Below are 56,444 nucleotides of genomic sequence, written 5' to 3'. Positions count from 1 at the left end.
GTCGATGAGCAGCAGGAGGCCGCCGACCAGCGCAAACGCTCCGACCGACGCGAAAATGGTCGGGAGCAGCAAATTTCTCGGGCGCCGGTGCTTGCGTTTGCCGTTGCCCCACAGGAACCTCACGAGGTCGGCATTCTGCCAAGCGGCCGGTGCATGATGGGCGGGAACGGGCTCAACGCGAACGGGGTGGGCGAGTGGAACGGCCGAACTGGGCGCCGGGGGACATCGACCTGGAACGGCCGAGTGTCGCCCGCGTGTACGACTACTGGCTGGGTGGCGCGCACAACTTCGCCGCCGACCGCGCGGTCGGGCAGAAGGCGCTGGAGTTCATGCCCGAACTGCGCGAGGTCATCCTCAACCACCGCGCCTTCCTGCGCAGGGCCGTCCGCTACCTGCTGGGCCGCGGTGTCCGGCAGTTCCTCGACCTCGGCTCCGGCATCCCGACGGTGGGCAACGTGCACGAGATCGCCCAGGCCTCCGACCCGTCCGTGAAGGTCGTCTACGTCGACATGGACCCGGTCGCCGTCGCGCACAGCCGGTCGCTGCTGAACGGCAACGATCGGGTGAACGTGCTGCAGGCCGACGTGCGCGACACGGCATCGGTCCTCTCCTCGCCGGAGGTGAACGACCTGCTCGACTTCGAGCAGCCGACCGCGGTGCTGATGATCGCCTTACTGCACTTCATCTCCGACGAGGAGAACCCGATCGGGATCATCGGCGGATACCGCGACCGTCTCGCTCCCGGAAGCTTCCTGGCCGTCTCCCACGCGGGCTATGAGGCGGACGAGGAGACGGACTCCTACCGGGCCGCCCGGTCCATGTACGACCGCAGCGTCACTCCGATGACCTACCGCAACAAGGTCGAGTTCACGAAGCTGTTCGAGGGGTTCGAGCTGGTCGAACCCGGTGCGGTGCGGCTGCCCCTGTGGCGACCGGAGTCCCCTGACGACCTGGACGGGTCCGGACGGCCCTTTCCGGCCTTCGGCGCGGTAGGCCGGAAGGTGTAGAGGTGACTCCATACGGCTACCGCCCGTATGCTGCGCGTTCGTGGCGTTAGGGCCGAGCAGATGACCGAACGGGTTGACCACCGGGTGCGTGACGACCGCTCTCCTTTGGACCCGGCCGTGTTGGCCGGTGCCGAGTCGTTCGCGCGCAGCTGGGCGACGGCGGTGATCGGTTCCAGCTACGTCCCGATGACGAGGGCCGAGGTCGCCCAGCACCTGCAGGACCTGACCGAGATGCTCGTCGAGGCCCTGTTCGCGAGCCCGTTCCGCACGGCACCCGGCTACGAGATCGGCTCACGGCTCGTCGACGCGCACTTCACCGGCACCGACACGCTGGGCCGCACCATCCAGCTCCTCGGCGACGACCTGCTGGCCGAGCTGGGCTCCGCGGGCGACGAGCGCCTGCAGTCCCGCCTGGCCGCCCTGCAGGGCGCGTTGTCCGCCGGATACGCCCGCGCGTTGCGCGAGCGCACGCTCGCCGAGCAGGAGGCGATCAGGGCTGCCGTCCTGGACGCCCGTGACCAGGCTGAGGCGATGCTGCGGGCGTCGGAGGCCCGGTTCCGCGCGATGTTCACCGAGGCCGCGATCGGCATCGGCATCGCCGACATCGACGGCCGGATACTGGACGTCAACCAGGCCCTGCAGGACATGCTCGGGTTCAGCGTCGAGGAGATGCGCCAGTACAACGTGCGCGACCTCATGCATCCCGAGGACGCGGGCAGCGTGTGGCGGCTCTACGACCAGCTCATCGCGGGCGAGTGCGACCACTACCGGGCCGAGAAGCGCTTCCACCGCGCCGACGGCGAGCAGGTGTGGACGCACCTCACGCTGTCGCTGGTCCGCGACGACCACGGCGAGCCGCAGTACCAGGTGGCGATGATCGAGGACGTCACCGATCGCCATCTGCTGCAGAACCGGCTGCGCTACCAGGCCCTGCACGACCCGCTGACCGGTCTGCCGAACCGCGCGCTGTTCCTCGAACGCCTCGGCCGCGTGTTCAACAACCGCGGCAAGCACCTGCGGGCTGGCCTCTGCTACCTCGACCTGGACGGCTTCAAGGTCATCAACGACTCGCTCGGCCACGACATCGGAGACCAGCTGCTGGTCGAGGTCGGCCGCAGGCTCGACCACTCGGTGTCCGGCGAGGGCAAGCTCGTCGCGCGCATGGGCGGCGACGAGTTCGTGATCCTGGTCGAAGGCTCGACCGGCGAGCAGGACATCGTCGACGTGGCCGACCGCGTGCTGACCGAGCTGGAGGCCCCGATCCGCATCGCGGGTCACGAGCTGTCGGTCTCGGCGTCGATCGGCATCGTCGAACGGCAGCTGTCCGGCACGACGTCGGCCGACCTGATGCGCGACGCGGACATCACGCTGTACTGGGCGAAGGCCGACGGCAAGGCGCGCTGGGCGTTGTACGACCCGGAGCGCAACGCCCGTGAGGTCGCCCGCTTCACCCTGTCCGCCACGATGCCCAGAGCCCTGGAACGCGGCGAGTTCTACGTCGAGTACCAGCCGCTGGTGCGTCTGGAGGACAGCACGGTCGTCGGCGTCGAGGCGCTGGTGCGCTGGCAGCACCCGGAGTTCGGCCGCCTCGCACCCGACCGGTTCATCGAGCTGGCCGAGGAGACCGGTCTCATCGTCCCCTTAGGACGGTGGGTCCTCCGCAAGGCCTGCGAGGAGGCGCGGCGCTGGCTGGTCGAGTTCGGCGACGCGGCCCCGTTCGTGTCGGTGAACCTGGCCGTGCGCCAGTCCCGCGACCCGGAGCTGGTCCGGGACGTGAAGCGGATCCTCGACGAGTGCGCGCTGCCACCGCACCACCTGCAGCTGGAGCTGACCGAGTCGGCGATCATGGGCACCGCCGACGAGCCCCTGGAAGCGCTGCGAGCGTTGTGCGACATGGGTGTGCGCATCGCCATCGACGACTTCGGCACCGGATACTCGAACCTGGCCTACCTGAAGCACCTGCCCGTGCACGAGCTGAAGATCGCCGGCTCGTTCATGGAGGGGCTGCGGGCCGAGACCGAGGAGGACCCGGTCGACTCGCAGATCGTCGCGACCCTGGTCCAGCTGGCGCACGCGTTGTCGCTGGGGGTCACGGCCGAAGGCGTGGAGACGCCGGCTCAGGCCGCCCGGTTGCTGCGGCTCGGTTGTGACACCGGGCAGGGCTGGTTCTTCGCGCGGCCAGGACCGCCGGAGGACATCGACAGCCTGCTGCGTGGTGATCTCTAGCCCGGGGAACTCCGAGTGCCATGAGGTTCCTGGCGCTCGTCGTGCTCCTGCTCGTCGTGATGACCCCGGTCGGCCGTGCCGCACCCGATGTCGTGCCGTTGCCCGCCGACAAACAGGCCTTCGGCACGGCCAGGTCCGCGGCGAGCCCGGTGTGGTTCGCGCTCGGCCACCAGGGGCTGTCGGAGATCTTCCACCCCGACCTCAGCACGCCGGCGACCCGCGAGACGCGGTTGCTGGTCGACGGCAAGCCGGGTCAGGCGCACACCGAGCCCGCCGACAGCAGGTCGCTGACGTTCCGGCAACGGCTGCGCGGCAACGGTTGGCACGCCGAGATCACGTACGTCACCGATCCGCAGCGGGCCGCCGTGCTCGCGGACGTGACGCTCACGGCTGCGCGCCCCGTCCGGTTGTCGGTCGAGCACGTGCCGATGAAAGGCTTCAGCGAGGTGGTCAGCACCTTGCCCACAGGGCCGGTGCGGCACGCGCACGGCACGTTCGCCGTCGGGTTCGCTGACGGCGCCGCCCAGGCCGCCCTGAACCGCGGATTCGGCGCGGTGGCGCGGGAGTACGCGCGGGGTTGGCACACGTATCTCGACGGCCTGCGGCGGCCGAGGTCAGCGGACCGGAAGCTCTACGACATGTCGGTGATGGTGCTGGCCGCGAGCGAGGACAAGCGAAACCCCGGCGCGTTGATCGCGTCACCGAGCTTCCCGTGGGCGTTCGGCTTCGACCGCGAGCTCGCACCGGAACTCGGACCGTACGCGCTGGTGTGGCCGCGCGACCTCTACCACGTGGCCACGGCCATGATCGCGGCCGGCGATCGTGACATCGCCTTGCGCGCGTTGGACTTCATGCTCCGAAAGCAGCAGCAACCGGACGGCCATCTGCCGCAGAACACGCGCGTCGACGGCACACCGTTCTGGAAGAGCATCCAGCTCGACGAGACCGCGGCACCGTTGCTGCTGGCCTGGCACCTGGACCGGCGTGATCCGTCCACAACGGATTCGTTGCGCCGGGCGGCCGACTACCTGCTGAGCTACCCGAACGCGCCGTTCAGCGAGCAGGAGCGGTGGGAGAACCAGAGCGGCTACTCGCCCGCCACGATCGCCTCGGTCGTCGCCGGTCTGGTGTGCTTCGCGGACCTGTTGCGGCGCAACGGGGAGAACGCCGACCGGTATCTCCAGGTCGCTGACGAGTGGCAGCGCAGGATCGAGAGCTGGACCGCGACGACGACCGGGCCGTACGAGCCGAAGCCGTACTACCTGCGGCTCACCAAGGACGGCAACCCCGACGCGGGCACGAGGTACAACCTGGGCGACAACAACCCGGACGACATCGACCAGCGCGCGGTCGTCGATCCGAGCTTCCTGGAACTGGTGCGGCTGGGCGTCAAGCGCGCCGACGACCCGGTCATCCGCAACACCGTGCGCGTCGTGGACCAGCAGCTGAAGGAGCAGGGCTACTGGCACCGGTTCACGCAGGACGGCTACGGCGAGACCGCGGACGGCAGGCCGTGGAACATCAACTGGCCGACCCCGACGCGCACGTACGGACGGCTCTGGCCGTTGCTGAGCGGAGAACGCGGTGAGTACGAGCTGCTCATCGGCCACAAGGCCAGCGCTGCCCAGCGTTTGCGGGAGATCGCCGCAACGGCCAACAGCGGCCTCATGCTGCCGGAACAGGTGTGGGGTGGCCGCGGCACCACCTCGGCCACCCCACTCGCCTGGACGCACGCGCAGTACGTGCGGCTGGCGTGGTCGCTCGACGCGGGCCGTCCCGTGGAACGGCCCGACGTCGTGGCGAACCGCTACTAGCGCTTCGACACGTTGTACCCGGAGACCTCGACCACCGGCTGCGCGCCGCCGAGGTCGGACGCCCGGTACTCGGCCCGGATCGTCTGGGTCTCACCGGGGAACAGCGTGATGTAGTTGTCGGTCCAGTCGGCGGGCAGCACCTCGGGGCCGCCCTGGCCCTTGCGCAGTGACGCGCGCAGGAAGAACGCCACGGACGTGCCGGTGTTCTTGATGGTCACGTGCGTGGCCTGCCTGCCGTCCGTGCCCGGCGTCGTGTTGGTGGACACCGACACCTGGCCGGGCTTCAGCGAGCTCAGCGACTTCAGGTCCGTGTACTGGGCCTGCGGCGTGTAGTACCAGTCGCCGCCGTTGTAGTTCAGCGTGTCCGCCTTGGTGGACAGCCAGTACACGTTGCGGTCGATCTCCTTGCCGGAGGAGTCCTTGAGCAGCAACCGCACGAAGTACGCGGTGGACAGCCCGGACGGCTGCGGCAGGGTGCCGACCCGCACGGACCCGTTGGCCTTGGCCGGGACCGGACGCGTCTCGTTCGACTTCTGCGTGCCGTCGGAGTTGAAGACGGTCACCTGCAGGCTGAGGCCCTCCTTGGCCTCCAGGCCCATGTTCACGACGGCGAGCGACTTGTCGTCGTAGGAGTACTGCGCGTGCAACGCCCTGTTGGCCGTCTTGGCGCCGAAGTACGAGCCCGCGGTCGCGAGGTTGTAGTTGTACAGGTGCCAGTAGAGCTTGGGCCACGGGTCGTTCTGCATCCAGTAGATGACGCCCTGTGCCTGGTTCGCGCCGGTGTCGGAGAAGTCGCGGCCGAACGCCTCGAACTGCGCGCGGTTCGTCTCGTACTGCTGCAGCTGCGCCTTGCGCACGAAGTCGTCCACGTTGGACGGCTTGCCGTAGCGGTTGTCGAGCGCCGTGCCCCAGAAGCCGGGCTTGCTGAAGTTGCCCGACGGCGACAGGTGGTACTGCGAGGCGTTGTAGTCGGTCAGCTTGCTGATCTCGGCAGGGCTGAGGAACTTCTTCAGCTCGTCCATCTCGGGGATCGCGAGACCGGGACCGATCTCCGACGCGAAGCCCGCGCTGCCGCCCTTCTGGTTGTTGTACCAGTAGACCGGCGGCTCCCACCAGTACGGACCGTCCATCTTCATGCCGGAGTTGCCGAGCTGCGGGGAGCTGCGCCGCGCGGCCGCGGTGACGATCGGCGTCTGCCAGTCAGCGCGCTTCAACGCGTCCAGGTAGATCGTCTCGACGGCGGCCACCGGTGCCTCGTCCGAGCCGATCAGGAACGTGAAGACGCTGGGGTGGTTGCGGATCCGCTTGGCCTCGCCTTCGGCGGACGCGCCGGCGACCCTCTTGTCCTCCGCCGAGAACCCGCCGGTGTTCTGCCACTTCGAGCAGCACTCCCAGCCGGTCATGATCAGGATGCCCATGCGGTCGGCCATGTCGTAGATCTCGTCGTTCTCCGGCTTGCCTTCGAGCCGGATCGTGTTGAGACCCATGGACTTCGTCAGCATCATCTCGTCGGCGATCTTCCGCACGTTGGTGCGCAGGAAGAGATCCGACGCCCAGCCGCCACCGCGGATCAGGATCGGCTTGCCGTTGATCTGGTACTGGAGGTTGCCGCTGATCATCTTCGAGGTGACCTCGCGGATGCCGAACGTCGTCTTCTGCTCGTCCGACTTCGCGCCTGCCACGGTGGCCGCGGCCGTCGCGTCGTAGAGCGGCTGCGCGCCCATCTGGTACGGCCACCAGATCTGCGGGTTGCTGACGTTGAGCGTGAACGTGACGGTCTTCGTCTCGTTCGCGGCGAGGCTCACGTTCTGGCTGTAGTTCTGGCCGGCGGCGCTGCCGGCGACGGTCGTGGTGACCGCGCTGCCGGTGTTGTTGCGCGCGTCGACCTTCACGGTGACCGTGGCGCTGTTCAGGTTCGGCAGCGGCAGGTCGGTCAGCACGTGCAGGCCGCGCAGCGAGACCGGCCCGCTCGCGACCAGGTCGACGTCGCGGAAGAGGCCCTGGTTGCGGTCGGGCGGCAGCTGGGACCAGTCGATGAAGTGGATCACCAGGTCCTTGGCGGGGTCGGCCGGCGACGCCTTGATCGCGAGGGCGTTGTCGCCCTTCTTCAGCAGCCCGGTCACGTTGAACTCGTGCGTCGGGTAGGCCCCGATCACGGTGTCCGTGCCGGCGACCTTCTTGCCGTTCAGCCAGACCTCACCGCGGGCGATGACACCGCCGTTGAGCTTGAGGAACGTGTTGACGCCCGGCTGCGGGTCGGCCTGGAAGACCTTGCGGTACCACCACGGCACCTGGAAGTCGCCGCGGACGGCCTTCTTGAGGTTGTCCGAGTAGTTGACGTCCCCGTACTTGTTGTTGGCGATCAGACCGGCCATCACGGTGGACCGCGCGGGCACCGTCATCCACCCGGTGTCCGAATAGGCCGGTGTGGAGATCACGTCACCGGCCTGCGGCGCCTTCGCGCTGCTCTGGAGACGCCAGTCGGGGACGGTGGAGGTCGTTCCGGGGCTGGCGGCCACCTTGAGCGCCGCTCCCGTGCCGGGCACGGGGCCCGCGTTGGCTGAGGTGCCTGGCACGAGCAGGGCCAGGCCCACCGCGGCCACGACCAGTGTTGGTAGTGGTCGGTTGCGCAGCATGTCGCTCCTCGACGCATCGGGGCGGCGGCGCTTCGGGGTATCGTAAAGAAGGTTTCCTTTTAGTGAGGTCACCGGCAATGGGCCTTACGGGTGACGCGCACCACACCAATCGCCACACTCCGTGCGCGATGATCCGATATTTTGGCCCGCATGCGTCGACTTGCCGTCCCGTTGTTGCTGGCTGCGGTCCTGACCGGGTGTTCTTCGCAGGAACCCGGCAAGCCTTCCGCGGGAGACCAGGCCAGCGGAGCGCCGACGACCGGAACTTCAGCCGGTGCCGCCCCGGTGAACAGGCCCAAGGCCGTCGACCTCAAGACGCTCGACCCGTGCACGCTGATCACGCCGGAGACGAAAACCGCGCTCGGTCTGAACATCGTCGAGCCGGGGAACCCGCTGCCCGAGTACGGCGAAGGCAGCAAGAGGTGCAACGAGACCTATGTGGACCACAAGTACATCGCCAACATCCACACGCTCGTCAACGGCGGCGTGGACAGGTTGAAGCGGACGACGGGTGAGGCGAATCTCACCTCGCTCCAGGTCGCCGGATATCCGGCGTACCTCACCAAGCGGGATTCTCCTGGTTCCGCCGGTGCCTGTGAGATCTACATCGACGCCCACGACGGGCAGTTGTTGCTGATCAGCGCCGTTGCGGGGCTTGGTGACAAGAGCGCCACTGTGGATGGTGCGTGTGAGAGGGCCAAGGCGCTCGCCGACGCCGCCGGTGCGGTGCTCGCCACCAAGTGAAGGTTGAGTAGAACTACTCCGCTTTTACCGGGAACCGGTCACCGGCGTCATGCATCAGAGCTAAAGTCGTTCCAAATGCACACGCGGCCCACCCTGGGGGCCGTACTGAGGAGGGTGTGCCGTGCATCTCGCGGACGTGGATGGTGGGGGAACGTCGTCGCTTCCCCCGGAGTTCGGTCAGCGCAAGCTGAAGGTGGACCCATCTGCCATCCCGGAGGCCAGGAAGGCTTTCGAACACGCGCTGGAAGAGTTCGAAACCAAGATCAATCGCGCTGTCGACGAGCTGCCGACGAAGCCCTGGGCGGGCGACCCGATCAGCAGCGAGACCTCCAAGGCGTTCAACGAGCAGACGACGGGGAAGGCGCTGGCGGCGCTGCAGTCCTACAAGCAGCAGCTCGTGGGCGTGATCGACCAGCTCAAGATGATCGAAGAGCAGTACCGCCGGGTCGAGGGCGACAACACGGCCATGTGGGGCAAGCACAACCGGGACCTGGGCTGAGAGGGGGACTGACCGATGACTGACCACCGCTATCAGGGGTACGCCCACCCCGAGCTGTACAAGATGATCAACTCCGGTCCTGGCGTCGCCGCCTCCATCCCGGTGGAGCAGGGCTGGAAGACCATCGCCGCCACGCTCGCCCAGATCGACGAGGACCTGCACGCCGCGCTCGCCAAGATGGGCGCCGGCTGGGAGTCCGACGCCGCGGAGCAAGCAGGTGCCGCGCTGTCGCCGCTGGCCCAGTGGGCCGGCTACGCCAACCAGGGCGCGACCACGATGGAGAGCTCCGCGCGCCTGCAGGGCGAGTTCATCGCCGACGCGCGCAAGAAGATGCCCGAGCCCATCCCCGTCACGACGGAGAAGCCCGGCTTTCTCGACTACGCCGTCGGTGGACTGACCGGTCCCGTCGGCGTGGCGCACGTCGTCGGCCAGCAGGTGGACCACGAGCGGCAGGAAGCCGCCGCGGACAACGCCGCCGCGCAGGCCGTCAAGGTCATGGAGGACTACCAGGCGGACAGCCGCTGGAACTCCTCGACGCTCGGCGAGTTCCCGACGCCGCCGCAGGTCGTGATCGACACGCCGCCTCCCGGCGAGTCCGGCACGGCCAACACGCGCGTCGGCTACTCCTCGACCGGCTCGTACACGCCGTCCGGCAACACCGGCACGACCACCCCGTCGTGGACGGCGCCGTCGACCCAGCAGCACGTTTCGCAGACCTGGACCCCGCCCGGCGGCGGCGGCGACACGCACACGTCGTGGACGCAGCCTCCGTCGCAGCCGCCGGTCCACACCCCGCCCCCGACGAACATCCCGACGCCGCCCCCGGAGCCGCGTCCGACGCCGACGCCGGGGCCCGGTCCGGTGTTCACCCGGCCGACCACCGGCACGTCCGGTGGTCCGCGCGGTGGCGGCAGCGGTGGCGTTCGCGGTGGTCAGCTCGGTGGCGGCAAGGCGTTCGGCCCGATGTCGGGTTCGCTCGGCTCGTCCGGCCAGGGCTCGGTGAAGGCCGGCGGCATGATGCCCGGCATGGGCTCCGGTCCGGAGGGCATGCGCGGCGGTGCCATGGGTGGCGGCGCCGCGGGCAAGGGCGGTGCTGCGGGCATGGGTGCCGGTGGTGCGCACGGCCAGAAGGGCGAAGGCGAGGAGGACCTCGAGCACAAGTCGGCCGACTACCTGGTCGAGACCGACGACGTGTTCGGTGACGAGCGCCTGGTCGCGCCGCCGGTCATCGGCGGCATCTCCGAGTGAGCCTGTTCGGCGGTCCGGCGGAGAGGGAGCCGATCACTCTCTCCGCCGAGGAGTTCGACGTGGTGTGGGAACGCATGAACGTCGGCCCGATGCCGCTCGTGCTGAAGGTTCCCTCACCCGGTAAGACGCGGGACGAGCGCATCCAGCTCGAGAACCGCGTCTTCCAGCAGCTCGATGCCCGCCGGCTGGGCAACGCCCGCGGTCTTTCGTCCGAACTGGACGGACTGCTGCGGATGTTCGTCAAGCCGGAGCGGGAGGCGGACGGCCGCCTCTGGCTCGGCCACAGCCTGCGGGTTCTCGCCGTGGCGAACGGCGACTGGGGCGCGCTCGCGACGTTGAGGGACGACCAGCTGACGTTCCAGCCGTGGGCGGGCTCCGGGCTCGCCTCGGCTGTGCTGTCCGTGCTGCCCTCGCACCCCGCCGGAACAGGTCTGTCGGTGACGCTGCCCAGCGAGGACGTCGAGAAGGCGATCGCGAAGACCGACGGCTCGCCGAAGTCGATGGAGGCCGCGTTCAGGAGCGTCGGCCTGCGCGAGGACGACGCCAAGGCGCTGGTGAAGATGTTCACCGGGCTGGTGCACACGGGGAACTTCGGTGCGGCGGCGCGCGACAAGTACGGCAAGCGCTGGCGGCCCGACCGCGTGGTCGCGTTCTTCGACACCGAAGAGGGGCGCTACCTGCAGCAACGTCGTTCCTCGAACGGTCAGCCGCCGTGGAGCACGTTCACGCCGACCGACGCGCGCCGGATGATGCACCAGGTGGACGAGCTGATCTCCGAAGCGGTTCGTTCCGCCGGCGAGTGATGTCTGGTTTGATCTGACCACCGCCGCCGTGGCCAAGACCCCTTGGAGACGGCGAAATGAACATCGACAGACGGCGATTCCTGCTGGCTACAGGGGTCGCGCTGGTCGGAACGTCAGCGATGACGGGGACGGCGACTGCCGAGTCCCCGTCCTCGCTGTGGCAGGAGTTCGTCGCGAACCCCTACAACCACCCGCAGATCCCGAACATCGCCTACGCCGGTTACCGGACGGGTGAGCGGCCTCCCCGCCGGCCCGTGCTGGCGAACGTGCTGTTCTTCGGAGCGCGCAGGGACGGTTCGGCGGACGCCTCCGCCGCGATCAACAAGGCGATCGAGTTCGTCGGCAAGCTGGGCGGTGGCACGGTCTTCGTGCCGCCCGGCCGCTACCGGATCGACGACATCATCCGCATCGGCTACGACAACGTGGTGCTGCGCGGTGCGGGCAGTGCGAAGACGACGTTCTACGCGACCCGGTCGCTGGAGCAGATCGTCGGCATCAACCGCAGCCGCTACGGCTCGGAGAACTCGGCGTGGAGCTGGTCCGGTGGTCTGGTGTGGGTGTGCCACCGCGACCGCTGGCAGCCGCTGGTCGACGCGATCAAGGCGCGCAGGTGGCCGTTCGAGGGCTGGACCGGCAACGAGCTCGAGCTCGGCGAGAACCTGGTGGCGATCACCGGTTCCGCCGCCCGTGGTTCGTTCGTCGTGACCGTCGAGAACGGACGGAGGCTGCGCGCGGGTCAGCGCGTGCTGCTGCGGCTGGACGACGACAAGTACTCGCTGCCCAAGCACATGTGCGGCGACGTTCCCGGCACGGCCACGTACAAGTGGGACGACAAGGACAAGCTCCTGTCGTACTTGCCGTTCCTGTGGCCGGTGCGCGTGGAGTGGGTGCGCGGCAACAGGGTGAAGCTCGCGCAGCCGTTGCCGCTGGAGATCCGTCCGGAGTGGAAGCCGCGCCTGACCACGATGGCCCCGGTGATCACGGGGGCGGGCGTCGAGGGCATCAAGATCGAGATGCTCAAGGTGTCGACGCCGAAGCACCTGCAGGACAAGGGGTACAACGGTCTCGCGTTCCAGTGCGCGTGGGACTGCTGGGCCGACGACGTGCACGTGCAGGACGTCGACAACGGGTTCCTGCTGGTGTCCTCCAAGGGGATCTCGCTGCTGAACACGCGTGTTTCCGGCCGCGGCCACCACCACGCGTACGCGACGCGCGAGCAGTCCCACGACAACCTGACCGACGGGTTCGTGATCGAGGCGCCCTCCGAACCGTCGCAGCCGGGCGCGGGCAACCACGGCCTGAACGTCGAGGGTCTGTCCTGCGGCAACGTCTGGACGCGCGGCCGCATGGACCACGACGTCTTCGACACGCACCGCGGTCTGCCGTTCGGCAACGTCCGCACCGAGATCACCATCAACAACGTGGGTGCGCACGGCGGCAGCGCCAACGCGGGACCGTTGTACGGCGCCAGGTTCGCGCACTGGAACATCACGGTCACGAACCAGCGCGCGGGCAACGTCCGCATCGACCAGGTCGCGCCGTGCAGCGCCACTGTCGCGATCTCCGAGGTCCGCGACTTCGGCCAGATCGACAAGCCGGACTTCACCGGCGCGTTGAACTCCCGCCTGGAGCTCTACGGCAGCACCGACGTGACGCCGCGCAACCTCTACGACGCACAACGGAAGTTGCGCCGCTCATGAGGTAGCCGCGTACATCGCAACCGGCAGCGACCGCGCCGCCGAGTGGAGATCGGTGGGGAGCACGAAGCTCTCCACCGATCTGCTGATGCGGCGTTGCCAGCCGGTCCCGGTGAGTTCGAGCCGGTAGGACGTGTGGAGCTGGGGCAGGTCGCTGGGCGGTGTCGTGTCGGACAGCAGCAGGTGCTGGCCGTAGGTGCGTCCCACCTGGGCGAGCGTCTGCAGCGTCCGGAAGAACGCCGGCCGCGCTTCCGCCAGGCCGTGCACGCCGTCCACGCAGACGAGCAGTCGCGGCGGCGCGGTGCCGTCCACCAGCATCCCGATGCGTCGTTCCAGGTCTTCCACGAGGTCGTGCGGCTGCACGTGCGGTGCGTGCTCGAGGCCCGCGAACACGCCGGTGCCGTGGAAGTCGACGAGGACGACCTGGAGCTGTTCCGGCGAGTGCCACAGCATCTGACCGAGAATCAGCGCCTTGAGCGCGTCCGCACGTCGTTCGGGAGGCGCCACGACCTCGCCGTGCGGACCCATCCCGTCCTCCGTGAGCCCGGCCTTGATGTCGATCTCGACGGGCTGGCCGTGTTCGTCGACGCCCACGGCTGTCCGGTACCGCAGCTTGATCGGCCGCGGCCGCCACGCGTGCGTCCTGTCGAACTTCGGCATGTCGTGCAGCGTGAAGAAGTCCGGTGGCGGTTCGGCCCGGTGCATCAGCCGGGGCAGCTCGGCGGCGAGCCGGCCGAGGTTCGCCGGCGTGACGCAGTCGTCGATCCGCACCCGCGTGGTCTCGTTCGCGCAGTCCAGCAGCAGCTGCATCCCGGACCTGCCGACGTCCTCGGCGATGGTGGCGAGGGCCTTGCCGAGCTCGGTCGGCTCGATGTCGGAGAAACCGCTGACGCAGATCAGGAGCTGCGGCAGCACCTGACCGAGGGCGCGGTGGTCGAAGATCGTCCACGCGTTGCCGACGACCTCCAGCCTCCGTTCCGACTCGGCCAGGAGCATCTCGGCGAGCCGGGCGGGATCCCTTGCCGCGTCACGATGATGCGCCTGGACGTGCGGTGCCTGGTCCAGGTCGGCGAACACCCCGGAGTCGCCCGCGTCGATGAAGATCGCCTGGAACAGCTTGGGCGAGTGCGTGGTCATGAGCCCGAGCAGCAGAGACCGGAACGCCTCCCGGTCGGTGACGGCGAGGTGGGATCCGGTGCGCCACTTCCCGTCGGCGAAGTGGGTGAGCTCGGCGACGACCGGTTCGCCGTTGCCGTCGATGCCGACCGGGACCTTCCACCACCTGCCCTTCCACGCGAGCGCCTTGCTGAACTCGTGGATCCCGTGCAGCGCCAGGAAGTCCAGGACCTCGACGCGCAGGTGCACCTGCTCGGGGAGGTCGCCCAGCGTGCGGGCGGTGACGATCACCCGGACGTCGCGTGCCGTGGTGGTGATCCACCGGACGGCGTCGGTGAGCCCTGGATCGCTTTGCGCGCAGAGCTTCCAGTCGTCGATCAGCAGCGTCGCGCCCGGCTCGCCACCACGTTCGAACCAGGTCAGCAGGTTCCGCCGGCGGCGGTCGTCGGACGGGTCGAAGCTGACGGCCGCCACCGGCGACTCACCGCGGCCGATGCGGTAGATGCCCGGCGCCGCGGGGATTCGCGGCGTGGTGAGGTGTGGTGGGCCGACGAGGGCGAGATGGTTCACGGGAGCGCGATTTGTGCGTGGAGCCGGTGTGGCACGGACAGCCCGTGGCCGGGTTTGTCCGGCACGCGCGCGGCCTGGCGGGCGTCGACGAGCGACGTCGCCGGGTCGTCGAGCCGGAACTCGATGCCGAACCCCAGGCTGTTCTTGATGAACGGCGGCACCTGGTCCCACGACCGCGCCGTCACGACGATGTGGCGCTGCGGGTCGAGCGGCTCACCGGGACCGTCGAGCAGCTGGTAGCGCGCCACGTCGTCGCCGAGGACGGCGGCCAGCGTGCGCAGCGTCGTGCTCTTGCCGGTGCCGGGCCTGCCGACGATGGCGCCGTGACGGAACTTCTCGGTGAAGTTCGGGGCGAGGACGTCGCGACGTTGCTCGAAGGGCTTGTCCACCAGGCCGATGGCACCGGGAGGCAGCATTTCCAGCGTGAGGTTGGCGTGGCTCTGGTGCAGCGGCGGCAACACGACCTGGCGTGCGGACGGCGCGGAGCCGATCAACGCGTGTGGCAGCACCTCCACCCACTCGGCGAGGTCGTGCGGCGGTGTCGCCGACGGCCACTCGGGGATCGTGAACGGCAACTGCGCAGGGAACACGTCACCGGAGTAGAGCAGGTGGATGCCCTGGGTGCGCCCGGCACGGGTGAGCGCCTTCAGGACCTCCCCGAAGCGGGGATGCCGTTCGATCAGCACCTCGGCGCTGTCCACGCAGATCAGCAGAGCGGCCAACGGCTGCAGGTCCTCGCCCGCGTCGAGTTTCTCCTGGTAGTCGGTGAAGTTGCGGCACCGGCCCGCGGCGTGCAGGAGCTGTTGCCGCCGGTTGAGCTCGCCCGCCAGACCGTCCTGGAACCGGTCGAGCATCTCGTCCTCCGCCTCGTTCGTCAGCAGGAACGAGACGTGCGGCGCGTGGCTCAGCTCGTCGAAGGCACCCGTGTTCTTCATGTCGAAGAAGCCGAAGTTCAGGTCCTCCGGCGAGTGCGTGACCATCAGCCCGAGCAACGCGCTGAGCAGCTTCTGACGGCGCTGCGGCCCCAGATAGGTGCCCGTCAACCCGTTGCCGTCGACGCTGATGTCCAGGTGCACCGGCCATCCGCGCTCGTCGACACCGACAGCGGTCTTGAGGTCGTGGTGCTGGTACTTGTTGCTCAGGTCGGCCTCGATGCCGTGCAGCGCGAGGAAGTCCGTGGCCTCACCGTGCAGGTGCCGCCGCAACCGGTCCGGCAGATCGCTCCACTTCCGAGCCGTGACAACGACCTGCACCCCCCGCGACGGCCCGAAGGCGGCGATCCACTCCACCGTCCGGTCGAGCTCGGGGTCCTGCTCGAAGCACAGCCCCCAGTCGTCCACCAGCAAGACCGCACCGGACGGCGCACCACGCTCGAACCAGTCCAGCAAACTCCGGCACCCCGCCTGGTCGGAGGGGTCGAAGGTCGCCGACACCGGCAACGGGTCGGCCCCGCGCCCGATCCGGTAGACGGCCGTGTCCGGCGCGGCCGCGAGAGCCGCCGTCAACCGCTCCCTGGTCGCCTGCCAGGGACCGACAACGGCGAAGTTCCTGATCACCGTCCAGATATACCAACAGCCGGGGGACCGCCGCTGCCGCTTCGCTAATGTGGGCGACGTGCCAGCCAAAGCCGTCGACCCCGCCGAGATGCGAGCCGCGGTGCAGGCGGTTCTCCCCTGGCTGCGAGGCGAAGCCGACCAGCCGCCCCGCCCGGTGCTGGCCACCGCCGTCCGCCTGAGCCTGCGCACCCTCGAACAGGTCGCGCCGGGCCGCAGCGTCGAGGTCCGCGTCCCGCCGTTCGCCGCCGTGCAGTGCGTCGAGGGCCCGCGCCACACCCGAGGCACGCCCCCGAACGTGATCGAGACCGACCCGCGCACCTGGCTGGAACTGGCGACGGGCGCGCTGGCGTGGGCCGAGGCCCTGGACGGCGCTCGGGTCACCGCGTCGGGGACCCGAGCCGACCTGTCCGGGCTGCTGCCGGTCGTGCGCTTCTAGAACCAGGAACCGATCGTGTTGTCGTAAACCGACTTCGCGCCGTCCGCGATCGCTCCACCGGCGTCCTTGACGATCTCGACGCCACCCTCGACGACGGCCTTGCCACCCTCGTAAGCATCGCGCCCGAGCTCTCCGACGTTGCCCAGCGTGTCGGCCACGACGTCGACGGCGTCACTTCCCAGCTCGCCGACGGTGCCCACGGCGTGGCGCCCGGCGTCGCCCCAGTTGCCCTTCGAGATGTCGTCGACGACCTGACCGCCGCCGCGCCAGACGTCCTCGCCCATGTCGACGACTTCCTTGCCGGTGTTGACGCCCCAGTCGATGACCGGGCCGACGCCGGGCAGGTGCGAGCCGGGCACCTCGACGGGCGTCGGCGAGTCCTGCCACCGCTGCGCGGTGACGTCGCCGCCGTGACCGGTGGCGATCTTCGCGAGGTTGCCCAGCGACTCGGAACCCTTGTCGTAGTAGGCCGAGTGCGCTTCGCCGACCCAGGTCTCGCCGGAGGTGCCGAACTGCTTCGCGCCGAACGACGAGTCGTACGGACCGGTCGACGACCCGTCCTTGGTGAACCAGTCACCACTGGTGCCCTGGATGACCGGGTCGTGCTCGGTGCCACCGACGTACACGTGCCCGCGACCCACCGAAAGTTGGTCCACATTGGACGCACCGACGCCGGGTGAGCCGACGAACGCGATGTCGTCCGCCTTGAGGCCGTTGTCCATCGCCGAGTATCCGACGACCGTGCTGCCGTAGCTGTGGCCGATCACCGTGACGTGCGCACCGGGGTTGACCGCGCGGTAGTTCTCGACGTCCTTCGCGAGGAGCCTGCCGCCCTCGATCGCCTGTGCCGGGTCGTTGACCTGCCCGAGCGCGGCGGCGGGTGCGTCGTACCCGAGCCACTGGATCGCGGCCCCGTCCTTGCCCATCGCGTTGCTGAGGTTCGCGGCCTGCGACATGCTGAAGCCGCCTTCGAGATTCGACGTCGTTCCCGGCACGCAGACGGCGAGGTTCTTGGCGGTGTCCGGGTTGCCGAACGCGATGGCCATGGTGCCTTCCTTGCCACCGGGGCCGTCCGGGCTGTAGGCAAGGATGTAGGCCGGCTTGCCGTTCTTCTCGACCTCGTCGCCTGCCTTGATCAACGAGGTGTTCGCTGCCTCGGCGTTGTGGGCGCGACGTGCTGCCTCGTCGTACTGGGACATCAACTGCGACCCCTGCGGGTCGTTGCGCAGCGCCCGCTGGCCTTCCGCCGACTCCGGGTCGACGCCCAGTTCACGAGCCCGCTCGGCGAGCTGGCGCTTCAGGGCGTCCTTCTCGTTGTTGAACCGGGTGATGTCATCACCGATACGAGCGCGGTTCGCCTTGTCGAGCACCTCGGCCGGCAAGCCGGGAAGCTGGCCCAGCTCCTGGAACTTCGTGGCCAGCAGCGCGTCCTTCTCCTGCTGGCTGAGCGACTTCCACCACGCCGCGACGGTCTTCGGGTCGGTACCGGGTGGCGGCACCGGCGGCAGCGCCCCACCTGCGCCCGCACGTTGGGCAGCACGGTCCCAGCCGCAGTCCGTCCGCGCGGACTCCTCGAAACCGGGTGGAATCCTGGTGAGCGCGCCCGCGTACGAGCGCAGCACGTTGTCGTAGCCCGACTTCACCTTGTTCAGGGAGTCGTTGACCTGGTTGGCCAGCGTGCGGGTCTGCTCCTCGTCCAGGCCGGGCGGACGGCTGCGCCACACGTTGATCGCCTGATCTGCGGCGCTGCGCATCTGGCCGTAGGCGCGGGATGCGGCTTGAACGATTTCGGCACCGGCGCCAAGTCGTTCCGCGGCGGCTTTGGCGGCGTTCACGGACAGTTCGGCGCGTGCGGTGAATTTGGTGGAGGCTTCGCCGACCCAGTTGCTCAGCGCGGTCTTGCCGCCCTTGGCCACCGCGTCCCCGGCGCGGCCGATCGCGCTGATGGCACCGGTGATCGGGTCGGCGGCAGCGGCGATGCGGCCGACGTCACCGGACGCGAGCTTGCCGTACAGGCTCTCCGGATCGGTGTAACTCACTTGCCGCCCCCCAGTCCCTGGAAGAGCTTCGTCAGCGCCGAGGCGTGGTCCTCGTCCGTGCGCTGATAGGCCTCCGCGTTCGAGATGAGCCCTTCGGCAGCGTCGGTGATCCACGCGGAACCGCGCTGGAGGTCCTGGGAGTGCGTGCCGACGAACTTCGACAGAGCCTCTGCGAACTCCGCCGCCGCGTCGACCTCGCCGAGCGCACCGGCGTCGAGTTTGAGCATCGAGATCATCTCCGCTGCCTCGCGCACCGCGTCGGAGCCGTTGCCGAACTCCTTGGACGCGTTGCGCAGCAGTTCCGGCTCAACGCCGAACATCGCCACACCCCCTGTTTGGTCCTCGATCACTGCGACGCAGGCACATCATCGCCGGTTCCCCACTCGTGCGTGGACCGTTTCGGGCACGATGTCGCTCATGGTGCAGACAGGGTGGACGGCCCAGCGGTGGACCGCTGTGTTCATCGAGCAGGCGGAGATGTTCCGCAAGGCAGTGGCGGATGCGGACCCGACCGCCGAGGTTCCGACGCGTCCGGGGTGGACCGTGCAGGACCTCGTCGTGCACCTGGCGCGCTTCCTGGAAACCTCGACCGCCTACCTGCGCACCGGCAGCCGCAACCCGATGCGGCCGCCGGCACCCGGGGGCGGGTTGTCGCCGCTCGAATACCTCGACCTGCAGCTGGCCGAGGCCGGAGAGGTCCTCACTGCCGTACCGGGCAATCGGCCCGTGTGGACGTTCTCACCGGCTGCTCCCGACCTGGCCTGGGTGTGGCACCGCCGGATCGCTCACGAGACGGTGCTGCGCCGGTTCGACGCGCAGACGATCGTCCGTCAGGTCGTCGCCACGGACGCGGACCTCTGCGCCGACGGCATCGACGAGGTGCTGACCACGATCGTCGCGGCCAAGCTCGACGGCGATTCGCCCAACGAGGTCTCGGGTACTGCCGTCGTGCGGCCCACCGACGTGCCCGAGTCGTGGCTGATCTCCCTGACGGCGGGTGAGGTGCCAGAGACCCGTGCTGCCGCACCCGGCGAAAAGGGCGACGCGCAGGTGACCGGTGATGCCGAGCTCGTCTACTTCTGGCTCTGGAACCGGATGAACCTCAAGGAGATGACCGGCGACCGGCGCGTGCTGGACGTCCTGCAGGTCGGGCGGGGGCACTGATGCGCAAGCTCACCGCGGCTCTGCTCGGCTGCCTGCTTCTCACCGGGTGTGCGGCGTCCTGGCAGGGGCAGGAGGTCCGGTACCGGATCAAGTCTCTCGACACCAGCAGCCCGACCGAGTTCTTCCGCCTCGAACTGGCGGGTGACGCGCCGAAGGGTGCGTTGGACCCGCAGGATTTGGCCCGCAAGCCGGTGCAACCGAGCGCCGTCACCGGTGGAGCCGCTGTCGGGGACGAGGTGCTTTGCCTGGTTGAGCAGAAGAAGGGCAGCGCGATCGGGGACTCACACGTCACGACGTTGGTGAAGAGCTGCAGGAAGGCCTGATGCCCAAGATCGTTGTGGTCCTGGCGGGCTGCCTCGTGCTGAGCGGCTGTGGTGCGGCCGAGTGGCGCGAGAAAGTCAGGTTCAAGGTCGACAAGATCTACGAGGTGCCGTCCGGCTACGACCGCGCCGACTCCCAGCTGCGGCTCGTGCTCGTCGGTGAGGTGCCGGACGACGCCCTGGACCCGGACACCGTGAGCCCTCAGGTGGTCAAGCCGAGGTCCGGTTCAAGGTGACCGGGCTGGACGAGTACCAGATGTGCTCGTCGGGTGCGCCAGAGCCCAGGGTCCGGATGGAGCTGATCGGCCAGTTGCCGGGCGGTGGCAGCTACGAGCGCTCGCAGTACTCGAAGGACTCGGTGCATCCCGGCGAAATCGACGGTGACGTGAAGGTCGGTGACGAGGTGGTCTGCCTCGCGAAGCAGCGCACGATCGGGGCGCTTCAGACCAACTCGATCCAGACTGAGCTGTTTCAGTGCCGAAAGGCATGAGTTTGGTCACCCCACCAGGGGTTGGAGGGGGGTACATCACCCGGTGCTCCACTTACACTCGGGAAGTAGCCAGCCCCCGTCGTGAGGGAGCCACTCGGTGGTCGCCGACCATTCCCAGCCCGAACAGGAACCCCGTGAGGAGTGCGGCGTCTTCGGCGTCTGGGCTCCTGGCGAGGACGTCTCGAAACTCACCTACTACGGGCTCTACGCCCTGCAGCACCGCGGCCAGGAGGCCGCCGGCATCTCCGTCGGCGACGGGTCGCAGGTCGTCGTCTTCAAGGATCTCGGGCTCGTCAGCCAGGTGTTCGACGAGCAGGTGCTGCAGAGCCTGAAGGGCCACGTGGCCGTCGGGCACTGCCGTTACTCCACCACCGGGTCCACCACCTGGGAGAACGCGCAGCCCACGTTCCGCACGACCGCCGCCGGGTCGGGGCTCAGCCTCGGTCACAACGGCAACCTGGTGAACACCGCCGAGCTGCTCGACAAGGCCAAGGAGCTCGGCATCATCGAGCGCAACGGCGCCACGACCGACTCGGACATCCTCTGCGGTCTGCTCGCCTACGCGGCCGCCGACAAGGGGATCGAGCAGGCCGCGCTGGAGCTGCTGCCGACGGTCAAGGGCGCCTACTGCCTCACGTTCTCCGACGAGTCCACGCTCTACGCGGCGCGTGACCCGCACGGCGTGCGGCCGCTGGTGCTGGGCCGGCTCGAACGGGGCTGGGTCGTGGCGAGTGAGACCGCGGCGCTGGACATCGTGGGCGCGAGCTTCGTGCGCGAGGTCGAGCCCGGTGAGCTCATCGCGATCGACGGTGACGGGCTGCGCTCCAGCCGGTTCGCGAACCCCGAGCCCAAGGGCTGCATCTTCGAGTACGTCTACCTGGCGCGGCCGGACACGTCGATCTCCGGGCGGTCCGTGCACGCGACGCGCGTCGAGATCGGTCGTCGCCTGGCCAAGGAGCACCCGGTCGAGGCCGACCTGGTGATCCCGGTGCCGGAGTCCGGCACGCCGGCCGCGATCGGATACGCGCAGGCCAGCGGCATCCCGTACGGGTCGGGCCTGGTCAAGAACGCCTACGTCGGCCGGACGTTCATCCAGCCGTCGCAGACCATCCGCCAGCTGGGCATCCGGCTGAAGCTGAACCCGCTGCGGGACGTCATCCGCGGCAAGCGGCTGGTCGTCGTGGACGACTCGATCGTGCGCGGCAACACGCAGCGTGCGCTGGTCCGCATGCTGCGCGAGGCCGGTGCGGTCGAGGTGCACGTGCGGATCGCGGCACCGCCGGTCAAGTGGCCGTGCTTCTACGGCATCGACTTCGCCTCGCGGGCCGAGCTCATCGCGAACGGGCTGGACGACGACGGCATCCGCCGGTCGATCGGTGCCGACACGCTCGGGTACGTGTCGCTCGAGCAGCTGGTCGCGGCGACCGAGCAGCCCAAGTCGCGGCTGTGCGCTGCCTGCTTCGACGGCGAGTACCCGATCGAGCTGCCGGCGGACGCACTCATCGGCAAGCACCTGCTCGAGGGCCTCAAGGGGGTGTCGGGCTCGGCCGCTCCCGTTCTGCCGAACGGCTATGGTGCCGAGGACGCACTCCGTCGTCCCTGAGCTGACAGATCCAAGTGGAAGAAGTTGACGTGACCGACAGCGCCAAGGCCACCTACGCCGCCGCCGGAGTCAGTATCGCCGCAGGTGACGAGGCGGTGGAGAAGCTCAAGCCGTGGGCGGCCAAGGCGCACCGGCCAGAGGTGCTCGGTGGCATCGGCGGGTTCGCCGGGCTGTTCCAGCTCAAGCTCGACCGCTGGAAGGAGCCGGTCCTCGCGTCATCGACGGACGGCGTCGGCACCAAGATCGCGATCGCCCAGGCGCTCGACAAGCACGACACCGTCGGCATCGACCTCGTCGCCATGATCGTCGACGACCTGGTCGTGTGCGGTGCCGAGCCGCTGTTCGTGCAGGACTACATCGCGGTAGGCAAGGTCGTCCCGGACAAGATCGCGGCGCTGGTCAAGGGCATCGCCGAGGGCTGCGTCCAGGCCGGGTGCGCGCTGCTCGGCGGCGAGACGGCCGAGCACCCCGGTCTGATGGGCGACGACGACTACGACATCTCCGGCACCGGCGTGGGCGTGGTCGAGCAGTCCAAGCTGCTCGGCCCCGACCGGGTCCGCGACGGTGACGTCGTGATCGCGATGGGCTCGTCCGGCCTGCACTCCAACGGCTACTCGCTCGCCAGGCACGTCCTGCTGGAGATCGCGCGGATGCCGCTGGAGGGCCACGTCGAGGAGTTCGGCCGCACCCTCGGCGAGGAGATGCTGGAGCCGACCAAGATCTACGCCAAGGACTGCCTCGCGCTGATCGCCGAGACGGAGGTCCGCGGGTTCTCGCACGTCACCGGTGGTGGCCTGGCCGCGAACCTGGCCCGCGTGCTGCCGGAGGGCCTGCACGCGACGCTCGACCGCGGCACCTGGACGCCGCCCGCGGTGTTCCAGCTCATCGCCCAGCGCGGCCGCGTGGAGCGCGAGGAGATGGAGAAGGCGTTCAACATGGGCGTCGGCATGGTCGCCGTCGTCGCGCCCGAGGACGTCGACCGCGCCCTGGCCGTGCTCACCGCGCGCCACGTCCCGTCGTGGGTGCTCGGCGAGATCACCAAGTCAGAAGAGGGCGGCGCCGCACTGGTCGGAGACCACCCTCGCTTCTGAGGCAACCTCCCGCGGTCGTCGTTGCGTACTAAGCGGCGACCGAGGAGGGGGACTTGGACCGTAAGAATTCTCGGGACCGCGAGTTCGGGGAGTTCGTCGACGCACGCGCTCTCGTCATGCGCCGCACGGCGTACCTGCTGTGCGGCGACTGGCACCGCGCCGAGGACATCGTCCAGACCGCGCTGATCAAGCTCTACGTGGCGTGGTCGCGCGTGCGCAAGGACAGCGTGGACGCCTACGCGCGCAAGGTGCTGGTGCGCACGGCCGTCGACGAGTCCAGGCGGGGCTTCTTCCAGCGCGAACGCTCAGTCGACGTCCTGCCCGAACCCGCGGTGACCGACGACTCGGCCGACTTCGACCTGCGGCACGCGCTGGACGCGTTGCCGCCGGGCCAGCGTGCCGTCGTCGTGCTGCGGTACTGGGAGGACCTGAGCATCACCGAGACCGCCCGCATCCTCGGCAGGACGGAGGGCACGGTGAAGAGTCAGGCGGCCAAGGGGCTCGCCGCGTTGCGCGAACTGCTGGAGGACGAGCCGACGCTGCGGATCTACCGCTCCGAGGTCATCCGCAAGGGCAAGACGAAGCTCGCCCGCAGGCGCGCCGCCATCGCGGGCGCGCTGGCGTTCGCGCTGCTGGCCGGCCTCGGCACGGCCGGGTACGTGATGGTGCCGCAGCCCGCCAGCACGGGGATGTCGGCGGCGGACGCCGGTGGCGTCGACCGCAACGGCCGGCTCACCGCGATCCTGCGCGAGGCTGATCTGATCCCCGCCGGAGTGACTGTGCAGGACGTCCCGAGCGTCCCGGCAGGTCCACTGCAGTTCTTCGACCACGGAAACGTTCGTCAAGCCGTGGCACTGCTGAAGGACGCTCAGGGCACCGGTGCGGTGACGATCGAGATCCACCAGGGCAACGCCGGCGCAGACCTCAGCTGGTGCTACGAGCCCGAGGTCGCACCGTGCGAGCTTCGCGAGATCAACGGCACCAAGGTCCGGTCCAGCATCTCGGGCAAGCAGGAGGGCGTCTACCTGTACCAGGTGGAGGCGCTTCAACCAGACGGTTCGTTCGTCAAGGTCATCAGCGTCAACGTGGGAGAGTTCCGCACCAACGTGCTCGGCATGCCGAAACTGGACAGCCCGACGACCCGGCCGACGCCGCCGCTCGACCGGGAGACGCTGATAAAGATCGCGACTTTGCCGGGCCTCACCTATTAGCCTGGCAGACATGAACGACGTGACCGTGACTCGGACGCTGGTGATCCCGGCGTCCGAGTTGCGCGAACGTTTTTCCAGGTCAGGTGGGCCGGGCGGGCAGGGAGTGAACACGGCGGACAGCCGCGTGGAGCTCTCGTTCGACCTGGCTGCCTCGCCGTCGATCCCCGAGCACCTCAAGCGCCGGATGCTCTACCGCCTGGAGAACCGGCTGGTCGACGGCGTGCTCACGATCGCCGCGTCCGAGCACCGTGCGCAGCTGCAGAACCGCGCCGCCGCACGGGAACGCCTCGCCGCGATCCTGCGTGCGGCCGCCGCTCCACCGCCTCCGATGCGCAAGCCGACCAAGCCCACCAAGGGCTCGAAGGAACGCCGCATCGCGACCAAGAAGCGCCGCGCGGAGACCAAGCGCGGCCGTTCAGGCTCCTGGGACTAGGGCGTAGATCCGTTCCGGCCGCCCGGTTCCGCCGTAGCGCAGCCGGACTTCCGCTCGTCCCGCGGACACGAAGTGCTCCAGGTACCGGCGCGCGCTCACTCGGGCGACGCCGGTCGACGACGCGCACTCCGACGCCGACAGCCCTTCCGGATGTGACCGCAGCGCGTTCTCCACGAGCTGCGCGGTCTCCGGGGTCAAACCCTTGGGCAGCAACGGTTTCGAGGTCGGTCGTGCCCCGAACACCTGGTCCACGTCCGCCTGGGCGGCCGAGTCCAGCCGGTGCAGCTTCTCCCGCAACGACGCGAAGTGCGCGAGCTGGTCGCGCAGTGCCGAGTAGTCGAACGGCTTGATCAGGTAGTGCAGCACGCCACCGCGCATCGCGCTGCGCACGGTGTCGACGTCGGTTGCCGCCGTGATCACGATGACGTCCACGTCCGCGTTGGCGCGCAACGACTTCAGCACCTCCAGTCCACTTTGGTCCGGGAGGTAGACGTCGAGCAGCACGAGGTCGGGCTTGAGCGTTGCCACCTGCCGCAACGCGTCCCCGCCGGTGTGCGCGACCCCGACGACCTCGAAGCCGTCGGTGCGCGCGACGTAGCCGCTGTGGACCTTGGCCACCATGAAGTCGTCGTCGACGACGAGCACCCGGATCACCAGGGCAGCCTTGCGGTGAAGACGGAGCCCGACACGTTCACCGAACCTCCGCGCCGCAGGCACGCCCGCCTGATCAGCGCGAGCCCGATGCCGCGTTCGCCGTGCGATGCCGCCTTGGTCGTGAACCCGTGCCGGAACACCTCTTCCGCCAGTTCCGGCGCCACGCCGGGACCGGAGTCGCGCACCACGACCTGGACCTCGTCGTCCAACTGCATCACACCCACCTCGATCCACTTCTGAGCGCCGTTCGTGCTCAGCGAGCTCAGCGCATCCAACGCGTTGTCGACGAGATTTCCCAGCACCATCACGAGATCCGCCGACAGGGCCTCGTCCACGCGCCCCAGCACGCTGTCCGGCTCCATCCGCAGCGCCGTGCCGCGTTCGGCGGCCAGCGAGGCCTTCGCGATCAGCAACGCGGCCACGGCGGGGTCGCCGATGCGCGAGCTCACCTCGGTCCGCCACTGGTCCTGTGCCGAGCTGATCTGGTGAATGTAGTTGCTGACCTCGTCGTACTCCTTCAGCGCGATCAGCCCGGCGATGGTGTGCAGGCGGTTCGCGAACTCGTGCGCCTGCGCCCGCAACGTGTCCGTCGCGTGCTGCGAGGCGTCCAGTTCGTGTTGCAGCGCAAGCAGTTCCGTGCGGTCCCGCAACGTCACGACCGCGCCGGCGCCCTCGATCGGCATGCGGTTCAGCGTGAGCACGACGCCCTGCCGTAGCACCAGCTGGTCGACACCGGTCGCGCGGCCGGTCAGCACGTCGCGCAGCCGGTCGTTGAGCTCCAGCTCCTCGACCGAGCGGCCGACCGCGTCGTCCGGCAGCGCGAGGAGGTCGCGAGCGTGGTCGTTGACCAGCGTGATCCGGTGCTGGGCGTCGAGGCCGACGACACCCTCCTTGATGCCGTGCAGCAACGCCTCGCGGTTCTCCACCAGCGCGGTGATCTCGTGCGGCTCCAGCCCGAGGGTCTGGTTCTTCACGCGGCGGGCCAGCAGCAACGACCCGGTGACGCCGATGACCAGCGCGATCGCCAGGTAGCGCAGCACGTCCTCCGGCTGGTCCAGCGCGCCGGCGAACAGCCCCGGCTCGATCACACCCGCGACGACCATCCCGCTGACCTTGCGGGTCTGCTCGTCGAACACCGGCACGTGCGCCTCGATCGAGTCGTTGACCGTGCCGACCCACGCCTTGCCGTCGAGCGCTGTGGTCGCAGTGTCCAGAGTGGACCCGATCTGGGCCGGGTCCGGCGAGGCGATCACGATCCGCCGGGCGTCGACGATCAGCACGTAGGAGGCACCGGACAGGCTCCGCGCGGTCTCGGCGGGCGCGGCGAGAACCCGCCAGTTGCCCATCGACGTCTGCACGACGTTCGTGGCGGCGACGTTCTCCGCCACCGACAGCATCCGGCGTTCCTCGTTGGAGCGAAAGTTGCTGCCCGTCTGGACGACCGTCAGCGCGCCGACCGCGCACAGTAGCAAGGTGACGACTACGAGTTGCCACACGAGGAGTTGACTGGCCAGGGAACGGCGGCGGCGCATGAAACCTCCCGTGACCAGAAAGACCGAAAGAAACCTTAGAAGCGCAAGAGCGACATCAAGGTTTACACCAGAGCAACATGTCGAACCACGCGAACGAGAGGCGGGGATCACAGTGTCGGTGAAGGTGTGGGTGGCGGTGGCGACGGCGGTGCTCGCCGTCCTGCTGGTGCCACCGCTGCTGACGCCGGGTGCGGACAGCGGCGAGACCAGCCAGGTGCGGACGCTGCGCGTGCTGGTGCCGAACCAGCCGGGCGGCGGTTACGACATCACGGCCCGCACCGCGGCCAAGGCCATGGAGGACGCTGACCTGCTGCGCAACGCCGAGGTCTTCAACCTCCCCGGCGCCGGCGGCACGGTCGGGCTCGGCCGCACGGTCGGTGAGCGCGGCAACGGCAAGCTGATCATGTCGATGGGGCTGGGCGTCGTCGGCGCGGTGTACACGAACAAGTCGCCGAACTCGCTGCTCGACACGACCCCGATCGCGAGGCTGATCGAGGAACCGGACATCGTCGTCGTGTCCAAGGACTCGCCGTACACCTCGTTGCAACAACTTGTGGACGCGTGGAAGGCCAACCCCGGCACGGTGACCGTCGGCGGCGGCTCCGCGCCCGGCGGCCCCGACCACATGGCCCCGATGCTGATGGCCAAGGCCGTGGGCCTGCAGCCGAAGAACGTCAACTACATCCAGTACGACGGCGGCGGCGAGCTGCTCGCGTCGGTGCTCGGTGGCAAGGTCGCGTTCGGCGTCTCGGGCGTCGGCGAGTACCGCGACCAGATCAAGGCGGGCACGTTGCGCGTGCTGGCGGTGACGAGCGGCAAGCGGGTCGAGGGCATCGACGCGCCGACGCTCAAGGAGTCCGGCGTGGACGTCGAGTTCGCCAACTGGCGCGGCATCGTCGCACCGCCCGGCATCACGCAGACCGACCGCGACAAGCTGGTCGACCTGCTGGAGCGGATGCACAAGACGCCGCAGTGGGCGGAGGCCTTGCAGCGCAACGGCTGGACCGACGCGTTCGCTCCTGGGGACCAGTTCAAGACGTTCCTGGAAAACGAGAACAAGCGGGTGGCAACGGTGCTGAAGGACTTGGGGCTGGCATGACGGCGACGAGGAGTTGGTTGCGAGAGCGGTCTGAGCTGGGCATCTGCGCCCTGCTGGTCGTGCTCGGCGTGCTGGTGCTGACCGACGCGCTGCGCATTCCCACCGACTTCGCCCAGCGCGGCCCGGTCGGGCCCAAGGCGGTGCCGATCCTCGTCGGCTCGCTGCTGCTGGTGGTCGCGGTGCTGCTGGCGAGGGACGTGCTGCGCGGCGGCCGCGGTGAGGCGGAGGGCGGCGAGGACGTCGACCTCTCCGAGCCCGCCGACTGGCGCACGGTTCTGCTGCTGTGCGGTGCTTTCCTCGCGAACGCCGCGCTGATCGGCGTGGTCGGCTTCCCGATCTCCGGCGCGATCCTGTTCTGGGGCGCGGCCTACGCGCTCGGCAGCAGGGCGTTCGTGCGGGACCCGTTGATCGCGGCGGGCCTGTCGATCCTGACGTTCGTCGTGTTCAACAACCTGCTCGGTGTCCCGCTCCCCGGTGGCCCGTTGATGGAGGTGTTCTAGGTGGAGCAACTGCTCGACGGCTTCGCGACCGCGCTGACACCGACACACCTGCTGTTCGCCGCGATCGGCGTGCTGCTCGGCACCGCGATCGGCGTCCTGCCGGGCATCGGCCCGGCGATGGCGGTGGCCCTGCTGCTGCCCGTCACCTACGGCATGGAGCCGACCGGCGCGTTCATCATGTTCGCCGGCATCTACTACGGCGGCATGTTCGGTGGCTCGACGACGTCGATCCTGCTGAACACACCCGGTGAGAGCGCCGCGGTGGTCACGGCGTTCGAAGGCAATCCCATGGCCCGCAAGGGCCGCGGTGCGCAAGCGCTTGCCGCCGCCGCCATCGGCCACTTCACCGGCGGCATCATCGGCACGATCCTGATCGTCCTGCTGGCCCCGTTCGTGGCCAAGCACGCCGTCGACATCGGCGCGCCGGACCTGTTCGCGATCATGGTGCTGGCGTTCATCGCGGTGACGTCGGTGCTCGGTTCCTCGCGGATCCGCGGTGTGGCGTCGTTGCTCATCGGCCTGACGCTCGGCCTGGTCGGCCTCGACGAGATGACCGGGCAGCAGCGCCTCACGTTCGGCTCGCTGCACCTGGCCGACGGCATCGACGTGGTCGTGGTCGCCGTGGCGCTGTTCGCGGTCGGCGAGGCCCTGTGGGTCGCGGCTCACCTGCGCCGCAAGCCGTTCGACCCGATCCCGGTCGGCCGTCCGTGGCTGTCGGGTGCAGATCTGAAGCGCACCTGGAAGCCGTGGCTGCGTGGCCCGGTGATCGGGTTCCCGTTCGGCGCGATCCCGGCGGGTGGCGCGGAGATCCCGACCTTCCTGTCGTACGTGACGGAGAAGCGGCTGTCCAAGCACAAGGACGAGTTCGGCAAGGGCGCCATCGAGGGCGTCGCGGGCCCGGAGTCCACGGCATCCGCTTCCGCCGCGGGCACTCTCGTCACGATGCTGACCCTGGGCCTGCCGACGACCGCGACCGCGGCCGTGATGCTGGCGGCGTTCCAGACGTACGGCATCCAGCCCGGCCCGTTGCTGTTCCAGCGCGAGGCAGGCCTGGTCTGGGCGTTGATCGCGTCGCTGTTCATCGGCTTGACGCTGCTGCTGGTGCTGAACCTGCCGCTGGCACCGCTGTGGGCGAAGCTGCTGCGCATCCCGCGGCCGTACCTCTACGCGGGCATCCTGTTCTTCGCCTCGGTCGGTGCCTACGCGGTGAACGCGGACATCTTCGACCTGCTGCTGATGTTCGTCATCGGCCTGCTGGGCTTCGGGATGCGCCGCTACGGCCTGCCAGTGCTGCCCGCGATCATCGGCGTGATCCTCGGCCCGGCCGCGGAACAGCAGATGCGCCGCTCGCTGCAGCTCTCCGACGGCTCGCTGGTCGGCCTGGTCAACAGCCCGATGGCGGTGATCGTCTACGTCGTCGTCCTGCTGATCGTGTTCTTCCCTCTGATCAGGAAGTTCCTGCCGAAGCCGGCGCCTCCCACGACGCCTGCACCGGAACGCGAGAAGGTCGACGCCTGATCGTTCGCCGCGAAAGCCCCCGCTCCGCAACCGGGCGGGGGCTTTCTCATGCGGTGCGCACGATCAGGATCGCGAAGGGTTTGTCGTCCTCCGGTTCGCTGACGGCGAGCTCGGTCTGCTCCCGCAGCGTCGCCCACAGCTCCATCACGCGCGCCACCTGCGGTTCGGGCAGCCCGCAGATCGTGACGAACGCCCGCACCTGCTCGGGCTTCGTCGGCAGCTTGCCGCGTCTGAGCAACGAGTAGGCCTGGCTGCGCGGCAGCACCTGGCCCGCCCGCCGGGAGATCTCCGGCAGGGTCAGACCCGACCGCAGGTGGATCGTTCTGAGCAACTCGATGAACTCGGCCGCCGTCGCTGCCCTCAGCTCCGCGGTCGACGTCGCGATCAACGGCAACGCGGGCTCGGGGTCGATGCCCAGCTCGGTCCTGAGGATCACGCGCACCTCGCGGTACGCCGCCAGCGCCTCGGCTCGCCTGCCCGGCCTGGACAGTCCGAGCAGGAGCTGCGACCAGAGCCGGTTCAGGCGTTCGAGCGGATCGCCCTCCGGGTAGGTCATCGCTCGTCGTCCTGCCAGATCACCATCGGGTTGGCCGGCGGCAGCGGGCCGAACCTGGCGCTGAACAGCCGGCTGCGGCTCAGCGTGGTGGTCACGGCCAGAACGGCGCTCGTCGTGGCGACGGCGACGACCGGCGAGTGGCCCTGCGCGAGCATCCAGCCGGTGAAGACGAACGCGGTCACCGCCAGCAGGACGCTGCTGGTGGTGGGGGACGTCGAGCACTTTCGGCGCGGGTGCGGTGCCCCGGTGTAGGGGGTGGTGGTCATCCGAACTCCTGGGTGGGGGGACCCGGCGCAGGGCGGCACCGTGCGCCGGGCAGACCAGCTGGGTTGGCGGAACAGCGAAAAGCCGGATGTGCGGAAAGCGTCCGTGCGGGCAATTGGCGTTGCCGCAGAACTCCGCGACATAACGGCTCGACCACGATCCTGTCACTCACTCGGGTGATTGCCAACCGAATCGCCGTCCAGGTTTTTCGCGGCCGGGTACAACCACATCCGACATCGTCCAACGGAGTCCAACTGACCAGTTTTTGTCACCTTTTCCGGCGGCCCTGACCATGCGGTGGTCAATTGGTCGTATTGGCCACGTCCAATGCCGTCCAACAGTCTGGTGGGCACCGGTGTGGACCGTTAGGCTCGCGAAGGTGCCGGAATGCTATTCCGGTGGTGAGAAACCCCTGGCCGAGCTTTGGACCAGCTGAGCAGCGGGGTGCGGCCTCCTGTTGGCGCGGGAGGCCGTCACGCGCCGCCACTGCTCCACCCACCGCTCGCGCGCGTCGGCAGGCTCCCCGCACCCGGTGAGGAAGGCCCGGAGCTGGTCTTCCCGCTTCGGGAACCGGAACGTGCACAGCGCGTGGGCGCTGCTCTTCGGCAGCACGCGGGTGCCGGCGCTGTCCGACACCTGCTGGTACGACAATCCTCTCGTCTGGCGCAGCTGGTTCAGCGCGCGAACGAACTCGGCACATGTGGTGGCGCGGCGTGCTGTCGCGAACGGACTGTCGTCCTCGCTGGGCGACATCGTGTTCGGTCCTCCTGCTGCGGCGTTCTTCCTCCTTTCCGGCGAGGGCTGTAACGAACGGGACCGCGCCCGCGAGAAAGGAAGCGTTGTTCGACTGGTGAGCGCGGATCCTACCGCCGTGTCCAGCACCTTTGTCGAACCGATGATCTGTGTCGGAATATTCCATGATCGGCGAACCGCGGAAAATTGCAGCAGGACAATCGTTCGCTTAGTTCGTCGCCCCAGATCAGCGCGTCGCGGCCGGGTGAATTGGTTCGTACCAAATAGAAACGGTGGCCCTGTTCGCCGAATGCGGACAGGGGCCACCGTTGGGCCGAACGGATCAGCCGTGCGTCGGGAAGCCCAGGTTCACGCCGTGCTGCTGCGGCCACCTGGCCGTGATCGCCTTCGCGCGGGTGTAGAACTTCACGCCCTCCGCGCCGTGCACGTGCGTGTCGCCGAACAGCGAGTCCTTCCAGCCGCCGAACGAGTAGTACGCCATCGGCACGGGGATCGGCACGTTGATGCCGACCATGCCGACGTGCACCCGCCGCTGGTACTCCCGCGCGGCCAGGCCGTCACCGGTGTAGATGGCCGTGCCGTTGCCGTAGGGGTTGGCGTTCACCAGCTCCACGGCGTCCTCGAACGTGTTGACGCGCACGACCGACAGCACCGGGCCGAAGATCTCGTCGGTGTAGATCGTCATGTCGGGCGTGACGTGGTCGAAGAGCGTCGGCGCGAGCCAGAAGCCGTTCTCGTGTCCCTCGGGCGCGTAGCCGCGGCCGTCGACCACGAGCGAAGCACCGGCGGCCTCGCCCGCGTCCACATAGGACTTCACCTTGTCCCGGTGCACGCCGGTGACCAGCGGGCCCATCTGCGCGTCGGGGTTGGTGCCAGGCAGCACCGACGGGTGCAGGTCGCGGGTCCGCGCGGCGATCTTCTCCACGAGGGCGTCACCGGTCTCGCCGACCGCGACGACGACCGAGATCGCCATGCAGCGCTCACCGGCAGAGCCGTAACCGGCGGAGACGGCGGCGTCGGCCGCCACGTCGAGGTCGGCGTCCGGCAGCACGACCATGTGGTTCTTCGCGCCACCCAGGGCCTGCACGCGCTTGCCGGCGGCGGTTCCGCGCGAGTACACGTGCTTCGCGATCGGGGTCGAGCCGACGAACGACGCGGCCGCGACGTCCGGGTGGTCGAGCAGCGCGTTGACGGCGAACGCGTCACCCTGCAGGACGTTCAGCACGCCGTCGGGCAGCCCTGCCTCCTGGAACAGCTCGGCGAGCCGCACCGACGCGGACGGGTCGCGCTCGGAAGGCTTGAGCACGAAGGTGTTCCCGGTCGCGATGGCGATGGGGAACATCCACATCGGCACCATCACGGGGAAGTTGAACGGCGTGATGCCCGCGACCACGCCGAGCGGCTGGCGCAGCGAGTACGCGTCGACGCCGCGTGAGACCTGCTCGGAGTGCTCGCCCTTGAGCAGCTGCGGGATGCCGCACGCGAACTCGACGACCTCGAGGCCGCGCTGCACCTCACCGGCGGCGTCGGAGAGCACCTTGCCGTGCTCGGACGTGATGATCTCGGCGAGCTCGTTGCGCGCCTCGTGCAGCAGGTGCCGGTAGGCGAACAGGATCCTGCTGCGGGTCGACAGCGACGACTCGGACCACGACTGCGCCGCCTTCAGCGAGGACGACACCGCGAGGTCGACGTCCGCCTGCTCGGCCAGCACGACCTGCTTGGCGACCTCGCCGGTCGCGGGGTTGAAGACGTCGGACGTGCGGGACGACACCCCCGTGGTGCGGGCGCCGTCGATCCAGTGGGGGATGGTGCTCAACGCGGTCCTCCTGGGGGAGCTGTCGTGTTGCGGACGACGAGAGAGGGATTGAGGAGATGGCGCACGGGTTCGGTGCGCCCGTCGCGAACTCGCTGCAGCAGGGCCAGAGCCGCCAGCCGGCCGAACTCGGCACGCGGCTGGTCGATCGTGGTCAGCGAAACGTGGCGGAGTGCCGCCAACGAAGTGTTGTCGTACCCCACAACGGAAACGTCGTGCGGCACGCGCAGTCCGGCGTCCTCCAACGCCGAGATCGCGCCGACGGCGTTGAAGTCGTTGCAGGACAGGATGGCGGTGGGCAGCGCGCCATCCTCGATCAGTGATCGGATCGCCCGCGCACCGGCCGCGTCGGTGTACTCGGACGGCACGACCTGGGGCGTGAGCCCGTGCGCTTCCATCGCGGTGACGTAGCCCCGGCGACGCGGTCCGGCCTGGGTTCCTTCACCGCCGTCGAGATGGGCGATGCGCTTGTGCCCCAACGAGACCAGGTGGTCGACCGCCAGCCGCGCACCCTGCTCGCCGTCGTCGTTGATCGTATCCACAGTGGACACTCGCGACGACCGGGCGACGAGCACGATCGGAAGTTGTTCGGCGGCTTTGCTGATCGCGGTCGCCGGAACGACGGGCGACAGCAGGATCAACCCGGCCGGGCGGAACGAGAGCAGCGACTCCAGCGCGCGGCGTTCGCGGGCGGGCGAGCGGCCACCGGTGTTGATGATGATGTCGAACCCCTGCTCGCGCGCGACCTCGTCGATGCCGTCCACGACCTCGGCGAAGAACGCGTTGTGCAGGTCGGACACCATCACGCCCAGCACTGTCGACGTGCGCGAGGCGAGTGATCGCGCCATCGCGTGCGGCGAATACCCCAGTTCCTCCGCGGCCTTCAGGACAGCAGCGCGTCGCGCCTCGCTCACCTTGGGTGAGTTGCGCATCACGAGTGACACCAGTGCGCGGGACACGCCCGCACGCAGAGCCACGTCCTCCATCGTCGGTCTGACCACCGGTGACCACCTCCCCTCACGTCACGGGCGGGAAACACACCCTTGACACCCGTGTGATGGAAGCTACAGCATTAGAGCGCTCCAACCAATAGAGCGCTCTAACACATCTCGGCGATGAACAGGGGAAACCTGCGATGCGGATCGGAGTAGCGGGTGTCGGCAGGATCGGCACCATGCACGCGACCAACCTCGCCGCACTGGATCGAGTCGACGAGGTGCTTCTCTTCGACCCGGTGCCCGGTCGCGCCGCGCAGGCGTCGGCTGACCTGAGCGGGACCAAGGCGGTGGACGACCTCGACACGTTGTTGGGCAACGTCGACGGTGTCCTGCTCGCCACCCCGACGAACACCCACCCGGAGATGCTGCGCGCGGCGATCGCCAAGGGTGTCCCCACGCTGTGCGAGAAGCCGATCGCGAGCGACCTCGCCGAGATGACGGCGCTGGTCGAGGACGTCGAGAAGTCCGGCGTCGAGGTGCTCGTGGGCTTCCAGCGCCGGTTCGACCCGGCCATCTACGAGCTCAACCGCCGCATCCGCGCGGGCGAGGTCGGCGACATCTACCTGGTCAGGGCCGTCGGCAACGACGCGAACCCGCCGGACTTCTCCTACCTGCCCGCCTCCGGCGGCATCTTCCGCGACCTGCTGATCCACGACCTGGACTGCGTGCCGTGGCTGGTCGGCGAGCCCGTCGTGGAGGTCTACGCGAGCGGTTCGGTGCTGGTGCACCAGGCGTTCGCGGACGCCGACGACGTCGACAACGCGGTCGTGATGCTGAAGTTCGCGGGCGGCGCGCACGCCACGCTGGCCGGCGGCCGGCACGACCCGGTCGGCTACGACCACCGCATCGAGGTGCTGGGCAGCAAGGACTCGCTCGTCGCGGGCGTCGACCCGCGCACGCCGCTCAACTCGCTGGAGCCCGGCGGCCACGTGGCCGGACCGGACGCCTACCCCGGCTTCCCCGAGCGCTTCCACCGCGCGTACGTCAACGAGATGAACCTGTTCACGCAGGTCATCAAGGGCGAAGTCGCGAACCCGTCACCGGCGAGGGAGAGTCTGATCAGCCTTCGCCTGGCTGAAGCGTGTGAGCGGTCGCGCCGCACCGGCGCACCGGTGAAGATCGAGGGGAACTGAGCATGGCGAAGATCGCTGGAGCACCGATCTCCTGGGGCGTGTGCGAGGTTCCGGGCTGGGGCAACGTCCTGCCGGCCCCGACCGTCCTCGGCGAGATGAACGAGCTGGGCCTGGCAGCCACCGAGCTCGGCCCTCCCGACTACCTGCCCGCCGACCCCGGTGCGTTGAAGGCGCTGCTCACCGAGTACGAGCTGACGCTGGTCGGCGGCTTCCTCGCCGTCACGCTGCACACGGACGTGCAGTCCACTCTGGACGAAGCCGACCGCGTGGCAGGAATCCTGAAGGCGGGCGGGGCCGAGGTGCTCGTGCTCGCCGCCGCGACGGGCCTGGACGGCTACGACGAACGACCGCAGCTCACCGACGAGGAGTGGAACACCCTCGTCGACACCTGCGCGAAGATCCGCGAGATCGCCGCGAAGCACGGGCTCACCACCGTGCTGCACCCGCACGTGGGCACCCACGTCGAGCGGGAGGCGGAGGTCGACCGGTTCCTCGCGGACTCCGATCTCCAGCTCTGCCTGGACACCGGCCACCTCCTCATCGGTGGCACGGACCCGGTCGAGCTGGCGCGCCGCTACCCGGACCGCATCGGTCACGTGCACCTCAAGGACGTGCGTGACGAGATCGCGGCGAAGGTGCGCAGCGGCGAGCTCAGTTACACCGATGCCGTGGAACAGGGCATCTACGTGCCGCTCGGGGACGGCGACGTGGACGTGGAAGCGCTGGTGAAGCTCGTTCAAGAGGCGGGCTACACCGGATGGTTCGTGCTTGAGCAGGACACGCGGCTCAAGGACGGAAGTCCAGTGGACAAGCCACTGAAGGACACCGCGCGCAGCCTCGCGCACCTCAGCAAGATCCTCTGAAGGGACTGGAGACGATGAAGTCTCGCTTGGTCATCCGCGCGGGCGTTGCTCTCGCCGGTGTTGCTCTACTCGCCGCCTGCAGCGGTCCCACGGGTACCAATACCCAGAACACGCAGAACAACAGCTCGTCCGGCAGTTCGGGTGACCTCAAGGTCGCCGTCATCACGCACGGCACCGCGGGTGACGCGTTCTGGAGCGTGGTGAAGGTCGGCGCCGAGGACGCGGGCAAGCAGCTCGGCGTCGGCGTCACCTACAACTCCGACGGCGACCCCGGCGCCCAGGCCAAGCTGATCGACAACGCCGTGTCGCAGAAGGTCGGCGGCATCGTGGTGTCGATGGCGAACCCGGACGCGCTGAAGACCTCCATCGAGAACGCGGTGAAGGCCGGGATCCCGGTCATCACGATCAACTCCGGCAGCGCGAAGAGCGCCGAGTTCGGTGCCATGGCCCACGTCGGCCAGGAGGAGTCGATCGCCGGTGAGGAAGCCGGCAAGAAGCTCAAGGCGGCGGGCAGGACCAAGCTGCTGTGCGTGATCCACGAGGCCGGCAACACGGGCCTCAACCAGCGCTGCGACGGTGCCCGCACCGGTTTCGGCGGTGCCGTGGAGAACCTGCAGGTCGACATCTCCAACCCGACCGACATCGAGGCGCGCATCAAGGCCAAGCTGCAGTCCGACACCTCCGTCGACGGCGTGCTGGCGCTGAACCCGCAGGTCGCCGTGAACGCCGCCTCCGCCATCAAGGGCGCGGGCTCGAAGGCGCAGGTCGCGACGTTCGACCTGAACGCGGACGTGGTCAACTCGATCAAGTCCGGTGAGGTGCTCTTCGCCGTCGACCAGCAGCAGTACCAGCAGGGCTACCTGCCGATCGTGATGCTGAAGCTGTTCAAGGACAACGCCAACACGCTCGGCGGTGGCAAGCCCGTCCTGACCGGTCCCGGCTTCGTCGACAAGTCCAATGTGGACAAGGTCGCGGAGTACGCCAAGAACGGCAAGCGGTAAGGAGTGAGCGGGGAGATGACCGTGACGGCCAAGGCTCCACCGGTTGCCGACGAACGGCTGAGCAAGCCGAGGCTGCTCGATCAGCTGGTCGTGCGTCCGGAGATCGGCGCCATGCTCGGCGCACTGCTCGTGTTCCTCTTCTTCTCCGTGGTCACCGAGCAGTTCCTGAGCCTGGGCGGTGCCGCGACCTGGCTGGACGACGCGTCCATGCTCGGCATCATGGCGGTCGCCGTGGCGCTGCTCATGATCGGTGGCGAGTTCGACCTCTCCGCCGGTGTCATGACGGCGTCCACCGCGCTCGTCACGGCTCTCCTCGCCACCCAGCTGGGACTCAACGTCTGGCTGGCGTTGCTGGTGTCGCTCGCCTTCGCGTTGGCGGTGGGAGCGTTGAACGGCTGGCTCGTGATGCGCACGGGCCTGCCGAGCTTCATCGTGACGCTGGGCAGCTTCCTCGCGTTGCAGGGCCTCAACCTCGGCGTCACCCGGCTCGTGACCGGCAGCGTGCAGGTGTCGGGCATGCGGGCGACCGCAGGCTACGAGTCGGCGGGCTTCCTGTTCGCGTCGACGTTCCAGATCGGCGGCCAGAGCTTCTACGTGTCGATCATCTGGTGGGCCCTGTTCACGGTCATCGCGTCGACCGTGCTGGTGCGCACCAAGTTCGGCAACTGGATCTTCGCGATCGGCGGTGCCGCGCAGAGCTCACGTGCGGTCGGTGTGCCGGTCGTGCGGTCGAAGATCCTGCTGTTCATGACGACGGCGTTCGCCGCGTGGCTCGTCGGCTCGATCAACATCCTGCGGTACGCGAGCGTGCAGGCGAACCAGGGCATCGGCCTCGAGTTCCAGTACATCATCGCGGCGGTGATCGGCGGCTGCCTGCTGACCGGTGGCTTCGGTTCCGCGGTGGGCGCGGCGATCGGCGCGTTGATCTTCGGCATGGCGCGGCAGGGCATCGTCTACGCCGGCTGGAACAGCGACTGGTTCCAGCTGTTCCTCGGCGTGATGCTGCTGGCGGCCGTGCTGGTGAACAACATGCTTCGCCGTCGGGCGGAAAGGGTGAAGCGATGACGTCACTCATCGAGGTCGAGAACATCGGCAAGACCTACGGCAGCGTCATCGCTCTCAGCGATGTGTCCACTGTGGTCAACGCCGGTGAGGTCACCTGCGTGCTCGGCGACAACGGCGCCGGCAAGTCGACCCTGATCAAGATCCTGGCCGGAGTCCATCAGCACGACCAGGGCTCGTTCAAGGTCGAGGGCGATGAGGTCAGGTTCTCGTCGCCGCGCGAGGCCCTGGACCACGGCATCGCGACCGTGTACCAGGACCTCGCGGTCGTGCCGCTGATGTCGGTGTGGCGCAACTTCTTCCTGGGTTCCGAGCCGACGACGAAGTTCGGCTTCCTGGACCGGAAGAAGGGCCGCGAGATCACCAAGAAGGCGTTGTCCGACATGGGCATCGACCTGCGCGACGTGGAACAGCCGGTCGGCACGCTGTCGGGTGGCGAACGGCAGTGCGTCGCCATCGCCCGCGCCGTGTACTTCGGTGCCAAGGTGCTGATCCTGGACGAGCCGACCGCGGCTCTCGGCGTGAAGCAGGCCGGTGTCGTGCTGAAGTACGTGGCCCAGGCCCGTGATCGCGGCCTCGGCGTCGTGCTGATCACGCACAACCCGCACCACGCCTACCCGGTCGGCAACCGGTTCCTGCTGCTCAAGCGCGGCCGCGCGCTGGGCAGCTACGAGAAGTCGGAGATCGGCCTGGAGGAGCTGACGCGCCAGATGGCCGGTGGCGCCGAGTTGGAAGCGCTGGCTCACGAACTGCGGGGTGTCGAGGCGTGACGTCGTCTCTGGAAGTGCTGACCGTCGGCAGGGTCGGAGTCGACCTCTACCCCGAGCAGTCCGGCGTGCCGCTCGCCGAGGTCAGCACCTTCGCCAAGTCGCTCGGCGGCACCGCGACCAACGTCGCGGTCGCCGCCGCGCGGCTCGGTCGTCGTGCCGGAGTTCTCACCAAGGTCGGCCCCGACGGGTTCGGAACCTATGTGCGCCAGGCACTCGAGGGTTTCGGGGTGTCGTCGGAGCACGTCGGCACCTCGCCGGACCTGCTGACGCCGGCGGTGTTCTGCGAGCTCAACCCGCCAGCGGACCCGCCGCTGCTGTTCTACCGGCTGCCGATCGCGCCGGACCTGACGTTGAGCGAGGACGACGTGCCGTGGTCCCTCGTGCGCGACGTCCCGCTGCTGTGGGTGACGGGCACCGGGGTGTCCGCCGAACCCGCCCGCGGCTCCCAGCGGATGATGCTGGCGAGCCGGGCCCGGCACGGGCACACCGTGCTGGACCTCGACTACCGGCCGATGTTCTGGCCGGACGTCAAGACCGCGCGTGCCGAGATCAGCTGGATGCTCGACCACGTGACGGTCGCCGTGGGCAACCGGACCGAGTGCGAGATCGCGGTCGGCACGTCCGACCCGGACGAGGCCGCCGACCGCCTGCTGGCGCGCGGAATCTCGTTGGCACTGGTCAAGAAGGGCGCCGACGGTGTTCTGGTGGCCACGCCGGACGGCAGGTGGACGGTCGAGCCGAACCCGGTCGAGGTCGTCTGCGGGCTCGGCGCCGGTGACGCGTTCGGCGGGGCGCTGGTGCACGGCCTGCTGTCGGGCTGGGACCCGGTGAAGATCGCCCGCTACGCCAACGCCGCCGGCGCGATCGTGGCGTCCCGGCTGGCCTGCGCCGACGCGATGCCGGACCTGAAAGAGATCGAGGAACTGCTGTGATCACCGACGAGCAGTGGGCGAACCTGCTGGAGACCCGTGCGACGGATCCGGGTGCGGTGCGGCGCGCGTACCAGGCGCGGCGGCGGCGCACGTCGTTGCTGAACGGCAAGTCCACGCTGTTCCTGGTCGCGGCGGACCACCCGGCGCGGGGTGCGCTCGGCGTCGGCGGCGACCCGCTGGCGATGGCCGACCGCAGATCGTTGCTGGCCAGGCTGCTGACGGCGCTGGCGAATCCCGAGGTCGACGGTGTGCTCGGTACGCCGGACGTGATCGAGGACCTGCTGCTGCTCGACGGCCTGAACGAGCGCGTGGTCATCGGTTCGATGAACCGCGGTGGCCTGGCCGGTGCGGACTGGGAGATCGACGACAGGTTCACCGCCTACGACGCGTCGTCCATCGCCGCGTTCGGGCTGGACGGCGGCAAGATGCTGCTGCGCCTGGTCGACTCGGACCCCGGCACGATCCCGACGCTCGAAGGCTGTGCGCGAGCCGTCACCGAACTCGCGGAGCACGGCCTGATGGCGATGGTCGAACCGTTGCCGTACAAGCGTGATCACAACGACAAGCTGGTGCTGCAGAAGGACTCCGCGGCACTCTCCCGTGCCTCGGCCGTCGCCGCCGGACTGGGCGCGACCTCCGCCTACACGTGGCTGAAGCTGCCCGCGCCGGACGAGCCGGAGGTCGTGCTGGACACCACCGCGCTGCCCGCGCTGGTGCTCGGCGGCGTGCCGTCCGAACGGCCGGAGGACGACCTCGCGTCGTGGGGCCGCTCGCTGCGCCACCCGACCGTGCGCGGGCTCGTCGTCGGCCGCGCGTTGCTCTACCCGCCGGACGGCGACGTCGCCGCCGCCGTCGCTGCCGCCGCCGAAGTCCTTCGTACCGCAAGGGGAATCACGGTATGACTTTGCACCGTCCACACGGGACGCTCTCCACCCCCTCGGACGTCATCTCGCTGACACCCGAGGACGCGGGGTGGGCGTACACGGGACTGCGCGTGCTGCGGATCGAGGCCGGTGGATCGCGCACCGTCGAGACCGGCGAGTTCGAGGCGTTCGTGCTGCCGCTGGCCGGATCTCTGACGGTCGAGGTCGACTCCGAGCGCTACGAGCTGCAGGGTCGTGACTCGGTGTTCACCCGCGTCACGGACTTCGCGTACGTCCCGCGTGACGCGTCGGTGGTCCTGTCCTCTGTGGACGGATGTGAAGTGGCGCTGCCGATGGCGCGGTGCTCGCGCCGGCTTGCGCCGAAGTACGGCCCTGCCGATGCGGTTCCCGTCGAGGTGCGCGGATCCGGCAACGCCACCCGCCAGGTCACCAACTTCGGTGTGCCGGGCGTGTGGGACCACGCGGACAAGCTCAACGCGTGCGAGCTGATCACCCCGGACGGCAACTGGTCCTCGTACCCGCCGCACAAGCACGACGACTCGGAGCCGTGCGAGGTGAACAACGAGGAGATCTACTACTTCCGCATCGCCGACCGGGATGGCGTGACACCTTCCCGCACCGGCTTCGGCTTCCACCGCACGTACACCGACGACGGCACGATCGACGAGGACGTGACCGTGCGCGACGGCGACGTGTTCCTGATCCCGCGCGGTTACCACGGCCCGTGCGTCGCGGCGCCGGGATATCCCATGTACTACCTGAACGTTCTCGCCGGTCCTGCCGCCGAACGCTCGATGGCGTTCTGCGACGACCCGGCGCACACCTGGGTCCGGGACAGCTGGGCGACGCAGGAACTCGACCCGCGCTGCCCGGTCACGACCGCAGAGGGGCGGGTCAAGTGAAGCTCACGACCGCGCAGGCGTTGGTCCGCTGGATGCTGGCCCAGCGCACCGAACTCTTCGACGGCTCGCACGCGCCGCTGTTCCCCGGCGTGTTCGCGATCTTCGGCCACGGCAACGTCCTCGGCCTCGGCAACGCCCTGGAGGAGGTCCGCGACCGCCTGCCGGTGTGGCGCGGCCACAACGAACAGGGCATGGCCCTCGCCGCGGTCGGCATCTCCAAGGCCTCCCACCGCCGCCAGGTCGGCGTCGCCACGTCGTCGATCGGCCCCGGCGCGCTGAACATGGTCACCGCGGCGGGCGTGGCCCACGCGAACCGCCTGCCGCTGCTCCTGCTGCCCGGCGACACGTTCACCGGCCGCGCACCCGACCCGGTGCTGCAGCAGGTCGAGCACTTCCACGACCCGACCACGACGGTCAACGACGCGTTCCGCGCGGTCAGCCGCTACTTCGACCGCATCACCCGCCCCGAGCAGCTGCTGTCGACGCTTCCGCAGGTGGCGCGCATCCTGACCGACCCGGCCGACTGCGGCCCCGTGACGCTGGCCCTGCCGCAGGACGTCCAGGCCGAGTCGTACGACTTCCCGGAGTCGCTCTTCGCCGAGGTCGTCCACCGCCCGCTGCGCCAACGCCCCGACCTGCACTCACTCGCCGAGGCCGCACGGGCGATCCGAGGCGCTTCCCGCCCGCTGCTGGTGCTCGGTGGCGGCGTCCGCTACTCGGGCGCGGCGGGCCGCGCTCTGCGGTTCGCCGAGCAGCACAACATCCCGATCACCGAAACCACCGCGGGCCGCACGCTGGTCCCGCACGACCACCCGCTGCACGCGGGTCCGCTCGGCATCACGGGTTCGACGTCGGCCAACGTCCTGGCAGGCGAGGCCGACCTCGTGATCGCCGTGGGCACCAGGCTGCAGGACTTCACCACCGCGTCCTGGACCGTCTTCTCCCCCGACGTGCGGATGATCTCGCTGAACGCCGCCCGCTTCGACGCCGTGAAGCACGGCTCGTCCGCCCTGGTCGCCGACGCCGACGAGGGTCTGCGCGAACTGACCGACGTCCTCGGCTCCTGGCAGGCCCCCGCCGACTGGGCCCGCCGCGCCCTGACCGAGCGCACGAAGTGGGACGAGCACATCTCCTCGCTGCGCGCGCCTTCCTCAGGCCTGCCCACCTACGCCCAGGTCGTAGGCGTGGTGAACGACGTCAGCGGCCCCACCGACTACGTCATGACCGCCTCCGGCGGCCTGCCGGGCGAGTTGATCGGCGGCTGGCGGGCGTCCGGCGAGGCCTCGATGGACGTCGAGTACGGCTTCTCCTGCATGGGCTACGAACTGGCCGGTGCCTGGGGCGCGGCCATCGCCCACACCGACGGCATCGTCACCACGCTGCTCGGCGACGGCTCGTACCTGATGCTGAACTCCGAGCTGTTCTCCGCGTCCTTCGCGGGCCACGGCTTCGTCGCGGTCGTCTGCGACAACGACGGCTACGCGGTGATCCACCGCCTGCAGACGGGCCTAGGCGGCGCGGGCTTCAACAACCTCTACGCCGACTGCCGGTCGAGCCACACCGAACCCCCGCGCACGGACTTCGCCGGCCACGCCGCGGCGATGGGCTGCGCGGTCTTCCCCGTGGAGTCTTTGGGTGAGCTGGAAGGCGCCTACCGCAAGGCCCGCGAGGTGGCGGTCAGCGAGAAGCGCCCGGCCGTCGTCGTGATCCGCACGCACCCGTCGTCGTGGACAGAGGCCGGCGCGTGGTGGGAGGTCGGCGTGCCGGAGACGTCGCACCGGCCGGAGATCGCGGCCGCTCGTGAGGAAGTGCTCGAAGGCAAGGCCAAGCAGGTCCGCTACCTGCGCTGAGCGTCACCGCTCAGTGACTGGGACAACCTCACATCGGGGAACAACACGCCGTCCGCGACCCCTTGAACGGTTCGTAGCCCTACGAACCGTTCAAGGGAGCCTCCCGTGAGCTTGCTGTTCTCCCCGCTGACCCTGCGCTCGGTCACCCTGCCCAACCGCATCGCGGTGAGCCCGATGTGCCAGTACTCGGCGACCGACGGCGTCCCGAACGACTGGCACCTCGTCCACCTCGGCAGCCGCGCGGTCGGCGGTGCCGGGCTGGTGATCGCCGAGGCCACGGCCGTCGAGCCGCGGGGCCGGATCTCGCCGGAGGACGTCGGCATCTGGAACGACGAGCAGGTGCGGGCGTGGCAGCGGATCACGGCGTTCATCAAGGACCAGGGCTCGGTCCCCGGCATCCAGCTCGCGCACGCCGGGCGCAAGGCGGTCGGCGACTGGGTTCCGGTCGCGCCGACCACCGAGCCGTTCCCCGGCCTGAACACGCCGGAGAAGATCACCAACCACACGGAGATCGTCAAGGCGTTCGTCGAAGGCGCGCTGCGAGCGCTCGAAGCCGGCTTCGAGGTGATCGAGATCCACGCGGCCCACGGGTACCTGCTCCACGAGTACTACTCGCCGCTCACGAACGAGGGCAGCATCGAGGAACGCATCGCCGTACCCGTCGAGGTCACCGCCGCGGTGAGGGCAGCGGTCGGCTCGGACGTGCCGGTGATCGTGCGGATCTCCGGCACCGACTGGGTCGAGGACGGCTGGACCGCCGACGACAGCGTTGTGCTGGCACAGGCGCTCAAGGCCGCGGGTGCGGACCTGATCGACGTGTCCAGCGGTGGCAACACCGCGCAGGCGGACATCCCGGTCGGGCCCGGCTACCAGGTGCCGCTCGCCGAGGCGGTGCGACGCAAGGCAGACGTGCCCACGGGTGCGGTCGGCCTGATCACCGAGGCGAAGCAGGCCGAACAGGTGTTGAACGACGGTGCCGCCGACCTGGTGCTGCTCGCGCGCGAGTTGCTCCGCGACCCGTACTGGCCGCTGCACGCGGCAGCGCAGCTGGGTGTGGAGGTCAAGGCACCGAGGCAGTACGCCAGGGCGTTCTGAGAGCGCCTTCAGAGTTCAAGGGCTGGGCACCGGTGATCCGGTTGCCCAACCCTTGAACCCTTCAGGCTGAATTCAGCGACGGTAGTCGTCGTAGTCGTCGTACGGGTCGTCGTGGCGCTCGTCGGCACCACCACTCCCGTTCGACGACGGTTCGCCAGACAGCTCGCGCTGCAGAGCAGCGAAGTCGGTCTCATGGGAGCTGTACTTGAGCTCCCTGGCGACCTTCGTCTGCTTGGCCTTCGCTCGGCCGCGCCCCATGGCTCGACCCCCTCGCACAGGGACGGGGGCGGCCGGGGGAACGGCGGCCCCACTCGTCTCGACAACTAGTTCCTGGTAACTACCGTACCGTGCCGATGGGGTTCCTCGCGACGCGGTAGGCGTGACACGTACCGCCAAATCTCGCGGCCGCCCTCGCGTGGAAGGATGCACAGGTGCCCAGACCGTTCGTCGCCTACCTACGGGTGTACGAACCGTTATCGGAGTTGGACGCACCGCTAGCGGAGAAGGTCCGAAACGTCCTGGAAACCGGCCCGATACCCCGTGCGGAGGTAGGCGACCGGGAACGGGAACTGTGGTTGCGATCACAGTTGGCGAAGAAGCTCCTCCCGGGCGAGTCGTTCGACGTGATGACGATCAGTCCCGCCGAGGTGCCGACGTCGGACACCGCGCGTGTCGGCCCAGGACCCCTCGTCTGTCCGCTGGACCTCAGGGCGCGGTCCGCGGCGGCTCTCGTGGGCTTCCTGGCCTCCTCGCCGCCGATCCTGCAGGACGCGGCGCTCGACGTGGCGCCGGAGACCGTCCGGTCCCGTGCCTCGGCCGTGATGGCGGAGCTCGCGGCAGGGGCGGTGCACGTGATCTCCACGACCTGGACGGTGCCGCTGCCGTGGTTCGCCCTCGTCGACCCCGCTCAGCGCCGCGTGGTGCTGGCGAGCGCCCAGGACGACCCCGAACGGCAGGTGTCGTGGCGGGTCGCGATGGCGGACGCCCGCCGGCGCGTCGCACGGGCGCTGAAGGTCGTGAAGGGCTCGCTGGGCGACGAGGGGCCGGCCAAGGTCCTCGCCGACACCGGGCGCTGGCTGGAGCACTTCCACCCGCTCTCGGCCGTCGAGCTCGACTACGGCGGCCTGGTCCAGCTGCTGAACGACAAGGACCTGCTGGAGGACACCTCGGCGGCCGACGTCAACGCCATCGTCGACGCGCTCGAAACGGGCGACGCCGAGGAGGTGGCGTTGCGCTACGAGACGCTGCGCGAGTTCTGGGGCGAGCTGGCCCGCAGGGAACGCCACGGCTGAAGCAGCACCCGTGCCACCACCGCCGCTCCCGCGCCCAGCAGCATCGCCGCCGGCCACGACACGTGTGCCGCCACCAGCCCCGCGACCGGGGGCGTCACGGAGGCGGAGAGGTAGTTCGCCGAGTTCTGCATCGCCAGCGCGGTGGCACTGCGACCGGGCGGCGCGAGTTCCATCGCCTCGGTGACCGCCAGCCCGTTCCAGCACACCGCGAGCGCGGTGGTGGGGACCAGCACGGCCACGAGCCACCACACGGGCGCCTGGTCGAGCAGCGCGGTCAGGATCATGCCGCCGGCGATCGTCACGGCGAGGATCTTCAGCGGACCGATCCGGTTCCGCACCACGTCCGACCACACGCCCACGCCCAGCCGGCCGAACCCACCGACGACCTGCGCGACCGCGAACAGCACCGCCGCCGTGCCGACCGCCATGCCCCGGTGCTCGTGCAGCAACGCCACCAGCAGCGTGGTCGCGGTGAACTGCGGCACCACCAGCAGCCCGCTGGCCAGGCCCAGTCGCAACAGACGAGGGTCCTTGAGGATCAGGCCGTGGTCCGCCGACGCGCGTACGGCACCAGGCGGCTCATGCACCCACACGGCGACCGCCAGAGCGATGAGACCGGACGCTGCGGCCAGCGCCACGAACGCCCCCGGCACCCCGGCCGCCGCGGCGATGACGGGCAGTGCGACGGCTGCCGCCGCGGCACCGAGAGGCGTCGAGGTCTGCCGGACGCCGATCGCGAAGCCGCGCTCCTCGGCACCGAACCACGACATGACGGCCCGCCCGCTCGCGGCGTTGACGCTGGCCCCGAAGAGCCCTGCCCCGAGGAGGCAGACGCCGGCGATCCAGGCGTTGCCGAGGGCCGCGGCCGCCAGGCACACCGCAGCGCCGAACCCGCCGATCGCCATGGCGAGCCGTTCGCCGCGCTTGTCCGCGAAGAAGCCCCACGGCACGAGCGCGATCATCGTGCCGAGGTTGACGGCACCGAGAAGCAGCCCCACCTGGGGCAACGTCAGGCCGAAGTGATCTCGCAGCTGAGGTGTGACCGCGGGGAGGCCGAGGAACACCGCAGCGTTCGTGCCCTGCGCCAAAGCTCCGATGCACAACACGACCCAGCGGTACCCCATGGGGCCACGCTAGGTCGGGCGCTCACAAAGTGGAACGGTTTTCCTACGTCTTGGGACGGTGGTGTCCGCGCTCCGCCGCCAGCAGCTCGTCCACCGACGCGCTCCCGCGCTGGTAGCGCGACGCGATCTCGGCGTTGAGCTTGTCCACGACCTCCTGCACCTCGCGCCGCCGCACCGACACCGAGGCCTCTTCCGAGATGAACGTCTCGAGCACCTCGCCGAGGCGGGTGTCGGACAACGAGCTCACGTCGGAGAGGTCGACGTCGGAGATGAGCGCCTCGACGTGCCGTTGATGCGCATCGGCACGTGACGGCTCATGGGTCTGGTACCGGCCGAGGCCGGTCGCCGGACCAACGGCGTTCGTGGACAGGATGGTGGCCAGCTGCTCGACCACCGCCGAGCCACCGGAACTGCGGCGCTCCTGTTCCGCGCGCACGATGTCGATCCGCGCGTGCAACAGCCGTCGCAGGTAGGACAGGTCGGTCTCTTCCTGCGCTGCCTCGTCGCGGAGTTCGCGCACCTCGACGAGCGGGCGCTGCTCGACGCCCTCCGTGTAGTCGGGGGCGAGCACCCGGTCGATTCGGCGGCGCCCGCCAGGACGCACCTCGATCACGTGTCCATCCTGCGGTAGATCCTCCTCACCCGCCAACACATCCCGTGCACCAAACTTGTCTCAAATGTGCACGCCGAGGAGCTTGCGGGCCTCGTCCGGTGTCAGGGCAGGCCGTTGCGCGATCTTCGCCAGTCCCGCGGCACGGGCCACGAGCTGTGCGTTGTCCCGCACCGGCACGCCTCGTGAATAGCTGATCGTGTCTTCCATACCCACTCGGAGGTGGCCACCCGCACCCAGTGCGGTGAACATCACCGGAATGGTGGTGCGGCCGATTCCCGTGGCGGAAAACGTTGCCCCATCTGGCAGAGCGTTGACTGCGGCGACCAGCGTGGCCGCGTCACCGGGCATGCCGCCGGGCACGCCCATCACGAAGTCCACGTGCACGTGACCGCCCGCGGGCAGGCCGTGCTGGTCCAGCAGACGCTTCAACGACGCGAGCTGACCGATGTCGAAGATCTCGTACTCCGGCACGATGCCGCGTTCCTGCATGCCCTTGTGCAGCGCGACGATGAACTCCCAGCGGTTCATGAAGACGTCGTCGCCGAAGTTGACGGTGCCCATCGTGCAGGACGCCGAGTCCGGCATCGCCTCCAGCACGCGCAGCCGGTCCGACTCCGGGTCGTGCACCGACCCGCCGGTCGACAGCTGGACGACCAGGTTGGTCTCCGAACGCAGAGCCTCGACGGTGGCTTTGAGAAGACCCAGGTCCAGCGACGGCTTGGTGTCCGCGCCGCGGATGTGGACGTGGATCATCGCCGCGCCGACCTGCTCGCAGCTCTGCGCCGTAGCGACCAGCTCTTCCAGGGTCACTGGAAGCTGCGGGACGTCGGCTTTCGCGTGTTCCGCTCCGGTGGGAGCGACGGTGATGAGCGTGCCCAAGGACATGGGCGCGACTGTAGCGGCTCGGTGGCCTCAGCCCCGCAGGTTGCGAACGGCTTCCCGGCCCAGACCGGGCGTGTCCGGGGGCACCGAGTCGGGGTCGATCCGTGCCTGGACCTCCCGCTCGGGGGCACCGGCGACCAGGTCCGACTCAATCGGAACAGATCGCTTGACCAGCGCCAACGCGATGGGTCCCAGCTCGTGGTGCAGGGCGACGCTGCCCACCCGGCCGACCACTCGGCCGTCCAGCGTGACCGGGTCGCCGGTCTCCGGCTGCGCGTCGGCAGAACCATCCAGGTGGAGTAGGAGCATCCGGCGCGGCGGGCGTCCCACGTTGTGGACCTTGGCGACCGTCTCCTGGCCGCGGTAGCACCCCTTGTTCAGGTGCACGGCCGAGTCGATCAGGCTGACCTCGTGCGGGATCGTGCGCTCGTCGGTGTCGACGCCCTGGCGCGGCCGCAACGACTCGACCCGCAGCGCCTCGAACGCCCAGCTGCCCGCCGGCCGCGCGCCCGCGTCCGTGATCTTCTGCCACCACTGCGTCAGCTCACCGCGCGGCACCAGCAGGTCGACGGCGTCCTGACCAGGCCACGACATGCGGCGCACGAAGCCCTCGCCGAGCGCGTCCACACCGGACGGCACCGGGAGGCCGAGCTTCTCCAGGATCGCGGGCGTGTCCGGTCCGACGATCGACAGCAGCGCGAACTCGGCCGTCGCGTCCCGCGGTTCGACCTTCGACCAGAAGACCATCTTCTTCAGGTACGCCAGCAGGTCGTCGACCTTCTCGACGTCGAGGAACACCGTGCCGCCGACGTTCGCGACGACCATGTGGTGCTCGAGCCTGCCCTGCGCGTCGAGGATCAGCGCCTCGGTCGCGGCACCCTCGCCCAGCTGCTCGAAGTGCTGGCTCGTCAGCTGGTGCAGCCACTTGAGCCGGTCCTCGCCCGTGACCGCGATCACACCGCGGTTCGACCGGTCCACCACGACCACCGAACGAGCGGCGGACCGCTGCTCGGCGAACGGGTCGCCGTAGTGCCAGGCAACACCTGCGTCGGTGGAATCGTCGGGCGGCGGGACGGCTCCGGGGAGGATCACTCGGTCTCCTGCTCCTGCTTCAAACAGTCTCGGCACGTGCCGGACAGCGCGAGATGGCTTGCATCCAGTTCGAACCCGTCGCGCTCGCGCAATGTTCCGACCAACGGGTCGAGCAGCTCACACGGGATCTCGTCGATGCGGCCGCAGACGTGGCACACCAGGTGCACGTGCTGGTGCTCGTCGACCGAGTAGCTCGGCGCGCCGTGGCCCAGGTGCGTGTGCCGCACCAGCCCGAGCCGGTCGAGCAGGTCGAGCGTGCGGTAGATCGTGGTGATGTTGACCGTCGGCGCGGTCTCCTGGACGCGCTGGCAGATCTGCTCGGGCGTCGCGTGCCCCAGCGACCTGACCGCGTCCAGCACGAGCTGGCGCTGCGGTGTCATCCGCATGCCGCGTTCGTGCAGCGTTTTGCGCAGGCCTCTTGCGGTCTCCACAACGCCATGTTAGTTGCTGCCAGTAGGCTCCGTGCCATGCGCGTGCTGGCACTGCTCGACGGAACCCTCGCTGACCCCGACTCGCCGCAGATCCGCGTCGACGACCTCGGACTCATGCGCGGCGACGGCGTGTTCGAAACGATCCTCGTGGTCAACGGGAAGCCCCGTGAACTCACGCCGCACCTGGACCGGCTGGACCGGTCCGCCGCGATGCTCGACATGCAGCCCCCTCCGCGCGCGGAGTTCGAGCGCGCGGTCGAGCTCGTCATCGGCAACTGGGCAGGCGGCGAGGAGTTCGCGCTCAAGCTCGTCTACACCCGCGGTGTCGAGGGCGGCGACGGCACGCCCACCGGTTTCGCGCTCGGCATGGAGATCGGCGCGAAGGTGCTCAAGCAGCGCGCAGAGGGCCTCTCCGCGGTGACGCTGGACCGCGGCATCGACGCCGACCTGGCCGAGCGCGCCCCGTGGCTGCTGCTGGGCGCCAAGTCGCTGTCGTACGCGATCAACATGGCCGCGATCCGCGAGGCCGAGCGCCGCGGTGCCGCCGAGGTCATCTTCACGACGTCGGACGGTTCGGTGCTCGAGGGCCCGACCTCGACCGTGATCCTGGTGCGGGGAAAGACGCTCGTCACGCCGCCGTCGAAGCTCGGCATCCTGCCCGGCACCACGCAGTACGCGTTGTTCCGCGCCGCCGAGCGCGCCGGCTGGACCGTGCTCGTGGAGCCGATCCAGACCAGCGAGCTCTACGACGCCGAGGGCGTGTTCCTCGCGTCCAGCGTCCGCAAGATCACGCGGGTGAACGTGCTGGACGGCAAGCAGCTGCCCGACTCGTCGGCCCTGCTCACCGAGCTGCAGGGCCTGTACGAGTCCGAGTACTAGCGGAAGTTCGTGTCGACCGCGGTCAGCAACGGACCGCGGTCACCCGACATCTCCCAGATCATCGCGCCCAGCAGCCCCTTCGACTTGATCCACTCCGCCTTGCGCTGGATCGACCACGCGTCGTCGAAGGTCCACCACTGGTTGCCGTTGTAGCAGTACGTCGCCACGGCCTGCTCGTCGTGGTGGACGGTGCAGTTCGGCACACTCGCCACGAGGTTCGCGTACCCGCGCGTGCCCGCTTCCTCGGCGAACTGGCCCGGTGCGGCGCCACCCGCTGCCTGCCATTCACCGTTCTTGCCGCCGGCCGTGACGTTCTGCCAGCCGCGGCCGTAGAACGCGAGCCCGACGGTGATCTTGCGCGGCGGCACACCGGCGTCGAGGTACTCGTTCACCGCGTTCTCGACGCTGAAGTGGAACGAGTACGGGTCGTCGGTGTCGGCGTGCAGGTTGCCCTGGTGACCCGTCCTGTTGGGCTCCCAGGAGTTGTCGCTGCCCGCGCCGTGGAAGTCGTAGCCCTGGACGTTGAAGATGTCCATCGACTGCGCGACCCGCCCGAGCTCCCAGCCCGCCGCGATCTTGGCCGGGTCGGCCGGGGTGAACGCGGTGAGCTGGTAGCGCTTGCCGGTCGTGGCGCCCAGCGCGTCGAGCTGACGGCGGAACTCCTCGATCAGCAGCGAGTTGTTCACCTTGTCCTGTGGGCCGAAGTGGTTGCCCGCGTGTCCCTCGGCGCCCGGCCACTCCCAGTCGAGGTCGATGCCGTCGAAGATCCCCGCCGCGCTGCCGGGCCCGCCGGCGCCGTTGTACACGGGCAGGTTGCCCTTGAGGTAGATGTCCAGGCAGGACGACACGAACTTCTTGCGCGCCGCGTCGGTGGCCGCCACGTCGGAGAAGTACTTCGAGTACGTCCAGCCGCCGAGCGAGATCAGGATCTTGAGGTGCGGGAACTTCACCTTGAGCTTCTTGAGCTGGTTGTAGTTGCCGCGCAACGGTTCCCAGCCCGTGTCGGCGACACCGTCGACGGACTGCGCCGCGCTCATCGGCCTGCTGTAGTCGGCCTCCGCGTCACCCGCGCCGTCGCCCTGGTTCGGGTCCTGCGGGTTCGGCGTGGTGCCCTTCGTGACGCCGTGCAGGCACGTCAGGTTGACCGGGTCGATGTTGCCGAACGCGTAGTTGACGTGGGTCAGCTTCGCGGCGTCCATGTCCTTCACGAAGTACTGGCGTCCGTAGATGCCCCATTGCACGAAGTACCCGACACGGGCGTACCCGCTGACGATGTCGTTCGTGCGTTCGGTCAGCGCGTTGCTCGGCGAGGACAGGTTGTCGTAGATGTCCCTCGCCCTGACCGTGAACGTGTAGCTCGTCGACGGTGCGAGGCCGGAAACCGTTGCCGTGGTGCCGGAAACGGTCGTCTTCACGGTCGTGCCCACGTAGACGTCGTAGTTCGCGACACCCCGGTTGTCCGTGGATGCGTTCCACGCCAACGAGATGCTGCCCGCGTCCTTCGCCGTGGCGCGCAGGTTGCCCGGTGCGGTCGGGGGCGTGGTGTCGTCGGCCGGGTTGTTGGTCGTGACGCTCAGGGCGCTGCTCGATGCGCTCAGCGTTCCCTTGGTGTCCTTGGCCCGCACCGTGAACGAGTAGGCGGTGTTCGGGTTCAGGCCGGTGACGATCGCGGACGTCGTGGTGCTGCTCGCCGCCAACGCTGACCCGTTGTAGACCTCGTAGCCGGCGATCGGCAGCGAGCCCGCGGTGGAGGCGTTCCACTGCAACGTCACCGTGCGCGTGGTCTTCGTCGGCGAGGCCAGACCCGTTGGCGCGCTTGGTGGAGTGTCGGCGCTGCCGTCGCAGTTCGCGTTGTTGACGCGGCAGGTCACCGGGTCGACGTTCGCGCTGATCGAGAACGTCGGGCTGTACGGCTCGGTGCTGCCACCCGCCGCTACCGTCTTGTTGTAGTACGCGGGGGTCAGCGTGACCTGGTTGCCGCTCTGGGAGATCGTGCCGTTCTGGCCGTTGCCGACGGTCACACCGCTCGGCAGGGTGAAGACGATCGACCAGTCGCTGACGGCGGCGGTGGTGTGGTTGCGCACGATGAACTTGGCCGTGCCGCCGGAGACCGAGTAGTCGGCGGTGAGGCCGGTCGGTGCCGGCGCGGGATCACCGCTGCCGTCGCAGGCCATGTTGTTGATCGTGCAGGCGGTGGGGTCGGCAGCCGCGCTCAACGTGAACGTCGGGCTGTAGGGCTCGGTGGTGCGCCCGGCAGGGATGTTGTTGATGTAGAAGGCGGGAGTGAGCGTCACTCTGGTGCCGCTCTGGGTCGTCGTCGCGTTCTGGACGTTGCTCACCGTGACACCGGCGGGCAGGTCGAACTTGATCGACCACCCGTTGAGCGCGGTCGTGCTCGCGTTGGCGACCACGAACTTGCCGCTCGTACCGGTGCGGGAGAAGGTCGCGGTGATGCCCGTGGCGGCCTGTGCGGGCACGGCCAGGGCCAGTACGGCGACCAGAACTGCCAGCAGTGCAGGGATTCGGCGCATGCGGAACTCCAGGTCGGTAGAGGTCCGCGGCGGCCTGACGGTTACGGTATTTGGTCTGGACCACTACCGTCAACGGCGGGGTCCTCAGTCGATCGGGCGGAACCTGACCGTCGTCCCCGGCCGCGCCTGGCCGAGAAACCGCAGGTGATCACGGTCGACGACACCGATGACCGGGTAACCACCGGTGGTCGGGTGGTCGTTCAGGAAGACCACGGGGTGCCCGTCCGGCGGCACCTGGACCGCGCCGGTGATCATGCCCTCGCTGGGAATCTCGCCGTCACGACGATTCAGCTTCGTGCCCTGCAGGCGCACGCCGACCCGGTTGCTGCGGTCGGACACCGTCCAGACCCCTTGCCGCAGCTGGGTTTCCGCGTCGTCGAACCAGTCGTCCCTCGGGCCGAGCCGGATGGGGACGTCGAGCTCACGCGGTGCCCGCAGTGGTGGCACGACGTCCGCGCCGTTCGCGGGAGCCGGCGCTCCGAGTTCGAGAACGTCGTTGTCCCGCAACGGTTCTGGACCGATCCCGGAGAGCAGGTCGGTCGACCGGCTGCCGAGTGCGGGTGGCGTGTCGATGCCGCCGGAGACGGCCAGGTAGGTGCGCAGGCCGGTGTCCGGGGTGCCGATCTCCAGCGTGGAGCCCTTCGGGAGGTGCAAGGGTTGGTGCGAGTCGGCGAGCCTGCCGTCGATCCGGACCTCCACGGCCGGTCCGGTCACCGCGACCGTGCAGGACGCGTCGGCCGTGATGTGCGCACCGCCCAGCAGGAGTTCGAGGCCCGCGGCGGTTTCCGGGTTGCCGACGAGGCGGTTGGCGAGCGTGATGGAGTCCGGGTCGACCGCGCCGGACGGCGGCACGCCGAGGTGGGCGTGGCCGGGGCGGCCCAGGTCCTGGATCAGCGCCTGCGGGCCGGTGCGGACGATCGTGATGGTGCGCTTCATGCGACCACGAACCTGACGCTGTCGCCGGGGGCCAGCAGTGCCGGGGTCTCGGCTGCCGGGTCGAAGAGGGTGATCTCGGTGCGGCCGATCAGCCGCCAGCCGCCGGGCGTGGATCTGGGGTAGGCGGCGGTGAACTCGCCCGCGATGCCAACGCTGCCCGCCGGCACCTTCGTGCGCGGGGAGTCGAGCCTGGGCTGCTGAAGAACCTCCGGCAGACCGGTCAGGTAGCCGAAGCCGGGAGCGAAGCCGCAGAAGGCGACCTCGTAGGTGGCTCCGGTGTGCAGCCGGACGACCTCGTCGGGGGTGACGTTCGCCGTCTCGGCGACGAGGGTCAGGTCGGGGCCGTCGTAGATGACGGGGATGGTGACCTCGCGGGATCTCGTCTCCGGCGCGTGCGTCAGGTCGACCGTGGCGAGCACCTCCTTGACCTGCGGGAGGGCGCCTTTGACCAGCACGGTTCTGGCGGCGGGGACGAGCTCCTCGACGCCGTCGAGGTCGTGCAGCGCGGCGCGCACGGCTGCGACCTCGGTCAGCGAGTCGACCTCGACGAGGAGCGCATCGGTTCCGCAGCGCCGCAGCAGCATGGACACATGCTACGGGGAATCGTGGGATTGTTGAACAATCCCACGACCCCGAATTGCGTGTCTTCTAGCCGACGACGCGCTTGAGGTGCGCCGACGCGTGCGGCTGCATCTTCTGACCGACCATCGCCCGCTCCTCGACGTACGCGAGGTCGCCGTTGTTGACGATGCCGTACAGGCGCTGCGAGGCCGTGACCTCCTTGGCGCTCGCGGTGCGGATCACGGCGTCCGTCTCGAACTCCCACGACGTCTGGGTGCGCGGCTTGCCGTAGTACAGCTCGATGATGCCCGTGTTGTGGGTGAGCAGCAGCTCGATCGTGTCATCGGCCTGGGGACGCCAGAAACCCTGCTCGCGGGCCGCGGGGCGGATGACCTCGCCGGCCTCGTTGAGCAGCCAGCTGCGCGCCTCGTAGATGAGGAACGGGCGGCCGTCGTGGGCGAACGTGATCTGCTGGCCGAAGCGGAACGGGCCGTCGATCGTCGGGTAGACGACCTCTCCCTCGCCGCGCCACACGCCCACCAGGGGGAGGACGCTCAGCAGGGCGTCGTTCAGGTTGGCGCCCTCTCGCAGGTTCGCGGTGTCGCCGGGGATCGGCATGTCCGTGAACTGGGGGAGGTTGCGGGCTCTGGTGGCCGCGGCTCGCTCTTCTGCCAGGCGGATGGCCTCGTCGCCGCTGCCTGGGATTGGGGTGCCCTGCGTCATCGCTGATCGGAGTACAGGCGGTAGACGACGTAGCCCGCGAACCACATGACTGCGATCGTCACTAGTACCAGGAGTCCCGTGAAGATGTGTTCCACCGGGAGAGGATATCTCGGGCTGTTTGACGTGCAGGGTTGTGGTGGTGGAGGACACCGTGGGCCTGCGCGTGGGTTTTGTGGGTCGTCCCCCGGTTGCGTCGGCGGGTTCCTGTTGGGTGTCCGTAGGTGGTTGCGGTGCGTGCGTGTGTTCCGGCTGCTTTCTGGGGCTCCGCCCCAGACCCCGCCAATCTGATCAAAGACCCACCAGCGCCTTCAGCGGGTTGATGGCACGCCGGTTGCTTTGGGCGGCCGCCGGTTGCGTAGGTGGTTGCGTTCCGGGTGGGGCGTGTCCCGTCACAAGTCGTACCGGAGCGAGCCACACCCAGGGAGGGGTGTCAAGCGGGCGAAAAGCGTGCCTCTTCAGTCTCAGCTGAGTTGACACAGTTCGTGTCGCGGAGCAAGT

Annotated in this window: 54 protein-coding genes and 1 pseudogene (1 of these 55 running past the window's edge); 32 read left to right on the top strand and 23 right to left on the bottom strand. The window is 69.1% G+C overall.

What is annotated here, in order from left to right; genetic code table 11:
- A protein-coding gene (locus tag IEZ09_RS35280; protein WP_370467771.1) for a hypothetical protein crosses the window boundary here: on the bottom strand, positions 1-123 show its beginning. Its footprint begins 801 nt before the window's first position; 123 of the gene's 924 nt are visible here — the first part of the coding sequence; the start codon lies at positions 121-123; its stop codon lies beyond the left edge, outside the window.
- Positions 124-194: 71 nt separating this feature from the next.
- Between IEZ09_RS35280 and IEZ09_RS35275 the strand changes: the two genes are divergently transcribed.
- Genes IEZ09_RS35275 through IEZ09_RS35265 form a run of 3 tightly spaced genes read left to right on the top strand, consistent with a single transcriptional unit; the run spans position 195 to position 5,047 of the window.
- Positions 195-1,007 carry an SAM-dependent methyltransferase gene (locus tag IEZ09_RS35275; protein ID WP_189258157.1) on the top strand — a complete coding sequence of 271 codons (813 nt, stop codon included), beginning with the start codon at positions 195-197 and terminating at the stop codon, positions 1,005-1,007.
- A gap of 60 nt (positions 1,008-1,067) precedes the next feature.
- Positions 1,068-3,233 carry a putative bifunctional diguanylate cyclase/phosphodiesterase gene (locus IEZ09_RS35270; RefSeq protein WP_189258156.1) on the top strand — a complete coding sequence of 722 codons (2,166 nt, stop codon included), beginning with the start codon at positions 1,068-1,070 and terminating at the stop codon, positions 3,231-3,233.
- Positions 3,234-3,253: 20 nt separating this feature from the next.
- Positions 3,254-5,047 carry a glycoside hydrolase family 15 protein gene (locus IEZ09_RS35265; protein WP_229813245.1) on the top strand — a complete coding sequence of 598 codons (1,794 nt, stop codon included), beginning with the start codon at positions 3,254-3,256 and terminating at the stop codon, positions 5,045-5,047.
- Here the strand turns inward: IEZ09_RS35265 and IEZ09_RS35260 are convergent.
- A complete protein-coding gene (locus IEZ09_RS35260) occupies positions 5,044-7,683 on the bottom strand; it encodes a glycosyl hydrolase 2 galactose-binding domain-containing protein (protein WP_189258155.1) in 2,640 nt (879 codons plus the stop codon). The genes IEZ09_RS35265 and IEZ09_RS35260 overlap by 4 nt on opposite strands.
- A 150-nt stretch (positions 7,684-7,833) precedes the next feature.
- Between IEZ09_RS35260 and IEZ09_RS35255 the strand changes: the two genes are divergently transcribed.
- The 5 genes from IEZ09_RS35255 to IEZ09_RS35235 all read left to right on the top strand — a co-directional run bounded on the left by IEZ09_RS35255 (position 7,834) and on the right by IEZ09_RS35235 (position 12,677).
- Positions 7,834-8,427 (top strand): DUF3558 domain-containing protein, encoded by a 594-nt coding sequence (locus tag IEZ09_RS35255; RefSeq protein WP_189258154.1) that lies wholly within the window; start codon positions 7,834-7,836, stop codon positions 8,425-8,427.
- 121 nt (positions 8,428-8,548) lie between these two features.
- Complete coding sequence (locus IEZ09_RS35250; RefSeq protein WP_189258153.1) at positions 8,549-8,926, top strand: WXG100 family type VII secretion target; 378 nt, start codon at positions 8,549-8,551, stop codon at positions 8,924-8,926.
- A 15-nt stretch (positions 8,927-8,941) separates the two neighbouring features.
- Positions 8,942-10,174, top strand: coding sequence for a PPE domain-containing protein (locus IEZ09_RS35245; protein WP_189258152.1), 1,233 nt, complete (start codon positions 8,942-8,944; stop codon positions 10,172-10,174).
- Positions 10,171-10,977, top strand: a complete 807-nt coding sequence (locus IEZ09_RS35240; RefSeq protein WP_189258151.1) for an ESX secretion-associated protein EspG — start codon at positions 10,171-10,173, stop codon at positions 10,975-10,977. The genes IEZ09_RS35245 and IEZ09_RS35240 overlap by 4 nt, the downstream gene beginning before the upstream one ends.
- 56 nt (positions 10,978-11,033) lie before the next feature.
- Positions 11,034-12,677 (top strand): glycosyl hydrolase family 28-related protein, encoded by a 1,644-nt coding sequence (locus IEZ09_RS35235; RefSeq protein WP_189258150.1) that lies wholly within the window; start codon positions 11,034-11,036, stop codon positions 12,675-12,677.
- Here the strand turns inward: IEZ09_RS35235 and IEZ09_RS35230 are convergent.
- The gene (locus IEZ09_RS35230) at positions 12,672-14,360 is read right to left on the bottom strand and encodes a hypothetical protein (protein WP_189258149.1); all 1,689 of its coding nucleotides are present in this window, start codon (positions 14,358-14,360) and stop codon (positions 12,672-12,674) included. The two genes, IEZ09_RS35235 and IEZ09_RS35230, sit on opposite strands and share 6 nt — an antisense overlap.
- On the bottom strand, positions 14,357-15,916 hold the full coding sequence (locus IEZ09_RS35225) for a type VII secretion protein EccC (RefSeq protein WP_189258148.1): 1,560 nt from the start codon (positions 15,914-15,916) through the stop codon (positions 14,357-14,359). The genes IEZ09_RS35230 and IEZ09_RS35225 overlap by 4 nt, the downstream gene beginning before the upstream one ends.
- Before the next feature lie 88 nt (positions 15,917-16,004).
- On the opposite strand from IEZ09_RS35225, the gene IEZ09_RS35220 reads away from it, so the two are divergent.
- Positions 16,005-16,352, top strand: a complete 348-nt coding sequence (locus IEZ09_RS35220) for a sterol carrier family protein (RefSeq protein WP_301326228.1) — start codon at positions 16,005-16,007, stop codon at positions 16,350-16,352.
- Here IEZ09_RS35220 and IEZ09_RS35215 read toward each other — a convergent pair.
- Positions 16,349-18,391 (bottom strand): alpha/beta hydrolase, encoded by a 2,043-nt coding sequence (locus IEZ09_RS35215; RefSeq protein ID WP_189258146.1) that lies wholly within the window; start codon positions 18,389-18,391, stop codon positions 16,349-16,351. The genes IEZ09_RS35220 and IEZ09_RS35215 overlap by 4 nt on opposite strands.
- The gene (locus tag IEZ09_RS35210) at positions 18,388-18,711 is read right to left on the bottom strand and encodes a DUF2563 family protein (RefSeq protein WP_189258145.1); all 324 of its coding nucleotides are present in this window, start codon (positions 18,709-18,711) and stop codon (positions 18,388-18,390) included. Before IEZ09_RS35210 ends, IEZ09_RS35215 begins: the two co-directional genes overlap by 4 nt.
- 97 nt (positions 18,712-18,808) lie before the next feature.
- Here IEZ09_RS35210 and IEZ09_RS35205 point away from each other — a divergent pair, with 97 nt between their 5' ends.
- The 8 genes and pseudogenes from IEZ09_RS35205 (at position 18,809) to arfB (ending at position 24,703) form a co-directional block, all read left to right on the top strand.
- Positions 18,809-19,555, top strand: a complete 747-nt coding sequence (locus tag IEZ09_RS35205) for a maleylpyruvate isomerase N-terminal domain-containing protein (protein ID WP_229813244.1) — start codon at positions 18,809-18,811, stop codon at positions 19,553-19,555.
- A complete protein-coding gene (locus IEZ09_RS35200; RefSeq protein WP_189258144.1) occupies positions 19,555-19,878 on the top strand; it encodes a hypothetical protein in 324 nt (107 codons plus the stop codon). Before IEZ09_RS35205 ends, IEZ09_RS35200 begins: the two co-directional genes overlap by 1 nt.
- Complete coding sequence (locus IEZ09_RS35195; RefSeq protein ID WP_189258143.1) at positions 19,878-20,111, top strand: hypothetical protein; 234 nt, start codon at positions 19,878-19,880, stop codon at positions 20,109-20,111. Before IEZ09_RS35200 ends, IEZ09_RS35195 begins: the two co-directional genes overlap by 1 nt.
- Positions 20,112-20,167: 56 nt before the next feature.
- Positions 20,168-20,365 (top strand): hypothetical protein, encoded by a 198-nt coding sequence (locus tag IEZ09_RS35190; RefSeq protein WP_189258142.1) that lies wholly within the window; start codon positions 20,168-20,170, stop codon positions 20,363-20,365.
- A gap of 97 nt (positions 20,366-20,462) precedes the next feature.
- Positions 20,463-21,968, top strand: coding sequence for an amidophosphoribosyltransferase (gene purF, locus IEZ09_RS35185; protein ID WP_189258141.1), 1,506 nt, complete (start codon positions 20,463-20,465; stop codon positions 21,966-21,968).
- A 29-nt stretch (positions 21,969-21,997) separates the two neighbouring features.
- Positions 21,998-23,059 carry a phosphoribosylformylglycinamidine cyclo-ligase gene (purM, locus tag IEZ09_RS35180; RefSeq protein ID WP_189258140.1) on the top strand — a complete coding sequence of 354 codons (1,062 nt, stop codon included), beginning with the start codon at positions 21,998-22,000 and terminating at the stop codon, positions 23,057-23,059.
- Positions 23,060-23,112: 53 nt separating this feature from the next.
- Positions 23,113-23,583, top strand: a pseudogene (locus IEZ09_RS48170) (SigE family RNA polymerase sigma factor); the annotation flags it as partial.
- Positions 23,584-24,280: 697 nt separating this feature from the next.
- Positions 24,281-24,703 carry an alternative ribosome rescue aminoacyl-tRNA hydrolase ArfB gene (arfB, locus tag IEZ09_RS35170; RefSeq protein ID WP_189258138.1) on the top strand — a complete coding sequence of 141 codons (423 nt, stop codon included), beginning with the start codon at positions 24,281-24,283 and terminating at the stop codon, positions 24,701-24,703.
- Here arfB and IEZ09_RS35165 read toward each other — a convergent pair.
- Complete coding sequence (locus IEZ09_RS35165; protein ID WP_189258137.1) at positions 24,686-25,357, bottom strand: response regulator; 672 nt, start codon at positions 25,355-25,357, stop codon at positions 24,686-24,688. The genes arfB and IEZ09_RS35165 overlap by 18 nt on opposite strands.
- Positions 25,354-26,889, bottom strand: coding sequence for a sensor histidine kinase (locus tag IEZ09_RS35160; RefSeq protein WP_189258136.1), 1,536 nt, complete (start codon positions 26,887-26,889; stop codon positions 25,354-25,356). The genes IEZ09_RS35165 and IEZ09_RS35160 overlap by 4 nt, the downstream gene beginning before the upstream one ends.
- A gap of 130 nt (positions 26,890-27,019) precedes the next feature.
- Between IEZ09_RS35160 and IEZ09_RS35155 the strand changes: the two genes are divergently transcribed.
- Genes IEZ09_RS35155 through IEZ09_RS35145 form a run of 3 tightly spaced genes read left to right on the top strand, consistent with a single transcriptional unit; the run spans position 27,020 to position 30,006 of the window.
- Entirely contained in the window at positions 27,020-27,988 is a 969-nt protein-coding gene (locus IEZ09_RS35155; RefSeq protein ID WP_229813247.1) for a Bug family tripartite tricarboxylate transporter substrate binding protein, read from the top strand.
- A complete protein-coding gene (locus IEZ09_RS35150) occupies positions 27,985-28,488 on the top strand; it encodes a tripartite tricarboxylate transporter TctB family protein (RefSeq protein ID WP_189258134.1) in 504 nt (167 codons plus the stop codon). The genes IEZ09_RS35155 and IEZ09_RS35150 overlap by 4 nt, the downstream gene beginning before the upstream one ends.
- Complete coding sequence (locus IEZ09_RS35145) at positions 28,489-30,006, top strand: tripartite tricarboxylate transporter permease (RefSeq protein ID WP_189258133.1); 1,518 nt, start codon at positions 28,489-28,491, stop codon at positions 30,004-30,006.
- Between the two features lie 46 nt (positions 30,007-30,052).
- Here the strand turns inward: IEZ09_RS35145 and IEZ09_RS35140 are convergent, their stop codons facing one another.
- From IEZ09_RS35140 to IEZ09_RS35120, 5 genes are all read right to left on the bottom strand, one after another.
- Positions 30,053-30,562, bottom strand: a complete 510-nt coding sequence (locus IEZ09_RS35140) for a BTAD domain-containing putative transcriptional regulator (RefSeq protein WP_189258132.1) — start codon at positions 30,560-30,562, stop codon at positions 30,053-30,055.
- Positions 30,559-30,828, bottom strand: coding sequence for a hypothetical protein (locus IEZ09_RS35135; protein ID WP_189258131.1), 270 nt, complete (start codon positions 30,826-30,828; stop codon positions 30,559-30,561). Before IEZ09_RS35135 ends, IEZ09_RS35140 begins: the two co-directional genes overlap by 4 nt.
- 388 nt (positions 30,829-31,216) lie before the next feature.
- Entirely contained in the window at positions 31,217-31,579 is a 363-nt protein-coding gene (locus IEZ09_RS35130) for a hypothetical protein (RefSeq protein WP_189258130.1), read from the bottom strand.
- A 322-nt stretch (positions 31,580-31,901) separates the two neighbouring features.
- Entirely contained in the window at positions 31,902-33,395 is a 1,494-nt protein-coding gene (locus IEZ09_RS35125; RefSeq protein ID WP_189258129.1) for a CoA-acylating methylmalonate-semialdehyde dehydrogenase, read from the bottom strand.
- Positions 33,392-34,393 (bottom strand): LacI family DNA-binding transcriptional regulator, encoded by a 1,002-nt coding sequence (locus IEZ09_RS35120; RefSeq protein WP_189258128.1) that lies wholly within the window; start codon positions 34,391-34,393, stop codon positions 33,392-33,394. Before IEZ09_RS35120 ends, IEZ09_RS35125 begins: the two co-directional genes overlap by 4 nt.
- Before the next feature lie 134 nt (positions 34,394-34,527).
- On the opposite strand from IEZ09_RS35120, the gene IEZ09_RS35115 reads away from it, so the two are divergent.
- The 10 genes from IEZ09_RS35115 (at position 34,528) to IEZ09_RS35070 (ending at position 44,882) form a co-directional block, all read left to right on the top strand.
- Positions 34,528-35,523 (top strand): Gfo/Idh/MocA family protein, encoded by a 996-nt coding sequence (locus IEZ09_RS35115; RefSeq protein ID WP_189258127.1) that lies wholly within the window; start codon positions 34,528-34,530, stop codon positions 35,521-35,523.
- Positions 35,524-35,525: 2 nt separating this feature from the next.
- A complete protein-coding gene (locus tag IEZ09_RS35110; protein WP_189258126.1) occupies positions 35,526-36,386 on the top strand; it encodes a TIM barrel protein in 861 nt (286 codons plus the stop codon).
- Positions 36,387-36,400: 14 nt separating this feature from the next.
- A complete protein-coding gene (locus IEZ09_RS35105) occupies positions 36,401-37,387 on the top strand; it encodes a sugar ABC transporter substrate-binding protein (protein WP_189258125.1) in 987 nt (328 codons plus the stop codon).
- A gap of 15 nt (positions 37,388-37,402) precedes the next feature.
- A complete protein-coding gene (locus tag IEZ09_RS35100) occupies positions 37,403-38,452 on the top strand; it encodes an ABC transporter permease (RefSeq protein ID WP_189258124.1) in 1,050 nt (349 codons plus the stop codon).
- Positions 38,449-39,219, top strand: coding sequence for an ATP-binding cassette domain-containing protein (locus tag IEZ09_RS35095; RefSeq protein ID WP_189258123.1), 771 nt, complete (start codon positions 38,449-38,451; stop codon positions 39,217-39,219). The genes IEZ09_RS35100 and IEZ09_RS35095 overlap by 4 nt, the downstream gene beginning before the upstream one ends.
- A complete protein-coding gene (iolC, locus tag IEZ09_RS35090; protein ID WP_189258122.1) occupies positions 39,216-40,151 on the top strand; it encodes a 5-dehydro-2-deoxygluconokinase in 936 nt (311 codons plus the stop codon). Before IEZ09_RS35095 ends, iolC begins: the two co-directional genes overlap by 4 nt.
- Positions 40,148-41,053 (top strand): Cgl0159 family (beta/alpha)8-fold protein, encoded by a 906-nt coding sequence (locus IEZ09_RS35085; protein WP_189258121.1) that lies wholly within the window; start codon positions 40,148-40,150, stop codon positions 41,051-41,053. The genes iolC and IEZ09_RS35085 overlap by 4 nt, the downstream gene beginning before the upstream one ends.
- The gene (iolB, locus tag IEZ09_RS35080; RefSeq protein WP_189258120.1) at positions 41,050-41,937 is read left to right on the top strand and encodes a 5-deoxy-glucuronate isomerase; all 888 of its coding nucleotides are present in this window, start codon (positions 41,050-41,052) and stop codon (positions 41,935-41,937) included. Before IEZ09_RS35085 ends, iolB begins: the two co-directional genes overlap by 4 nt.
- A complete protein-coding gene (gene iolD, locus IEZ09_RS35075) occupies positions 41,934-43,787 on the top strand; it encodes a 3D-(3,5/4)-trihydroxycyclohexane-1,2-dione acylhydrolase (decyclizing) (RefSeq protein WP_189258119.1) in 1,854 nt (617 codons plus the stop codon). Before iolB ends, iolD begins: the two co-directional genes overlap by 4 nt.
- Before the next feature lie 105 nt (positions 43,788-43,892).
- On the top strand, positions 43,893-44,882 hold the full coding sequence (locus IEZ09_RS35070; RefSeq protein ID WP_189258118.1) for an NADH:flavin oxidoreductase/NADH oxidase: 990 nt from the start codon (positions 43,893-43,895) through the stop codon (positions 44,880-44,882).
- Between the two features lie 72 nt (positions 44,883-44,954).
- Here IEZ09_RS35070 and IEZ09_RS35065 read toward each other — a convergent pair whose 3' ends face one another.
- Entirely contained in the window at positions 44,955-45,140 is a 186-nt protein-coding gene (locus IEZ09_RS35065; protein ID WP_189258117.1) for a DUF3073 domain-containing protein, read from the bottom strand.
- A 173-nt stretch (positions 45,141-45,313) separates the two neighbouring features.
- Between IEZ09_RS35065 and IEZ09_RS35060 the strand changes: the two genes are divergently transcribed.
- Positions 45,314-46,174, top strand: a complete 861-nt coding sequence (locus IEZ09_RS35060; protein ID WP_189258116.1) for a DUF8083 family protein — start codon at positions 45,314-45,316, stop codon at positions 46,172-46,174.
- On the opposite strand, the gene IEZ09_RS35055 is transcribed toward IEZ09_RS35060, so the two are convergent.
- The 5 genes from IEZ09_RS35055 to IEZ09_RS35035 are packed head-to-tail and all read right to left on the bottom strand — an operon-like array spanning position 46,117 to position 50,271.
- Positions 46,117-47,298, bottom strand: coding sequence for an MFS transporter (locus IEZ09_RS35055; protein WP_189258115.1), 1,182 nt, complete (start codon positions 47,296-47,298; stop codon positions 46,117-46,119). The two genes, IEZ09_RS35060 and IEZ09_RS35055, sit on opposite strands and share 58 nt — an antisense overlap.
- Positions 47,299-47,341: 43 nt before the next feature.
- On the bottom strand, positions 47,342-47,911 hold the full coding sequence (locus tag IEZ09_RS35050) for an RsiG family protein (RefSeq protein WP_189258114.1): 570 nt from the start codon (positions 47,909-47,911) through the stop codon (positions 47,342-47,344).
- Between the two features lie 60 nt (positions 47,912-47,971).
- Entirely contained in the window at positions 47,972-48,796 is an 825-nt protein-coding gene (locus IEZ09_RS35045; RefSeq protein ID WP_189258113.1) for a beta-keto acid cleavage family enzyme, read from the bottom strand.
- Positions 48,797-48,823: 27 nt separating this feature from the next.
- Complete coding sequence (ygfZ, locus tag IEZ09_RS35040; protein WP_189258112.1) at positions 48,824-49,885, bottom strand: CAF17-like 4Fe-4S cluster assembly/insertion protein YgfZ; 1,062 nt, start codon at positions 49,883-49,885, stop codon at positions 48,824-48,826.
- Complete coding sequence (locus IEZ09_RS35035) at positions 49,882-50,271, bottom strand: Fur family transcriptional regulator (protein ID WP_189258180.1); 390 nt, start codon at positions 50,269-50,271, stop codon at positions 49,882-49,884. The genes ygfZ and IEZ09_RS35035 overlap by 4 nt, the downstream gene beginning before the upstream one ends.
- Before the next feature lie 81 nt (positions 50,272-50,352).
- Between IEZ09_RS35035 and IEZ09_RS35030 the strand changes: the two genes are divergently transcribed.
- On the top strand, positions 50,353-51,195 hold the full coding sequence (locus IEZ09_RS35030) for an aminodeoxychorismate lyase (RefSeq protein ID WP_189258111.1): 843 nt from the start codon (positions 50,353-50,355) through the stop codon (positions 51,193-51,195).
- Here IEZ09_RS35030 and IEZ09_RS35025 read toward each other — a convergent pair.
- The 4 genes from IEZ09_RS35025 to IEZ09_RS35010 form a co-directional block, all read right to left on the bottom strand.
- Entirely contained in the window at positions 51,192-53,726 is a 2,535-nt protein-coding gene (locus tag IEZ09_RS35025) for a glycosyl hydrolase family 18 protein (protein ID WP_189258110.1), read from the bottom strand. The genes IEZ09_RS35030 and IEZ09_RS35025 overlap by 4 nt on opposite strands.
- An 84-nt stretch (positions 53,727-53,810) precedes the next feature.
- Entirely contained in the window at positions 53,811-54,662 is an 852-nt protein-coding gene (locus tag IEZ09_RS35020; RefSeq protein WP_189258109.1) for a 5-oxoprolinase subunit C family protein, read from the bottom strand.
- The gene (gene pxpB, locus IEZ09_RS35015; RefSeq protein WP_189258108.1) at positions 54,659-55,246 is read right to left on the bottom strand and encodes a 5-oxoprolinase subunit PxpB; all 588 of its coding nucleotides are present in this window, start codon (positions 55,244-55,246) and stop codon (positions 54,659-54,661) included. Before pxpB ends, IEZ09_RS35020 begins: the two co-directional genes overlap by 4 nt.
- A 64-nt stretch (positions 55,247-55,310) precedes the next feature.
- Positions 55,311-55,946, bottom strand: coding sequence for a heme-binding beta-barrel domain-containing protein (locus IEZ09_RS35010; RefSeq protein WP_301326216.1), 636 nt, complete (start codon positions 55,944-55,946; stop codon positions 55,311-55,313).
- Positions 55,947-56,444: the final 498 nt, after the last annotated feature.

The organism is Lentzea flava, from assembly GCF_014648475.1.
In the GTDB taxonomy this organism is placed as follows: Bacteria; Actinomycetota; Actinomycetes; order Mycobacteriales; family Pseudonocardiaceae; genus Lentzea; species Lentzea flava.
This window is presented reverse-complemented; position numbering and strand designations above follow the sequence as displayed.

Excerpts from the sequence above, each read along its gene's own strand:
- IEZ09_RS35270 (WP_189258156.1), top strand. The coding sequence starts at position 1,068 with ATGACCGAACGGGTTGACCACCGGGTGCGTGACGACCGCTCTCCTTTG.
- IEZ09_RS35265 (WP_229813245.1), top strand. The coding sequence starts at position 3,254 with ATGAGGTTCCTGGCGCTCGTCGTGCTCCTGCTCGTCGTGATGACCCCG.
- IEZ09_RS35260 (WP_189258155.1), bottom strand. The coding sequence starts at position 7,683 with ATGCTGCGCAACCGACCACTACCAACACTGGTCGTGGCCGCGGTGGGC.
- IEZ09_RS35255 (WP_189258154.1), top strand. The coding sequence starts at position 7,834 with ATGCGTCGACTTGCCGTCCCGTTGTTGCTGGCTGCGGTCCTGACCGGG.
- IEZ09_RS35245 (WP_189258152.1), top strand. The coding sequence starts at position 8,942 with ATGACTGACCACCGCTATCAGGGGTACGCCCACCCCGAGCTGTACAAG.
- IEZ09_RS35235 (WP_189258150.1), top strand. The coding sequence starts at position 11,034 with ATGAACATCGACAGACGGCGATTCCTGCTGGCTACAGGGGTCGCGCTG.
- IEZ09_RS35220 (WP_301326228.1), top strand. The coding sequence starts at position 16,005 with ATGCGAGCCGCGGTGCAGGCGGTTCTCCCCTGGCTGCGAGGCGAAGCC.
- IEZ09_RS35210 (WP_189258145.1), bottom strand. The coding sequence starts at position 18,711 with ATGTTCGGCGTTGAGCCGGAACTGCTGCGCAACGCGTCCAAGGAGTTC.
- IEZ09_RS35205 (WP_229813244.1), top strand. The coding sequence starts at position 18,809 with ATGGTGCAGACAGGGTGGACGGCCCAGCGGTGGACCGCTGTGTTCATC.
- IEZ09_RS35200 (WP_189258144.1), top strand. The coding sequence starts at position 19,555 with ATGCGCAAGCTCACCGCGGCTCTGCTCGGCTGCCTGCTTCTCACCGGG.
- IEZ09_RS35195 (WP_189258143.1), top strand. The coding sequence starts at position 19,878 with ATGCCCAAGATCGTTGTGGTCCTGGCGGGCTGCCTCGTGCTGAGCGGC.
- IEZ09_RS35190 (WP_189258142.1), top strand. The coding sequence starts at position 20,168 with ATGGAGCTGATCGGCCAGTTGCCGGGCGGTGGCAGCTACGAGCGCTCG.
- arfB (WP_189258138.1), top strand. The coding sequence starts at position 24,281 with ATGAACGACGTGACCGTGACTCGGACGCTGGTGATCCCGGCGTCCGAG.
- IEZ09_RS35160 (WP_189258136.1), bottom strand. The coding sequence starts at position 26,889 with ATGCGCCGCCGCCGTTCCCTGGCCAGTCAACTCCTCGTGTGGCAACTC.
- IEZ09_RS35150 (WP_189258134.1), top strand. The coding sequence starts at position 27,985 with ATGACGGCGACGAGGAGTTGGTTGCGAGAGCGGTCTGAGCTGGGCATC.
- IEZ09_RS35140 (WP_189258132.1), bottom strand. The coding sequence starts at position 30,562 with ATGACCTACCCGGAGGGCGATCCGCTCGAACGCCTGAACCGGCTCTGG.
- IEZ09_RS35135 (WP_189258131.1), bottom strand. The coding sequence starts at position 30,828 with ATGACCACCACCCCCTACACCGGGGCACCGCACCCGCGCCGAAAGTGC.
- IEZ09_RS35130 (WP_189258130.1), bottom strand. The coding sequence starts at position 31,579 with ATGTCGCCCAGCGAGGACGACAGTCCGTTCGCGACAGCACGCCGCGCC.
- IEZ09_RS35115 (WP_189258127.1), top strand. The coding sequence starts at position 34,528 with ATGCGGATCGGAGTAGCGGGTGTCGGCAGGATCGGCACCATGCACGCG.
- IEZ09_RS35110 (WP_189258126.1), top strand. The coding sequence starts at position 35,526 with ATGGCGAAGATCGCTGGAGCACCGATCTCCTGGGGCGTGTGCGAGGTT.
- IEZ09_RS35105 (WP_189258125.1), top strand. The coding sequence starts at position 36,401 with ATGAAGTCTCGCTTGGTCATCCGCGCGGGCGTTGCTCTCGCCGGTGTT.
- IEZ09_RS35100 (WP_189258124.1), top strand. The coding sequence starts at position 37,403 with ATGACCGTGACGGCCAAGGCTCCACCGGTTGCCGACGAACGGCTGAGC.
- IEZ09_RS35095 (WP_189258123.1), top strand. The coding sequence starts at position 38,449 with ATGACGTCACTCATCGAGGTCGAGAACATCGGCAAGACCTACGGCAGC.
- iolB (WP_189258120.1), top strand. The coding sequence starts at position 41,050 with ATGACTTTGCACCGTCCACACGGGACGCTCTCCACCCCCTCGGACGTC.
- IEZ09_RS35065 (WP_189258117.1), bottom strand. The coding sequence starts at position 45,140 with ATGGGGCGCGGCCGAGCGAAGGCCAAGCAGACGAAGGTCGCCAGGGAG.
- IEZ09_RS35055 (WP_189258115.1), bottom strand. The coding sequence starts at position 47,298 with ATGGGGTACCGCTGGGTCGTGTTGTGCATCGGAGCTTTGGCGCAGGGC.
- IEZ09_RS35045 (WP_189258113.1), bottom strand. The coding sequence starts at position 48,796 with ATGTCCTTGGGCACGCTCATCACCGTCGCTCCCACCGGAGCGGAACAC.
- IEZ09_RS35035 (WP_189258180.1), bottom strand. The coding sequence starts at position 50,271 with ATGCGGATGACACCGCAGCGCCAGCTCGTGCTGGACGCGGTCAGGTCG.
- IEZ09_RS35030 (WP_189258111.1), top strand. The coding sequence starts at position 50,353 with ATGCGCGTGCTGGCACTGCTCGACGGAACCCTCGCTGACCCCGACTCG.
- IEZ09_RS35025 (WP_189258110.1), bottom strand. The coding sequence starts at position 53,726 with ATGCGCCGAATCCCTGCACTGCTGGCAGTTCTGGTCGCCGTACTGGCC.
- IEZ09_RS35020 (WP_189258109.1), bottom strand. The coding sequence starts at position 54,662 with ATGAAGCGCACCATCACGATCGTCCGCACCGGCCCGCAGGCGCTGATC.
- pxpB (WP_189258108.1), bottom strand. The coding sequence starts at position 55,246 with ATGCTGCTGCGGCGCTGCGGAACCGATGCGCTCCTCGTCGAGGTCGAC.
- IEZ09_RS35010 (WP_301326216.1), bottom strand. The coding sequence starts at position 55,946 with ATGACGCAGGGCACCCCAATCCCAGGCAGCGGCGACGAGGCCATCCGC.